At 41.2% G+C, this 57,671-nt stretch carries 53 protein-coding genes and 19 tRNA genes (1 of these 72 running past the window's edge); 19 read left to right on the forward strand and 53 right to left on the reverse strand.

The window, feature by feature from the left end; all coding sequences use genetic code 11:
• Positions 1–314 precede the first annotated feature (314 nt).
• Positions 315–1,736, forward strand: coding sequence for an alanine/glycine:cation symporter family protein (locus PHAL_RS0106765; RefSeq protein WP_016707673.1), 1,422 nt, complete (start codon positions 315–317; stop codon positions 1,734–1,736).
• Between the two features lie 59 nt (positions 1,737–1,795).
• Here the strand turns inward: PHAL_RS0106765 and PHAL_RS0106770 are convergent, their stop codons facing one another.
• The 13 genes from PHAL_RS0106770 to PHAL_RS0106830 form a co-directional block, all read right to left on the reverse strand.
• Positions 1,796–2,236, reverse strand: a complete 441-nt coding sequence (locus PHAL_RS0106770) for a hypothetical protein (protein ID WP_016707674.1) — start codon at positions 2,234–2,236, stop codon at positions 1,796–1,798.
• Between the two features lie 113 nt (positions 2,237–2,349).
• Positions 2,350–2,436 (reverse strand) — tRNA-Leu (locus tag PHAL_RS0106775).
• 37 nt (positions 2,437–2,473) lie between these two features.
• Positions 2,474–2,547, reverse strand: a tRNA-Cys gene (locus PHAL_RS0106780).
• Between the two features lie 18 nt (positions 2,548–2,565).
• Positions 2,566–2,641: transfer RNA gene (locus tag PHAL_RS0106785), tRNA-Gly, on the reverse strand.
• Positions 2,642–2,927: 286 nt separating this feature from the next.
• Positions 2,928–3,014, reverse strand: a tRNA-Leu gene (locus PHAL_RS0106790).
• 39 nt (positions 3,015–3,053) lie between these two features.
• Positions 3,054–3,129: transfer RNA gene (locus PHAL_RS0106795), tRNA-Gly, on the reverse strand.
• A gap of 96 nt (positions 3,130–3,225) precedes the next feature.
• A tRNA-Leu gene (locus PHAL_RS0106800) sits at positions 3,226–3,312 on the reverse strand.
• Between the two features lie 36 nt (positions 3,313–3,348).
• Positions 3,349–3,422: transfer RNA gene (locus PHAL_RS0106805), tRNA-Cys, on the reverse strand.
• A gap of 30 nt (positions 3,423–3,452) precedes the next feature.
• A tRNA-Gly gene (locus PHAL_RS0106810) sits at positions 3,453–3,528 on the reverse strand.
• A 215-nt stretch (positions 3,529–3,743) separates the two neighbouring features.
• Positions 3,744–4,289, reverse strand: coding sequence for a CDP-diacylglycerol--glycerol-3-phosphate 3-phosphatidyltransferase (pgsA, locus tag PHAL_RS0106815; protein ID WP_016707675.1), 546 nt, complete (start codon positions 4,287–4,289; stop codon positions 3,744–3,746).
• 42 nt (positions 4,290–4,331) lie between these two features.
• Positions 4,332–6,155: an excinuclease ABC subunit UvrC gene (uvrC, locus tag PHAL_RS0106820; RefSeq protein WP_016707676.1), complete on the reverse strand. Its 1,824-nt coding sequence runs from the start codon at positions 6,153–6,155 to the stop codon at positions 4,332–4,334.
• A gap of 9 nt (positions 6,156–6,164) precedes the next feature.
• Entirely contained in the window at positions 6,165–6,815 is a 651-nt protein-coding gene (gene uvrY / locus PHAL_RS0106825; protein ID WP_016707677.1) for a UvrY/SirA/GacA family response regulator transcription factor, read from the reverse strand.
• A gap of 109 nt (positions 6,816–6,924) precedes the next feature.
• Positions 6,925–8,076, reverse strand: coding sequence for a dicarboxylate/amino acid:cation symporter (locus tag PHAL_RS0106830; RefSeq protein WP_016707678.1), 1,152 nt, complete (start codon positions 8,074–8,076; stop codon positions 6,925–6,927).
• Between the two features lie 438 nt (positions 8,077–8,514).
• Between PHAL_RS0106830 and cysK the strand changes: the two genes are divergently transcribed.
• Together cysK and PHAL_RS0106850 are read left to right on the forward strand one after the other, a co-directional pair.
• Entirely contained in the window at positions 8,515–9,483 is a 969-nt protein-coding gene (gene cysK, locus PHAL_RS0106840) for a cysteine synthase A (RefSeq protein ID WP_016707680.1), read from the forward strand.
• 140 nt (positions 9,484–9,623) lie between these two features.
• Complete coding sequence (locus PHAL_RS0106850; RefSeq protein WP_016707682.1) at positions 9,624–10,064, forward strand: hypothetical protein; 441 nt, start codon at positions 9,624–9,626, stop codon at positions 10,062–10,064.
• A 101-nt stretch (positions 10,065–10,165) separates the two neighbouring features.
• On the opposite strand, the gene PHAL_RS0106855 is transcribed toward PHAL_RS0106850, so the two are convergent.
• A complete protein-coding gene (locus PHAL_RS0106855) occupies positions 10,166–12,442 on the reverse strand; it encodes an acyl-CoA dehydrogenase (RefSeq protein ID WP_016707683.1) in 2,277 nt (758 codons plus the stop codon).
• A gap of 181 nt (positions 12,443–12,623) precedes the next feature.
• On the opposite strand from PHAL_RS0106855, the gene PHAL_RS0106860 reads away from it, so the two are divergent.
• Positions 12,624–14,471 carry a M2 family metallopeptidase gene (locus PHAL_RS0106860; RefSeq protein ID WP_016707684.1) on the forward strand — a complete coding sequence of 616 codons (1,848 nt, stop codon included), beginning with the start codon at positions 12,624–12,626 and terminating at the stop codon, positions 14,469–14,471.
• Positions 14,472–14,556: 85 nt separating this feature from the next.
• Here the strand turns inward: PHAL_RS0106860 and PHAL_RS0106865 are convergent, their stop codons facing one another.
• The 13 genes from PHAL_RS0106865 to PHAL_RS0106925 form a co-directional block, all read right to left on the reverse strand.
• The gene (locus PHAL_RS0106865) at positions 14,557–15,351 is read right to left on the reverse strand and encodes a putative porin (RefSeq protein WP_016707685.1); all 795 of its coding nucleotides are present in this window, start codon (positions 15,349–15,351) and stop codon (positions 14,557–14,559) included.
• A 201-nt stretch (positions 15,352–15,552) separates the two neighbouring features.
• Positions 15,553–15,927 carry a PH domain-containing protein gene (locus PHAL_RS0106870; protein ID WP_016707686.1) on the reverse strand — a complete coding sequence of 125 codons (375 nt, stop codon included), beginning with the start codon at positions 15,925–15,927 and terminating at the stop codon, positions 15,553–15,555.
• Positions 15,927–16,841 carry an ABC transporter ATP-binding protein gene (locus PHAL_RS0106875; RefSeq protein WP_016707687.1) on the reverse strand — a complete coding sequence of 305 codons (915 nt, stop codon included), beginning with the start codon at positions 16,839–16,841 and terminating at the stop codon, positions 15,927–15,929. The genes PHAL_RS0106870 and PHAL_RS0106875 overlap by 1 nt, the downstream gene beginning before the upstream one ends.
• A complete protein-coding gene (locus tag PHAL_RS0106880; RefSeq protein ID WP_016707688.1) occupies positions 16,838–17,656 on the reverse strand; it encodes an ABC transporter permease subunit in 819 nt (272 codons plus the stop codon). The genes PHAL_RS0106875 and PHAL_RS0106880 overlap by 4 nt, the downstream gene beginning before the upstream one ends.
• A 123-nt stretch (positions 17,657–17,779) precedes the next feature.
• Positions 17,780–18,958 carry a cystathionine beta-lyase gene (locus PHAL_RS0106885; protein WP_016707689.1) on the reverse strand — a complete coding sequence of 393 codons (1,179 nt, stop codon included), beginning with the start codon at positions 18,956–18,958 and terminating at the stop codon, positions 17,780–17,782.
• 46 nt (positions 18,959–19,004) lie between these two features.
• Positions 19,005–19,928 carry an NAD(+) diphosphatase gene (gene nudC / locus PHAL_RS0106890; RefSeq protein ID WP_016707690.1) on the reverse strand — a complete coding sequence of 308 codons (924 nt, stop codon included), beginning with the start codon at positions 19,926–19,928 and terminating at the stop codon, positions 19,005–19,007.
• 134 nt (positions 19,929–20,062) lie between these two features.
• The gene (gene nagB / locus PHAL_RS0106895) at positions 20,063–20,857 is read right to left on the reverse strand and encodes a glucosamine-6-phosphate deaminase (RefSeq protein WP_016707691.1); all 795 of its coding nucleotides are present in this window, start codon (positions 20,855–20,857) and stop codon (positions 20,063–20,065) included.
• A 213-nt stretch (positions 20,858–21,070) separates the two neighbouring features.
• Positions 21,071–22,210, reverse strand: coding sequence for a transmembrane glucosamine N-acetyltransferase NagX (gene nagX / locus PHAL_RS0106900; RefSeq protein WP_016707692.1), 1,140 nt, complete (start codon positions 22,208–22,210; stop codon positions 21,071–21,073).
• A gap of 64 nt (positions 22,211–22,274) precedes the next feature.
• The gene (nagA, locus tag PHAL_RS0106905) at positions 22,275–23,393 is read right to left on the reverse strand and encodes an N-acetylglucosamine-6-phosphate deacetylase (protein ID WP_016707693.1); all 1,119 of its coding nucleotides are present in this window, start codon (positions 23,391–23,393) and stop codon (positions 22,275–22,277) included.
• Complete coding sequence (gene nagK, locus PHAL_RS0106910; RefSeq protein ID WP_016707694.1) at positions 23,393–24,307, reverse strand: N-acetylglucosamine kinase; 915 nt, start codon at positions 24,305–24,307, stop codon at positions 23,393–23,395. The genes nagA and nagK overlap by 1 nt, the downstream gene beginning before the upstream one ends.
• 381 nt (positions 24,308–24,688) lie before the next feature.
• Positions 24,689–24,901, reverse strand: coding sequence for a helix-turn-helix transcriptional regulator (locus tag PHAL_RS0106915; RefSeq protein WP_016707695.1), 213 nt, complete (start codon positions 24,899–24,901; stop codon positions 24,689–24,691).
• Between the two features lies 1 nt (position 24,902).
• A complete protein-coding gene (locus PHAL_RS0106920) occupies positions 24,903–25,331 on the reverse strand; it encodes a hypothetical protein (protein WP_138555760.1) in 429 nt (142 codons plus the stop codon).
• Positions 25,332–25,456: 125 nt separating this feature from the next.
• Entirely contained in the window at positions 25,457–25,963 is a 507-nt protein-coding gene (locus PHAL_RS0106925) for a LabA-like NYN domain-containing protein (protein ID WP_016707697.1), read from the reverse strand.
• 149 nt (positions 25,964–26,112) lie between these two features.
• On the opposite strand from PHAL_RS0106925, the gene PHAL_RS0106930 reads away from it, so the two are divergent.
• A complete protein-coding gene (locus tag PHAL_RS0106930) occupies positions 26,113–26,742 on the forward strand; it encodes a hypothetical protein (protein ID WP_016707698.1) in 630 nt (209 codons plus the stop codon).
• Positions 26,739–27,485 carry a DUF3307 domain-containing protein gene (locus PHAL_RS0106935; RefSeq protein ID WP_016707699.1) on the forward strand — a complete coding sequence of 249 codons (747 nt, stop codon included), beginning with the start codon at positions 26,739–26,741 and terminating at the stop codon, positions 27,483–27,485. The genes PHAL_RS0106930 and PHAL_RS0106935 overlap by 4 nt, the downstream gene beginning before the upstream one ends.
• 50 nt (positions 27,486–27,535) lie before the next feature.
• Here the strand turns inward: PHAL_RS0106935 and PHAL_RS0106940 are convergent, their stop codons facing one another.
• Both PHAL_RS0106940 and PHAL_RS0106945 read right to left on the reverse strand, forming a co-directional pair.
• On the reverse strand, positions 27,536–28,942 hold the full coding sequence (locus tag PHAL_RS0106940; protein ID WP_016707700.1) for a DEAD/DEAH box helicase: 1,407 nt from the start codon (positions 28,940–28,942) through the stop codon (positions 27,536–27,538).
• 198 nt (positions 28,943–29,140) lie between these two features.
• Positions 29,141–29,980: an isopenicillin N synthase family dioxygenase gene (locus PHAL_RS0106945; RefSeq protein ID WP_016707701.1), complete on the reverse strand. Its 840-nt coding sequence runs from the start codon at positions 29,978–29,980 to the stop codon at positions 29,141–29,143.
• Positions 29,981–30,241: 261 nt separating this feature from the next.
• Here PHAL_RS0106945 and PHAL_RS0106950 point away from each other — a divergent pair, with 261 nt between their 5' ends.
• Positions 30,242–31,444, forward strand: coding sequence for a bifunctional alpha/beta hydrolase/OsmC family protein (locus PHAL_RS0106950; RefSeq protein ID WP_016707702.1), 1,203 nt, complete (start codon positions 30,242–30,244; stop codon positions 31,442–31,444).
• 63 nt (positions 31,445–31,507) lie between these two features.
• On the opposite strand, the gene PHAL_RS0106955 is transcribed toward PHAL_RS0106950, so the two are convergent.
• The 3 genes from PHAL_RS0106955 to PHAL_RS0106965 form a co-directional block, all read right to left on the reverse strand.
• Positions 31,508–31,915: a hypothetical protein gene (locus PHAL_RS0106955; protein ID WP_029216064.1), complete on the reverse strand. Its 408-nt coding sequence runs from the start codon at positions 31,913–31,915 to the stop codon at positions 31,508–31,510.
• Between the two features lie 112 nt (positions 31,916–32,027).
• Entirely contained in the window at positions 32,028–33,494 is a 1,467-nt protein-coding gene (locus PHAL_RS0106960; protein WP_029216065.1) for a DUF2207 domain-containing protein, read from the reverse strand.
• A gap of 33 nt (positions 33,495–33,527) precedes the next feature.
• On the reverse strand, positions 33,528–34,262 hold the full coding sequence (locus tag PHAL_RS0106965) for an alpha/beta fold hydrolase (RefSeq protein WP_016707703.1): 735 nt from the start codon (positions 34,260–34,262) through the stop codon (positions 33,528–33,530).
• Positions 34,263–34,430: 168 nt separating this feature from the next.
• Here PHAL_RS0106965 and PHAL_RS0106970 point away from each other — a divergent pair, with 168 nt between their 5' ends.
• A complete protein-coding gene (locus tag PHAL_RS0106970; RefSeq protein WP_016707704.1) occupies positions 34,431–34,754 on the forward strand; it encodes a hypothetical protein in 324 nt (107 codons plus the stop codon).
• Positions 34,755–34,784: 30 nt separating this feature from the next.
• On the opposite strand, the gene PHAL_RS0106975 is transcribed toward PHAL_RS0106970, so the two are convergent.
• The 3 genes from PHAL_RS0106975 to aspS form a co-directional block, all read right to left on the reverse strand.
• Positions 34,785–35,375, reverse strand: coding sequence for a pentapeptide repeat-containing protein (locus PHAL_RS0106975; protein WP_016707705.1), 591 nt, complete (start codon positions 35,373–35,375; stop codon positions 34,785–34,787).
• Positions 35,375–35,584, reverse strand: a complete 210-nt coding sequence (locus PHAL_RS0106980; protein ID WP_016707706.1) for a hypothetical protein — start codon at positions 35,582–35,584, stop codon at positions 35,375–35,377. The genes PHAL_RS0106975 and PHAL_RS0106980 overlap by 1 nt, the downstream gene beginning before the upstream one ends.
• Positions 35,585–35,695: 111 nt before the next feature.
• Positions 35,696–37,474 (reverse strand): aspartate--tRNA ligase, encoded by a 1,779-nt coding sequence (aspS, locus tag PHAL_RS0106985; RefSeq protein WP_016707707.1) that lies wholly within the window; start codon positions 37,472–37,474, stop codon positions 35,696–35,698.
• 213 nt (positions 37,475–37,687) lie between these two features.
• Here aspS and PHAL_RS0106990 point away from each other — a divergent pair, with 213 nt between their 5' ends.
• Together PHAL_RS0106990 and PHAL_RS0106995 are read left to right on the forward strand one after the other, a co-directional pair.
• Positions 37,688–38,536, forward strand: a complete 849-nt coding sequence (locus PHAL_RS0106990) for a DUF72 domain-containing protein (protein ID WP_029216066.1) — start codon at positions 37,688–37,690, stop codon at positions 38,534–38,536.
• A 23-nt stretch (positions 38,537–38,559) separates the two neighbouring features.
• On the forward strand, positions 38,560–39,060 hold the full coding sequence (locus PHAL_RS0106995) for a M48 metallopeptidase family protein (RefSeq protein ID WP_016707709.1): 501 nt from the start codon (positions 38,560–38,562) through the stop codon (positions 39,058–39,060).
• Between the two features lie 68 nt (positions 39,061–39,128).
• Here the strand turns inward: PHAL_RS0106995 and PHAL_RS0107000 are convergent, their stop codons facing one another.
• Together PHAL_RS0107000 and PHAL_RS0107005 are read right to left on the reverse strand one after the other, a co-directional pair.
• Positions 39,129–40,142 (reverse strand): DUF5924 family protein, encoded by a 1,014-nt coding sequence (locus tag PHAL_RS0107000; protein WP_016707710.1) that lies wholly within the window; start codon positions 40,140–40,142, stop codon positions 39,129–39,131.
• Between the two features lie 126 nt (positions 40,143–40,268).
• Positions 40,269–41,159 carry a LysR family transcriptional regulator gene (locus PHAL_RS0107005; protein WP_016707711.1) on the reverse strand — a complete coding sequence of 297 codons (891 nt, stop codon included), beginning with the start codon at positions 41,157–41,159 and terminating at the stop codon, positions 40,269–40,271.
• Between the two features lie 121 nt (positions 41,160–41,280).
• Between PHAL_RS0107005 and PHAL_RS0107010 the strand changes: the two genes are divergently transcribed.
• Positions 41,281–42,537, forward strand: coding sequence for an adenylosuccinate synthase (locus PHAL_RS0107010; RefSeq protein ID WP_016707712.1), 1,257 nt, complete (start codon positions 41,281–41,283; stop codon positions 42,535–42,537).
• A 127-nt stretch (positions 42,538–42,664) separates the two neighbouring features.
• On the opposite strand, the gene PHAL_RS0107015 is transcribed toward PHAL_RS0107010, so the two are convergent.
• Entirely contained in the window at positions 42,665–43,354 is a 690-nt protein-coding gene (locus PHAL_RS0107015) for a DUF3334 family protein (protein WP_016707713.1), read from the reverse strand.
• Between the two features lie 116 nt (positions 43,355–43,470).
• Between PHAL_RS0107015 and cmoA the strand changes: the two genes are divergently transcribed.
• The 5 genes from cmoA (at position 43,471) to PHAL_RS0107040 (ending at position 47,832) form a co-directional block, all read left to right on the forward strand.
• Positions 43,471–44,196 (forward strand): carboxy-S-adenosyl-L-methionine synthase CmoA, encoded by a 726-nt coding sequence (gene cmoA / locus PHAL_RS0107020; RefSeq protein ID WP_016707714.1) that lies wholly within the window; start codon positions 43,471–43,473, stop codon positions 44,194–44,196.
• A gap of 15 nt (positions 44,197–44,211) precedes the next feature.
• Positions 44,212–45,180, forward strand: coding sequence for a tRNA 5-methoxyuridine(34)/uridine 5-oxyacetic acid(34) synthase CmoB (gene cmoB / locus PHAL_RS0107025; RefSeq protein WP_016707715.1), 969 nt, complete (start codon positions 44,212–44,214; stop codon positions 45,178–45,180).
• Positions 45,181–45,378: 198 nt separating this feature from the next.
• Entirely contained in the window at positions 45,379–46,434 is a 1,056-nt protein-coding gene (purM, locus tag PHAL_RS0107030; RefSeq protein ID WP_016707716.1) for a phosphoribosylformylglycinamidine cyclo-ligase, read from the forward strand.
• Entirely contained in the window at positions 46,434–47,081 is a 648-nt protein-coding gene (purN, locus tag PHAL_RS0107035; protein ID WP_016707717.1) for a phosphoribosylglycinamide formyltransferase, read from the forward strand. The genes purM and purN overlap by 1 nt, the downstream gene beginning before the upstream one ends.
• Before the next feature lie 55 nt (positions 47,082–47,136).
• A complete protein-coding gene (locus PHAL_RS0107040; protein WP_050901572.1) occupies positions 47,137–47,832 on the forward strand; it encodes a DUF3108 domain-containing protein in 696 nt (231 codons plus the stop codon).
• A gap of 99 nt (positions 47,833–47,931) precedes the next feature.
• Here the strand turns inward: PHAL_RS0107040 and PHAL_RS0107045 are convergent, their stop codons facing one another.
• Positions 47,932–48,696 carry a class II glutamine amidotransferase gene (locus PHAL_RS0107045; RefSeq protein ID WP_016707719.1) on the reverse strand — a complete coding sequence of 255 codons (765 nt, stop codon included), beginning with the start codon at positions 48,694–48,696 and terminating at the stop codon, positions 47,932–47,934.
• 380 nt (positions 48,697–49,076) lie between these two features.
• Here PHAL_RS0107045 and PHAL_RS0107050 point away from each other — a divergent pair, with 380 nt between their 5' ends.
• Both PHAL_RS0107050 and fadE read left to right on the forward strand, forming a co-directional pair.
• Positions 49,077–49,691, forward strand: coding sequence for a hypothetical protein (locus PHAL_RS0107050; protein WP_016707720.1), 615 nt, complete (start codon positions 49,077–49,079; stop codon positions 49,689–49,691).
• Positions 49,692–49,782: 91 nt separating this feature from the next.
• Positions 49,783–52,239, forward strand: coding sequence for an acyl-CoA dehydrogenase FadE (fadE, locus tag PHAL_RS0107055; RefSeq protein WP_016707722.1), 2,457 nt, complete (start codon positions 49,783–49,785; stop codon positions 52,237–52,239).
• Between the two features lie 11 nt (positions 52,240–52,250).
• On the opposite strand, the gene PHAL_RS0107060 is transcribed toward fadE, so the two are convergent.
• Entirely contained in the window at positions 52,251–53,366 is a 1,116-nt protein-coding gene (locus PHAL_RS0107060; protein WP_016707723.1) for a DUF6136 family protein, read from the reverse strand.
• Positions 53,363–53,953, reverse strand: a complete 591-nt coding sequence (locus PHAL_RS0107065) for an ABC transporter ATP-binding protein (protein ID WP_016707724.1) — start codon at positions 53,951–53,953, stop codon at positions 53,363–53,365. The genes PHAL_RS0107060 and PHAL_RS0107065 overlap by 4 nt, the downstream gene beginning before the upstream one ends.
• Before the next feature lie 190 nt (positions 53,954–54,143).
• Here PHAL_RS0107065 and PHAL_RS0107070 point away from each other — a divergent pair, with 190 nt between their 5' ends.
• On the forward strand, positions 54,144–56,090 hold the full coding sequence (locus tag PHAL_RS0107070; protein WP_016707725.1) for a S9 family peptidase: 1,947 nt from the start codon (positions 54,144–54,146) through the stop codon (positions 56,088–56,090).
• 163 nt (positions 56,091–56,253) lie between these two features.
• On the opposite strand, the gene PHAL_RS0107075 is transcribed toward PHAL_RS0107070, so the two are convergent.
• The 12 genes from PHAL_RS0107075 to PHAL_RS0107130 all read right to left on the reverse strand — a co-directional run.
• Positions 56,254–56,330 (reverse strand) — tRNA-Asp (locus tag PHAL_RS0107075).
• Between the two features lie 53 nt (positions 56,331–56,383).
• Positions 56,384–56,460, reverse strand: a tRNA-Asp gene (locus PHAL_RS0107080).
• A 37-nt stretch (positions 56,461–56,497) separates the two neighbouring features.
• Positions 56,498–56,574: transfer RNA gene (locus tag PHAL_RS0107085), tRNA-Asp, on the reverse strand.
• A 37-nt stretch (positions 56,575–56,611) separates the two neighbouring features.
• A tRNA-Asp gene (locus PHAL_RS0107090) sits at positions 56,612–56,688 on the reverse strand.
• 37 nt (positions 56,689–56,725) lie between these two features.
• A tRNA-Asp gene (locus tag PHAL_RS0107095) sits at positions 56,726–56,802 on the reverse strand.
• 37 nt (positions 56,803–56,839) lie between these two features.
• A tRNA-Asp gene (locus tag PHAL_RS0107100) sits at positions 56,840–56,916 on the reverse strand.
• 36 nt (positions 56,917–56,952) lie between these two features.
• Positions 56,953–57,029: transfer RNA gene (locus tag PHAL_RS0107105), tRNA-Asp, on the reverse strand.
• 37 nt (positions 57,030–57,066) lie between these two features.
• Positions 57,067–57,143, reverse strand: a tRNA-Asp gene (locus PHAL_RS0107110).
• A 27-nt stretch (positions 57,144–57,170) separates the two neighbouring features.
• Positions 57,171–57,247: transfer RNA gene (locus PHAL_RS0107115), tRNA-Asp, on the reverse strand.
• Between the two features lie 41 nt (positions 57,248–57,288).
• A tRNA-Asp gene (locus tag PHAL_RS0107120) sits at positions 57,289–57,365 on the reverse strand.
• 27 nt (positions 57,366–57,392) lie between these two features.
• Positions 57,393–57,469 (reverse strand) — tRNA-Asp (locus PHAL_RS0107125).
• Between the two features lie 99 nt (positions 57,470–57,568).
• Positions 57,569–57,671: the final stretch of a TIGR03503 family protein gene (locus PHAL_RS0107130; RefSeq protein WP_167337197.1), read on the reverse strand. 1,241 nt of this gene lie beyond the right edge of the window; 103 of the gene's 1,344 nt are visible here — the last part of the coding sequence; its start codon lies beyond the right edge, outside the window; its stop codon occupies positions 57,569–57,571.

Here is a 57,671-nt window from a genome sequence, read left to right on the forward strand (position 1 = left end):
TCAATACTTAATTTTAAACTTTCTAAAAAATCTAAACTCAAGTTTTACTCGACTTACTGATTAGCTGCTGCAGCTTAAGCGTTGCCTGCTGCCGTCTCAGTGGGGTCGCATTATAGGGCGCCGCGAATTTTACGCAAGCGTTTTTATCGCTAATTTTGCATTTAATTTTCGCCCTCACGTTACGCAAAAGATAGTTACATGTTATCCACAAAACGTTGTGGACAAATCAGCTTTTTTCTTGATTCACTAAACTATCGATTGTACTTATGGTAAGTTGCCCGCTGTTTTATAAACTCGTTCATTAGGCATATAACATGATAGATATAATAAATAGTATAAGTGGACTATTATGGGGTCACATACTCGTCTACTTATTAATAGCAGCCGGACTCTTCTTTACCATTAAACTTAAATTCATTCAGTTTGTTCAATTTCCTCACATGATCAAGGTCATGTTCAATTCTCGCCAATGTGATAAAAACGGCATTTCTTCTTTTCAGGCATTTTGTACTTCTCTCGCAGCGCGGGTCGGCACTGGTAATATGGCCGGTGTTGCTGTCGCACTTTACCTAGGTGGTGCAGGTGCTATTTTTTGGATGTGGTTAATTGCATTAATAGGTATGGCAACCAGTTTTGCAGAAAGTACCTTAGCACAAGCCTATAAAACACGAGATGAGCATGGTAATTTTCGTGGTGGTCCCGCTTACTATATGCAGTATGGTTTAGGTAAACGCTGGATGGGAGTGATATTTTCTCTGTGCTTAATTCTAGCGTTTGGCTTAGTATTTAATGCAGTGCAATCAAATTCTATTGCCGCCGCATTTAAAGTTGCTTTTGATATTCCAAACTATGTGGTGGGATTAGTACTTGTAGTTGGCTCTGGCATTATCATATTTGGGGGTTTAAAAACCATCTCACGCTTTGCTGAAATGGTTGTGCCTTTTATGGCATTAGCTTATTTGCTCGTCGCATTATATGTATGTGCTACAAACGCCGCAGAGCTGCCTACAGTTTTTATGCGTATTATTAATAGTGCATTTGGAATAGAGCAAGCTGGCGCAGGTGCGATTGGCTACGGTGTGATGCAAGCGATGATTCAAGGGATCAAGCGCGGCCTATTTTCAAATGAAGCAGGTATGGGTAGTGCCGCGAATGCTGCTGCGACTGCAACGCCTAATCCTCCTCACCCCGCCTCACAAGGTTATGTACAAATGCTGGGGGTATTTATTGATACGGTAGTGATCTGTAGTGCAACTGCTGCGTTGATATTACTCTCAGACCAGCTTGTCGCTGACTCAGGTGTTACGGGGATTGCCTTAACACAAGCCGCACTTGAGGAGCACGTTGGTAGTTGGGGCGCGGTGTTTGTAGCGATTGCTATATTGTTCTTTGCTTTCACTTCGATTGTAGCCAACTATTCATACGCTGAAACCAACCTACTATTTTTAGAGCACAATCATGAATATGGGATGCTTATCTTCCGCATAATAGTACTAGCAATGGTGATGTTTGGTTCAGTAAGTGAATTAGGACTCATTTGGACGCTTGCGGATATATCAATGGGATTAATGGCAATAGTGAATGTAATAGCACTATTTATGTTATCTGGTGTGGTGATCTGGCTTGCTAACGATTATTCCGCGCAACGTAAATCAGGTAAGCTACCTACGTTTGACCCAACTCAGAATCAACAACTTGACCAGACTATCCCTAAAGGCATTTGGCATAAAGACTAACAACTTTAAGTGATAACCAAGGGAGCCTTTGTGCTCCCTTTTTAGTATCTTGGTTTCTTTTAATTTTTGTTATCTACAACCAGCATAAAAATTGCCACTGCCTTATCTACTTGCTGTGGGTCAAACTTAGCTTCTAGCTCTTGCTTGAGCTGCTGTTGTAATTGCTGCTTAAGGGCTGACTTCTGCGCCATTGACATAAGTTCTGAAGAGCGAGTTTGGTACTCTTGTATTGCTGTAATCGCCTTTTGCAATGCCAGGTTATCTATATTAGCCATAGAGAGTGAGGACAGCTTCTCTTTGCCTGATGCAATTTTATCTTGAGTATGTTCAACCATTTGGCTTACTTGCGTGACTAATGTACTGACCTCACTGATTTTAAGGACATCGTTTACAGTAGATAAAACAATCGCTATTGGTATTAAAACCAATGAAAGCGCTAGACATACACCAAATACAGCCCCTACCCAAAATTGGTTAAGACCCTGTTTAAAGTTCTCCATACAAAAATACTCTTAAACGTGCTGATAGAATAAATGTATAGCATTAAATTTAGAATAGGAATTAATTTTTAGGATTTAGCTTAAGAGGATTTATTCTAATGAAAGAGATAAAGTGGTGCCCGAGGCCGGACTTGAACCGGCACGACTTGTTAGTCGAGGGATTTTAAATCCCTTGTGTCTACCAATTCCACCACTCGGGCATCGAGTTTGCTAATTAAAGCGTGTGGAGTAATTATTTGGAGGCGGAACCCGGAGTCGAACCGGGGTAAACGGATTTGCAATCCGGTGCATGGCCACTCTGCCATTCCGCCTAAACATATCAAATAATTTGGAGCGGCACACGAGGCTCGAACTCGTGACCTCGACCTTGGCAAGGTCGCGCTCTACCAACTGAGCTAGTGCCGCATTAAAACTTTGTTAGTAATTTGTACGTTGGTGCGCGACCGTGTCGCGGTAAACGTTCTGGCAACTAAACTAGACCCGTATAAATCTTTGTTAGTAATTTGTACGTTGGTGCGCGACCGTGTCGCGGTAAACGTTCTGGCAACTAAACTAGAACCGTATAAGTCTTTGTCAGTAATTTGTACGTTGGTGCGCGACCATGTCGCGGTAAACGTTCTGGCAACTGAGCTAGTGCCGCATTTATTAAGTGTTTATCAAAACTTTAATTATCTTGGTAAATAATTAAAAGTGGTGCCCGAGGCCGGACTTGAACCGGCACGACTTGTTAGTCGAGGGATTTTAAATCCCTTGTGTCTACCAATTCCACCACTCGGGCATCGAGTTTGCTATTTAAAGCAAGTGGATAAAACTAATATGGAGCGGCACACGAGGCTCGAACTCGTGACCTCGACCTTGGCAAGGTCGCGCTCTACCAACTGAGCTAGTGCCGCATCATATTAATTCTATTATTAGCATAAATAATTAAAACATCTTTATGTCATATCTTTTTTATAGATTACACTTGGCGATGTAATCAAACCACAAAGTGGTGCCCGAGGCCGGACTTGAACCGGCACGACTTGTTAGTCGAGGGATTTTAAATCCCTTGTGTCTACCAATTCCACCACTCGGGCATCGAGTTTGCTATCTAAAGCATGTGGAGCGTTGAATGGAGGCGGAACCCGGAGTCGAACCGAGGTGGACGGATTTGCAATCCGCTGCATGGCCACTCTGCCATTCCGCCCCAAAACCGGGGTTAGCCTTTAAGATAAACTGGAGCGGCACACGAGGCTCGAACTCGTGACCTCGACCTTGGCAAGGTCGCGCTCTACCAACTGAGCTAGTGCCGCTTAATACTTGTAAGCTATTATTATATCAGTGCAACAATGTCGCCTCATAACATTCTAACAACTTAACCAGTGCTACTTGGTTTATCTAAGGGGCTATGCCCTCTCAACACGGACGCATTCTACAGAGATTATTAAACGCGTCAATACAAAAAATGCTAGTTTTGAACTGTTTGATTATTTTTTATCTAAAACGGTGCGTTATTAGACGTTTACAATCAATTTTTAGTCAATTCTCCCCATGCTGCCATCAAATATTGCAGCATTGAACTCAAGGTTAAGAAGGTAGCAATGTACAATAAGGCATAACTTAAATACATCATCCAAGTATCGTACTGCCAAATCAAACCAATAATGGCTAACATTTGTGCTGCCGTTTTTACTTTACCCATATTTGATACGGCGACATTACCTCTTTTGCCCTGCTCGGCCATCCATTCGCGCAAAGCTGAAATCACAATCTCACGACTAATAATGATTAATGCAGGAATAGTCATATACATTGATTGATAATAACTAGACAGTGCAACTAATGCAGCACAGACCATAACTTTATCTGCTACAGGATCGAGGAATGCACCAAAAGGTGTTGATTGTTCAAGTTTACGAGCTAAATAACCATCAAGAATATCGGTTATTGATGCCAACCAAAAAATAAAGGCAGCCACAAAGAAAGCCCATGAATAAGGCAAATAAAATATCACCAAAAAAATGGGGATAAGAAAAAGTCTAAATGTTGTGAGTGTGTTTGGAATATTCCACATAACTACTTGAGGATGTCTTTTTTGCTATATTCGCATGAAGGGCTAGCCCTTGTCATGCAAATGGTTAAATATCTTCTCAGCCATGTCAGAGCTGATCCCAGGTACTTGCTTCAATTGATCTATATTAGCAGCTTTTACTCCCTGCATGCCCCCTAAAAATTTTAATAATCTTTGGCGTCGCGTTGAGCCAACCCCACTTATTTCTTCTAATAATGATTGTGTACGTTGTTTTTGCCGCTTATTACGATGCCCTGCAATTGCGAATCTATGCGATTCGTCACGAATGTGCTGGATTAAATGCAGTGCTGGAGCATCGGAGTCCATTGGGATTGTTTTACGTCCACCATCTATTAATAACGTTTCCAGCCCAGGTTTTCGGCTGGTGCCTTTTGCAACACCAACTAGTAATGGCATTTTTGCATGAGGCCAAGTAGAAAAATACTGCTCAGCCCGTGATAACTGCCCTTTACCACCATCGATAAAAATCACATCGGGAATTTTATTTTCATCCACTAACTTGTTGTAACGTTTATTTAATGCAAACTCCATTGCAGCGTAATCATCACCACCAGTGATACCTGTCACATTAAAGCGACGATATTCTTTATTGTTAGGCCCTTGGGAATCAAACACCACACAGCTGGCCACAGTATTCTCACCCATGGTATGACTAATATCAAAGCACTCCATACGGCTAATATCATCAAGGCCTAACGTTGCTTTTAGTTGAGCATAGCGTTTATTAATTGAGTCTTGGGTGCTTTGCTTCACGGTAATACTATTAAGTGCATTTTTATTTGCAAGTTGTAAGTATTGCGCACGCTCACCGCGTGTGACGGTTTTTAAAGTGACTTTTCTCTCACTTATTTGACTTAACGCCTCACCCAGCACATCTGCTTCATCAATCGCAAAGGGCAAAATCACTTCTTTTGCTATGCGCCCTGTTGCACCTGGCGCTAAATAATACTGACCAAGGAATGATGCTAGTATTTCTTGCTGTTGTGAATCTTTTGGGACTTTAGGAAAGTAGGTTTTACTGCCCAGCACTTTATGATCACGGATCATCAATAAATGAATCCCATTTAGGCCATTGAGGTGAGCAAAGCCCACCACATCCATTTCAGCATAATTGCCTGAGATTGACTGCTGCTCTTGCATTTTACGCAGTAACATTATTTGGTCGCGTATTTTCGCAGCCAGTTCAAACTGTAACGCTTGGCTAGCAGCTTCCATTTTAGTAATGAGAGAGGCGATAACTTCATGTGATTTACCAGCTAAAAACTTTCTCACAAAATCGACTTGCTGGCTATATTCATCATCGCTAACTTCGCCAGTACATGGTGCTGAGCAGCGCTTTAATTGAAATTGCAAACATGGCCGGCTACGAGCACGATAATAGGCATCTTCACATTGGCGAACTGGAAATATTTTTTGCATTAATCGCAAGCTTTCAGAAACAGCGCCTGCACTTGGAAATGGGCCAAAATACTCGCCTTTTACTTTGCGACTACCACGGTGAAACGCCAATCTAGGATGTTTATGTGCCGTTAATAAAATATAAGGATAGGATTTATCATCGCGTAATAAAATGTTGTAGCGAGGCTGGTATTTTTTTATTAGATTATTTTCAAGCAGTAAAGCTTCAGTCTCGGTGTTAGTGAGCGTGATATCAATACCACTAATATTACTAACCAGTGCACGCGTTTTACCATCGGTGACATTGCTTCGAAAATAGCTGCTGACACGTTTCTTCAGGTTTTTCGCTTTACCGACGTAAATAACATTGTTGTCGCTATCAAGCATCCGGTAAACGCCAGGATCGCTTGATAGTGTCTTTAGAAAGTGTACGTGATCAAATTCTGCCATGGGGCAAGACTAATGAGCGCTATCGATGTCAATCATCTTATGGCGAATAGCTAAATGGGTAAGTTCTACATCACCACCAACATTGAGCTTTTCAAACATTCTATAGCGATAACTATTCACTGTTTTAGAACTTAGATTAAGGCGCTCAGCTATATCTTGTACCTTTTCACCTTTAGTGATCATTAGCATAATTTGTAGCTCACGCTCAGATAAACTTTGAAATGGGCTTTCATCTGTGCGACCTGTGACTTGCGCTAAAGCAATTTGTTGCGCAATTTCTGGAGCAATATAGCGTTGTCCTGCATTTACGGCTCGAATAGCGTTCACCATTTCGTCAGAGCCAGCTCCTTTGGTTAAATAACCATGGGCACCAATTTGCATGACTTTGCTTGGGAATGGATCTTCACAGTGCACTGTTAACACAATGATTTTCACATCTGGGCAATAGCGGCAAATCTTTTTAGTCGCTTCTAATCCGCCAATACCTGGCATATTCATGTCCATTAGCACAATATCAGGCGAGTGTTGGCGGCAAAATTGCACAGCCTCTTCACCTGTTTTAGCTTCACCAATTACTTTAAACCCACGAACATCATCTAAAATACGTTTGATACCCGTTCGTACGAGTTCATGGTCATCAACTAAAAGTACGTTAATCAATGGGACACCCTCATATAACCTAACAGCATGTCATTGTGACAACTTAATACAGCACACTAACACAGAAAATCTGAAACGATAACTCTAATATCGTCTCAGATAACTAAATTTAAGATGATGCTTTTTCACTAAAGCGGTCTACCCACAATGCTATAACGCCATCGCCGGTAACATTACACGCGGTGCCAAAGCTGTCTTGTGCCAGATAAAGTGCGATCATCAACGCCACAGCTCCTTCGTTAAACCCTAGCATACTGGTTAACAAACCTAATGCCGACATCACGGCACCGCCTGGAGCTCCCGGTGCTGCAATCATCACAACACCTAACATCATTATAAATGGCAACATACCAAATAGTGAAGGTACATCCATGTTAGGTGATAAAAACATCACCGCCATAGCACAGGTAACAATAGTAATAGTTGAACCTGACAAATGTATAGTGGCGCACAGTGGTACAGTAAAATTAGCAACATCTTCTTTTACATTGTTTGCCTTGCTCGAACGCAGCGATACAGGAATTGTCGCCGCACTAGACATGGTGCCTAAGGCCGTGAAATAAGCTGGCAGCATATTTTTAATTAATTCAACAGGATTACGCTTTAATAGTACGCCGGTGCCGATATAAAGAATACTTAGCCAAACCCAGTGCATAATAAGTGCCGCAATTAACACGATACCGAATGTTTGCAAGGTATCAACAACAGTGCCTGCGACCGTCATTTCAGCAAATACACCTGCGATATAAAAAGGTAAGGCTGGAATGATCACTTTTGCTAATAAGCCGTCAATCACGTCACGACCTTGATCTGATACTTTTCTCAGCGTTTCTAGTTGCAACTGACTCATACCAATACCAAACACGAATGCTGTCGCAAGTGCAGTCATCACACCCATCAGAGGGGGGATCTCTAAATCAATAAAACTGGCTACTTCAGTGACGACTTCCGCTTCAAAGGTTAAGCCGCCATCGAACAGCGGAATAATCGCACTAACAGCCAAGACTGCTAGCGTGCCAGCAATAACCGTTGAACCATAAGCAAAGCCAACGGTTTTGCCAAGTAAGTGACCCGAACCTTTTGGTAAACCCGCGATACCCGAAGCAATAAAGAACAAAATAATCAACGGAATCGTGAAAGTGATCAACTGGCCAATTATTTCTTTTATTGTGTATAGGAGTTCAACTCCAGTCAGTGGAACATACAGACCCACTAAAATACCGCCCAATATGCCGGCAATTAATTTTAATATTAATGTCATTGTGATCACTTTATAAATTTTGGTGGATGTGGTTTTAACATGTTTTTAATTACTTGTATCATAAAACCGTTAAATAGCAGCTTGTTTGCACAAAATACCATCACTTTTATCATTTAACACCCAGCCTAATTACCTCGCCGTAAGAATATAAACTCATCACTTCGCAGCGGTCAAAATAAGTGTCGATTAGCTATCTTTAAGCAACATGACCTAACGCATACTCATTTTCTTTTGCTCAGGTTTACTAGCAACCGGATGGTGACTTGACTAAACCTATAGAACTAAGCTGTTTTTATTTCATTCAATTATAAGTCGAATAGATATATCTTATAGCCAAACTTTACTTTAGTTTTTTTAATACAGCAGTAAAGTGTCATTATTACAGATCGATTAGTTAAAATCGGTCCCGATTGAATAAATTGCACCTAAGGGAACATTATGTCTACAATTTTTGAAGATAACTCACTCAGTATTGGTAATACACCATTAGTAAAGCTAAACCGTGTAACTACTGGTAATATTTTTGCTAAAGTTGAATCTCGTAACCCTAGTTTTAGTGTTAAATGCCGTATCGGTGCATCAATGATCTGGGAAGCTGAAAAATCAGGCCAACTCACTAAAGATAAAGAATTGATTGAGCCAACGTCAGGGAACACAGGTATTGCACTTGCATTTGTAGCGGCTTCTCGTGGTTACAAACTAACCCTAACAATGCCAAATACCATGAGTCTTGAGCGTCGTAAATTGCTAAAAGCACTCGGTGCGAATTTAGTATTAACAGATGGGGCGAAAGGCATGAATGGCGCAATTGAAAAAGCAAAAGAAATTCAAGCCAGTGATCCTGAAAAATTCATTTTATTACAACAATTTGAAAACCCAGCAAATCCAAAAATTCACTTTGAAACAACAGGTCCTGAAATCTTCGAAGCAACTGACGGTAACGTTGATTTCTTCGTCGCTGGCGTTGGTACTGGTGGCACAATTACCGGGGTTAGCCGTTATTTGAAACTTGAAAAAGGCCTTGATGTTAAATCAATCGCTGTAGAGCCGACAAACTCACCTGTTATCAGCCAAACCTTAGCGGGGGAAGAAATTAAGCCTGGTCCCCATAAAATTCAAGGGATTGGTGCAGGTTTCATCCCGGGTAACTTAGATCTCAGTGTCATCGATGGTGCTGAACTTGTTTCAAACGAAGAAGCCATTGAAATGGCTCACAAGCTTATGAAAGATGAAGGTATCTTAGTTGGTATTTCATCAGGCGCTGCGGTTGTAGCAGCCAAGCGTATTGCTGAGTTGCCTGAGAATGCAGGTAAAAATGTCGTGGTTATCTTGCCAAGTGCAACTGAACGTTATTTATCAAGCCCACTTTTTGCTGAAGAGTTTTCTGAGCAAGAACTTGTTCAATAACATTATTGCTTTTATAAAAGGATGCAAAATGCATCCTTTTTTATTATTTATTGCCTTAACCGCACTAATTTTTATCGTAAACTTTACATCTGCCACATTTCATCACACACTAAATCATCACTAATAAGTCTATTTATCTAATGAAATTATTTTTAACTCTATTTGCTGCTACATTTTTATTGTTAGTAAGCGGCTGCGGCAATGACGATACACCAAGAGGTGAGAAAAACACGCCAGGAAATAGTGCTGCCCTGTTCTTTGATACACTTTATAACGAACAAGATCTTACTAAAGCCAGTACGATGGCCACCCCAAGAATGGCGCGGATCATGATGTCATATGGCACATCCAAGCAGTTTGCTCGTAATTTAGTCAACTTACAATACGATAGTGTGGTGATTGAAGTTGATATGACAAATATGAGCTTAAGAGAGCAATACGGTGAGACAGCTAATATCAACTTGATTTTTACTGGCCAGTTTAATGGCAATAAAGTCGATGATATGCGCAGCGTAAAAATGGTCCGTAAAAAAGGCAATTGGTATGTTGATAAAATTAATGCCGATCCCTTTGCACGTTAAAAAGTAGTAATTACCAAAACTAGCTTAGCGCTGGTTAATTAACAAAAAGCCTTGCAGATGCAAGGCTTTCTTTATTTCGGCGTAAATCAATTACCCTAAAGTTATAATTCACCCGCTTTATAATTATCGACTGCAATGGCTTGCTTACGTAAATTATTAGCTCCGTGCAGTTTTTCTGCTTGTTCATCAGTGATCAACTGCTTTTTACGTGCACTGTTAATAGCAGTTTCAATATCATGGTTACGATTAAGCGTGCCCTCACGTTGCCATTTTTTCAATCGTTTGAATGCCGCGCTTGTATCATGCATGGCTATAAAGGCATTTTCCATCACCCCTGTGCCTGCATTTTCGTCCACATGACATAAATGGGTTAGACGATTTCTAAATACCCCGGGTTGAGTCATATGCTCACAGATTTCTTGTGCAATCTCATCACTCGGCCTTTGGTAGTGGTTACCAAGCGGAAATACGATACGTTTAAGTATGAAATTAACAACTGGGTTGGAGAAGTTTTTAAAGAAGCCGTCAAATGCTTGGCCTATTTCAAACAGTGATAGCTCCACCGCATATTTAACAAAAGGCAGGTCAGCCTGTTGACGTCCTTCATCTTCAAAACGTTTAAGAACACAAGATGCCAAATACAAATGACTTAACACATCACCTAAACGCGCTGAAATCATCTCTTTGCGTTTAAGCTCGCCACCAAGGACTAACATAGCTACATCAGTACTAAACGCAAGCCCACGGCTCATTCTTCCAAGTTGCTTATAATAGCGTGCTGTAGCACCACATACCGGCGATTTTGCAAAATAGCTACGGGTTAGGCCGTGCACAAATGCCATACCCGCGTTAGTAGCTGCAAAGATAATATGTTGCAACAACAGTGCATCGAACTCTTTTAATGCTAAATCATCATCTTCCATTGCCGCAGCTTCCATTTCTTTGAGTACAAATGGATGGCAACGTGTTGCACCTTGACCAAAAATCATCAAATTACGGGTTAAAATATTTGCCCCTTCAACTGTGATTGAGACCGGAATACCCATGTAGCCATGGGCTAAATAGTTATTTGGTCCAACTTGTATTCCTTTGCCTGAATGAATATCCATTGCATCATTCATCACTGTACGACCCATTTCGGTCATATGGTATTTAGCAATAGCCGTGACCACAGACGGGCTTAATTTAAGGTCGATTGCGCCTGCAGTCATTAAACGACATGATTCTAAACTATAAGTAAGCCCGCCAATACGTGCCAGTGCTTCTTGTACGCCTTCAAACTGACCAATAGATACACCAAATTGTTGGCGAACTGTGGCATACGCAGATGTCATTCGAGCACATAAGTGACCTGTTGCACTGCTAAGCGCAGGTAATGAAATACCACGCCCTGCACTTAAGCATTCGACCAACATGCGCCAGCCTCGCCCAGCACCTTGTTGACCACCAATGATCCAATCAAGCGGAATGAATACATCTTTTCCGTACGTTGTACCATTCATAAACGCCATATTAAGAGGAAAGTGACGCTCTCCGGTTTCAACGCCTGGGTGATCTGTGGGGATCAGCGCACAGGTAATACCAAGTTCTTTTTGTTTACCTAGTAAGCCATCCGGATCATACATTTTAAAAGCAAGACCAAGAACTGTCGCCACAGGGGCAAGTGTAATATAACGCTTTGACCAATTTAAGCGCAGGCCCAACACTTTTTTACCTTCAAACTCACCTTTACAGACCACACCAGAATCAGGAATACTGCCTGCATCTGAACCGGCTTCTGGGCCTGTAAGTGCAAAACAAGGCACATCTTGACCATTAGCTAAACTGGGTAACCAACGTTGCTGCTGTTCTTTGGTACCATAATGTAATAACAATTCACCCGGGCCTAAGCTGTTAGGTACCATAACGGTTACAGCGGCGGTTAAGCTTTTAGTCGCAATTTTAGCAACTATGGTCGAGTTTGCGATTGCTGAGAACTGCCGACCACCAAATTTTTCTGGAATAATCATCGCAAAGAAACCCTGCGTTTTTAAGTAATCCCATACCTCTTTTGGCAAGTCTTTATCTTTTTGCACTATTTGATAGTCATCAAGCATTGCTAATAGTGTTTCGACTTCGTTGTCTAAAAATGCTCGTTCTTTCTCACTAAGTTCGGGTTTTGGGTAACTATGTAATAGCTGCCAATCAGGATTACCACTAAACAGCTCTCCATCCCACCACACATCTCCGGCTTCCATCGCCTCTCGCTCAGTTTGCGAAAGCGGCGGAAGTACTTTTTTAAACATTTTAAATGTCGGGCGGCTAACTAAATTTAAGCGAATATCTTTGACCGCAAAAATAACGATGACGACCACCAGTAACAAGATAAATACTGACATGAAAACTATCCTTATTAATTAATGAAATGCATTGGCTTAATTATGACCGATCCTTTAATAAATACAATGTCACTGTAAACTTGCATTGCCCTGCATAGTAACACCAATTCTTGATATAGTTTGCCTAACATAGAGACGCTGCTATTATCCTATGCGATAAATAACAAATATAAGGGTCAACATGACTACTCCACATTTTAAGCGCAGTCTGAGCGCGATAATGGTTGCCAGTACATTGGCATTAACTGGCTGTAACCAAGAAGCAAATAACACTCCAGCACAAGCTGCTACTGGCCCAGCGCCAGTAACTGCAAACGATGCACAAGCTTTTTTAGATGCCACAGAGCAAGAGCTCAGCGCGCTATACTTAGAATCCAGCCGCGCAGAATGGATTTACGCAAACTTTATTACACATGATACCTCGGCACTATCAGCAGAAGTAAACCGTAAAATGACCGCCGCGGTGGTTCGTCTAGCAAACGAAGCAGCACGGTTTGACTCATTTGAGCTTGATTACGATGCTCGTCGTAAGCTCGATAAATTAAAATTAGCCCTCACTTTACCTGCTCCACAAGATGCCGAAAAAACAGCAAAATTATCACAGCTTGTGGCTGAACTTGGCGGTATGTACGGTAAAGGAAAATACTGTAAAGACGACGGTAGCTGTTTAAGCCTTGGTGATATGACAGCAACAATGGCCACCAGTCGTGATTATAACGAGCTGCTCGATTTATGGCAGGGCTGGCGCCAGGTTTCAAAGCCAATGCGACCACTGTATGAGCAGCAAGTTGTATTAACCAATGAAGGCGCAAAAGAGCTTGGTTATGCTGACACAGGCGCAATGTGGCGTAGTAAATACGATATGCCAGCGGATGACTTTGCAACAGAGCTTGATCGTATCTGGGGCCAAGTAAAACCACTGTATGACTCGCTGCATTGTCATGTTCGTGCCAAGTTGGGTGAAAAGTATGGCGAAGATAAAGTACCACAAGATCAACCAATTCCTGCACATTTATTAGGTAATATGTGGGCACAAACATGGGGCAATATTTACGATGTCGTTGCGCCTGAAAATGCCGATCCTGGCTATGACGTCACCGCATTACTCGCCGAGCATAACTACGATGAACTAAAAATGGTGCAAGGCGCTGAGAAATTTTTTACATCAATGGGCTTTGCACCTCTACCTGAGACTTTTTATGAACGTTCGTTATTCACCAAGCCTGCTGATCGTGATGTTCAATGCCACGCCTCTGCGTGGAATATAGACAGCAAAGACGATCTACGCATAAAAATGTGTATTCAGCGTACTGGCGAAGAATTCTCAGTTATTCACCATGAGTTAGGTCACAACTTTTATCAACGCGCTTACAATACCCAACCGCTTTATTATCAAGAAAGTGCTAACGACGGTTTCCACGAAGCCATTGGCGATACCATTGCACTTTCGGTAACGCCTGGTTACTTAAAAGAAATTGGTTTATTAGAGCAAGTTCCTGATGAATCAAAAGACATTGGCTTACTGATGAAAATGGCGCTGGATAAAGTCGCGTTTATACCATTTGGTTTACTTGTGGATCAATGGCGTTGGCAAGTATTCTCTGGTGCGGTAACGCCTGAAAACTACAATAAGGCATGGTGGGAATTACGTGAAAAATACCAAGGTGTAAAAGCACCTATCGCACGAAGCGAAGCTGACTTTGATCCAGGTGCAAAATACCATGTGCCAGGTAACACACCGTATACCCGTTACTTCTTAGCGCATATTTTACAGTTTGATTTCCACCGTAGTTTATGTGAAATTGCTGGTAACAAAGAAGCCATTCATCGCTGTTCAGTATATAACTCTAAAGAAGCCGGTGAAAAACTCAATGCGATGCTAGAAATGGGTTCAAGCCGCCCTTGGCAAGAAGCATTAGCCACCATAACAGGTAAGCCTGAAATGGATGCAACAGCCCTACTTGATTACTTTGCACCACTGCAAAAATACCTTGATGAGCAAAATAAAGGCCGTCAATGTGGTTGGTAAGTAAACTAGTTAAATAGCAAAAATGCAAAAGCCCGCTCAATTGAGCGGGCTTTTTTAGTATTGCAGTACTAAATTTACAGTTTGATTAGAACTGTAAGCTTACATTTGCAAAGTAAGCGTCATAACCAGAATCATCCCAGTTATTACCGTAACCTGCTTTTAAACCAACATTTTTGTTGAAGAAATGTTGAGCACCAAACGTGTAATCATCGTTTTTGTTAAATGTAACAAACGCTGATGTTGCTTTAGTGAAGTAGTAGTTAGATTCTAACTCCCATGAAGATGAGCGATTATCATCATCTGATACAGTACCTTCAACAGTTAGGAAGTTACCTTGCTTAAGATCCATGAAGTATTTAGCGTTCACGGCGCGGTAATCAAACTCGTCATCAGATGTTACGGTGAAACCGATGTAATCTGTGCTGTTTAACTGGTGGTTGTATGCTAAATCAAATAAAACACGATTTTCGCCATCTTCAACATCTTCAAATGTTGCTTTTAAAAGAAGATTAGGATTAAAGAAGTAACCTGCAGACAGTTTAATTACATCAGTGCTTGAACCAGCGTCAATGTCATTATTGCTGTACTCTGCACCTAGAACAAAATCTTGTAAGAAATATTCACCACCAATGGTAGCTACATCATTTAAATCATCATCGCTGTATGCACCATAAACATTAGTTTGCTTATTGATATACTCGAATTGGTCGTAAGGACCTAAAGTCGTTTTTGGAGAGAAGTAATACGTTGAATCAATGCTCACTTTGTCATTGCCATCAGTATCCATATATCCTAAATGGCTAATTGACTGATAGTTGTCCGCAGCAGTCGCGGCGCTTGAAAGAAGAATACTCGAAATAATAACTGCTAATTTTTTCATAAAAGATTTCCCTATTTTACATTGTTGATTGCTACATGTTTTAACCGATTGGCTAAGACGGGGACATGCTAACGCGAACAAACTGAATGGAAACTTAACTAAGTAATTGTATTAATTATGAAAATGTAAAATTTTGTAGGTTATTGTAAAAATAATGTGGCCATTATTGAAACAATCGCCACAATCCATTTATTCTAATATTTACAGTGCATATTGACTAATGATGCGATAAACATCATTGATGTTATCACCGGATTTGAAATCTTTACTAATTGGAGTTGGATCAGAGCCAACCCAAATTTTTAATTCCGCATCTAAATCAAAGTGCCCAGCACTTTCTTTACTAAACTTAGTAATTTTTGAATAAGCGATACTGATCATTTCCATTTTTGAGCCTGTTACTCCCTGCTTGTCGAGTAAAATTAAGCGCTTATTAGTAAAAATAAACATATCGCGCACAACTTTATAGGCTTTTTCTACTTGCTCTCCCTCAATCAAGGTATTCGCTAGTACTTTTTCTAAATCACCGTCATCAACTTCGCTGGCATTGCCCATTAATCCACTTAATAAACCCATTATACTGTCTCCTGTTTAAAAATTTGATTCTCTAATGTGTGTCCATTTACTAATTGACGATATCGCCACCCTTGCTGATAACAATATTGTAATAGCGTTATATCAAAGGGTGTGGCTGCTTTTTGATACTCAACAACATATTCTTTCGCTTGGCTCATATAGACCTTAGATACCCCTGCCAATGCCTGAATTTTTGCCTCAACATCAGCATATTGCTCATTTAATAACAAGGTAATAAAGCCAGTTTGCTGTTCATTGCTATTATTTTGCTTGGGGTGCGCGGTGAGCTTTCCTTTATCAAGGTGCAGTACATGTGAACATAACCGTTCTAGCTCGGTCAGATCGTGTGAGCTTAAAATAAACGTCGCCTCAGAACTTAATTCTGAAACTAATTGACGTATTTCACGAGCATGAATGGGATCAAGCCCTGCGGTGGCTTCATCCAGCATCACAATTTGCGGTTTACCGATCAGTGCCTGCCCTATTGTGACCCGTTTGCGCATACCATGCGATAAATCATCGGCGCGTTGCTTCGCTGCTTCCGCTAAGCCTACAAGCTCCAAAACACGGATTGCTTCAGCTTGACTTTGTTTACTTGAAAGCCCTTGCAACTGGCCATAAAACGCGAGTTGATGAGAAATACTAAAACGGGGATCAAGTTGCGCATCTTGCGGCAGCGCACTGAGTTTGCCAAATAACTCACTGCTGCCAGGGTTATAGCCTAAAATGCTGAGCGTGCCTTTAGTTGGTAATATATAACCACATAACAGGCTAAACAATGTGGTTTTACCTGCCCCATTAGGTCCGACTAACGCAACTGGCGCACCTTTTTGAATCTCAAAACTCACATTATCAAGTGCTAATTTACTGCCGAACTGCTTAGTTAAAGCTGTTGCCTGTATTAATGTGCTCATAAGGAACTCCTTGCAAAAATACGCTGGGCTAGGGCTAACATAACCACAGTTTGAATAACGGGAATACCTAAACTATTAAACAATCCTGCATTCTGCCCCGCCATTTGATCTAACTGTACTCCAGGAAAAATATAATCAAGCATGGCCATTGCGGGAATTTGCCAACTCAATAGACCAACAACAATATTTCCGCCAGCAAAAAATAACACGGCCAGCACCACGGTTAAACGTGCCGAACGCGCAAAGGTATTTAATAAAGTCATCAGTGCTATAAAGGGTAAAACGGCTATTAAAAGGTAACAGAACAACATGAAACTGCGACTAAGCCCCGTCATTAATAATGCCGGCTCACGAAATGCCATTACCGCGACAGCCGCTACTAAGGTCACAATTAACAGCGCGGCCAAAATAAACACTTGCCCTAAAAACCGACCAAATAGCATTTCGTTACGGGTCGCTCTTAAAGATAAAAATCTAAGCGTGCCTCGCTGCTTATCACCAACGAGTTGGTCACTGCATAAAAATAAGCAAAAACTGGGGAAACTGTATAATGCAATTAACCAATACATGGCAAGCTCAGCCTCAGGCCAATCGAGCAATTTACTTAATCCTATAGCACCAAACACTTGCTGTGCTAATTCGGCTATCTCGGGAGAGCTGATCAAACTTACCGCTTGACCAATTGGATAACGTAAAATGAGTAACCAACAAATTGCAAAAGCAGCAACAGCCAGCAAGCCACGTTTAGTCAAAAATAACCTTACCAATTCAAACTGGGCAATGTTTAATAATCGCTGTGGGTGTAATTGTGACACAGGTATTCCTATTTAATTGATATACAGCTTACACTAAGTGCAAACGTGTTGAATTACTAGCAAAAAAAAGCCCACCGAATGGTGAGCTCTGTAACAATAGATTAAAATGTAACAAGCAAACGCTTATAAATGTTGCTTATATACGTCCAATGCCTGTGTTAAATCAGTAATTAGATCATCAACATCTTCAAGACCAATATGTAGGCGGATCACCGGGCCCAACTGCCATCCTGTCGCTGAGCGTAGACCTTTCATCGTTAAATTAGCGGTCACTAAACTCTCAAATCCCCCCCATGAAAAGCCCATTTTAAAATGCTCTAGATTATCTAAAAAAGCATCAATCGCCTCTTGATTACCTTCTTTCATTACAAATGAAAATAAGCCATTGCTGCCATCAAAGTCACGTTTGAAAAACTCATGGCCTGGGCAACTCTCAAAAGCGGGGTGACGAATATGATCAACTAATGGATGCTGCTCTAACCAGCTTGCCACTTCAATTGCGGCTTTCTCATGCTGCTTTAAACGCACAGCCATAGTACGTAACCCCCGAAGTGCTAAATAAGCATCATCCGCAGAGGTACACTGACCAAGTAAGTAAGATTGCTCCCGTAATCTTGGCCAATATTTTTTATTTGCAACCGCAACGCCCATCATCACGTCAGAATGACCAACAATATATTTAGTCGCCGCTTGAATGCTAATATCAACACCGTGCTCTAATGGGCGATAATGCAAGCCATTACCGTAGGTATTATCAAGCATGGTCATCACGCCGTGTTCATTAGCAACGGCAACCATTGCCGGTACATCTTGTACTTCCATGGTGATAGAGCCTGGTGATTCTAAAAATAACACCTTGGTATTTTCTTTGATCAGCGTTTTAATATCTGCGCCAATTGTTGGTGGATAATAGGTAGTTTCAACACCAAAGCCAGCTAAAATTTTATCGCAAAAATCACGGGTTGGTTCATAAGCATTATCAACCATTAAAATATGATCGCCAGCTTTCACAAAAGCCAGTAATGCACTACTAATTGCCGCTGCTCCGCATGGGTACAATGCGCAGCCTTCTCCGCCTTCCAATTCAGTAATTGCTTCTTGCAGTGCAAAATGTGTAGTAGTACCACGGCGCCCATAAAATAACGTTTTATCACCCCGTTTTTTTGCCGCATCCTTAAGCTCAGCCACAGAGTCAAACACAATGGTTGACGCACGTTGTACAACAGGGTTAACAACGCCATGAGTATAGGCTTTTTTACGTCCTGCACTGACTAACTGCGTATTTTTATTACTTGTCGTCATGATTAATCCTTAAAAATATGTCATCAAAACTTGCATTAAAAAATGCTTAATCGTTTAAATTACACCAGTGGTCAATTAGATACCGTGATATAGAGTCGGTGCGAGGTAACTTTAGATGGGTACCTTCGTCATGCCAATTACCAAAGCTTTTTATTTCTTCTCGGCTAAACCACTGGGCATCATCAAGCTCGTCTTTATCAACGTGAATATCTTCAGTGACGGCTTCCGCTATAAAACCTAGCATAATTGATGAAGGGAACGGCCAAGGTTGTGAGGCAATATAACGAACATTGCCAACGACAATACCAGCCTCTTCCATCACTTCCCGTGCAACCGCTTGTTCAAGGCTTTCACCGGGGTCAACAAAACCCGCTAAAGATGAATACATACCCGGCGCCCATACAGCTTGGCGACCCAATAAACAGCGCTCAATACCATCGGCGAAAGTACGCGTTACCACCATGATCACCGCAGGATCTGTGCGTGGAAATGTTTGGTGTTTACATTGCTCGTTGCTACATAAACGCGAGTGGCCTGCTTCGACAAGCATATTTTTGCTGCCGCATCGTCCGCAAAAACAATGTGTTGCATGCCAGTAGCACAAACCTCGCGCGAGGGCTGCCATTGAGCCTTGTTCAAGCGCAACATTCACCCCATAACGGCGAATATCAACAAACTCAGCATTGCCAATCAACTGTGTGACTAGCGCATCATCTAATTGGCTAACATCAAGTGCAAAATGGCTCGTTTGCTGCTCATCTAAACCTAAGAATATCGCCTCAGATAAATCTAAATTACGCACCGTTGCGAAGCTCAAAAATGTCACTACATAACTATTACTATCAAATAAGGTTTGACTGTTTTTCACCAATAGCCAGCGGCTTTGCTCATTGACTTGAGCTGCTAACCAATTTGGCTCTTTACGTAAATTTGATGCTCGATTTAACGACATTGCGGAGTAATTAAGCATGCTCGTCCTTTTTATTATTTAGATGGCTAAAACTACCACAACACTCGGCCAAACCCAATTGTTAGCCACTGATAAAAAGGCAAAAAAAAAGCCCTTACGGACTTTTTTGAACACACAATAAATTCTTTTTACAATTACAATGTAGCTAAATGAGCCTGTAATTTTTGATTTTCTGCTTCGATATGCTGATAAAACTCTAAATCGTCAAGTTTACTTGCTGCTGCTTTATCAATCACAATCACAGCATCTTTATGCAGCTGAAGCGCAGATGCCGGACATTTAGCCATTAATGGCCCTTCAATCATGGCATGAACTGCATCGGCTTTATTTTCACCGGTAGCAAGTAAAACAACTTTTTTCGCTTCTAAAATTGTGCCAATACCCATGGTTATTGATAAATGGGGTTGATATTCATCCGCGGCAAAAAAACGCGCATTATCATCAACAGTTGCTTTAGTTAGCGTTTTTACGCGAGTACGTGAACACAGCCCTGATGAAGGTTCATTAAAGCCAATATGACCATTACGGCCAATGCCTAATAATTGCACATCAACGCCACCCGCTGCGGCTATCTTATTTTCATATTCTTTACATGCAGTGATTGGATTTACTGCATCGCCAGGTGGTACAAAGGTATTCTCTTTATTGATATCAACATGATTAAATAGTTGCTCGTTCATAAAATAGCGGTAACTTTGTGGGTGCTCACCCGTTAAACCTAAGTACTCGTCCAAGTTAAACGTTGTCGCTTGTGAGAATGAAATATCACCCGCTTTATTTTTAGCAATTAATAGTTGGTATAACGCAACTGGCGTAGAGCCCGTTGCTAAACCGAGCACTGACGTTGGTTTTTTTTGTAATTGGGCTGCGAAAATATTTGCGCCATATGCAGCTACTGCTGCTGCATCATTTAAAATTACTATTTGCATATTTGTTTGCTCAGTTATTAAATTAGTTGATGAAAAAATGGGATCTAAGTCCCAATTCCACGTGCAATCGAATTGGGCCTTAGATCAAACCAAACAGGGATACACTGTTTGGCCAATACCATTATGACAACGCTGTCATTATTACCATTTCATTTTAGTTTGTAAAGTAAAAGTGAATAAAAAAATTATTTTTACTGTTTTTAGTTGTGCGTTTTATACGCTAACAAATATTTTACGCTTATACATCCAGTGTAAAACAAGGATTTGTACTAGTAACAAAGCAGTAACGCTAAGCAATGGTTGCCAAAGCTCAGGAACTGCATTAATAAAGCCACCGAATACACTACGACTAATAAAAGCCCAATCGACTAAACTAGACGCTAGATAGATGATAATTGAATTTGCGCCAATTATAACGAATGGGTAAGCTAGTTTTTGACCATTTAAAATATCAACTAAAGCATAGAATACAGCAAGTAATATAGCGCTCCAACCTACAGTGACAAGTACAAAAGAGCTCGTCCATAACTCTTTATTAACCGGGAATTGAAGATCCCACAACCAACCAAGGCAGACACTAATTACGCCGGCAATAAATAAGATCCCTGCTGTTTTCCATTCGCCAATTTGCTGTGCTCTGCTAACAAGTTGCCCTACAAACACACCAATCATGGCATTTATAATGGCAGGAAAGCTCGATAATACGCCCTCAGGATCGACAGGTCGATTTTGATAGCTAATACCGGGTAAAAAGTGTGTATCAAACCACGCATTCCAACTGCCTTGCGCACTCAAATCCCCTGCTATACCACCGGGCACTGGGATAAAACACAGTAGAATCCAATAACCAATTAATAAACCGATGGCAGTAAATACTTGGGTGCGAATACTGGTATGCCACACTAACATGGCACAAAAAAACCATGCGATAGCAATGCGCCCAAGTACACTGGTGTAGCGAATTTCATCTAACGCTAAAGGAATACCAGTTCCCCACCCGTGGTTGTACATTATTCCTAATAAACATAATAACAGTAAACGCTTAACCGCTTTACGGTAGTAAACTTTGCGCTCATCCCATGATAGGTGATCAATACGCTTTGGTGCGAGCCCCATCGCCACGCCCGATAAAAAGATAAATAATGGAAAAATTAAATCGTAAAATGTAAAACCATGCCAAGCACTATGTACAGTATGTGCTTCAAAAATTTTCCAGCCTGTCCAGCCTGTTAAGACAAATAAAGCGGCAAAAATAGATTGCCCCCCCAAAATCCAAAACATATCCATACCACGTAAAGCATCCAGTGATGCTAGACGCTTTTTAACCGGTTTTTCGCTGTGTGTTGTTGTCATTTTATTTTACTCTTAAAACAAAAAAGCCCCGCGATACAACGGCGGGGTTTTTTCCAGGGAAACGTTAGATTGCAATTCCAGCAATATAAGTTGCTTTGACATACTGCTGTTCATCGAGCACGACAAAGTCAGCATCAAAGCCATCAAGTAAACGTCCCTTGTTCTTGAGGTTCAAATATTGTGCCGGATACAATGCAGCCATCCGTAAGCTTTCGCTTAGGCTAACATCTAAAGTATTAACAGTGTTGCGCACAGCGCTTGCCATATCTAAAACACTGCCCGCTAATTCGCCAGTGCTTGAATTTAATCTATCTCCGGTACGAATTACTTTTCGCCCATCAAAGAAATCAAATTCCATATCATCAGTGCCCACAGGTGGCATTGCATCCGTAACCAACATAATTTTGCCACGTTGCTTTGTACGAATTGCTAACTGCGCAGATAGAGGGTGCACATGGTGGCCATCAACAATCAATCCACACCAACTGTTATCATGCCAAAGTGCGGCACCAACAACACCTGGCTCGCGCGATGTAAATGGCGACATAGCATTGTATAAATGCGTAAAGCCATCAGCGCCGGCATTAAGTGCAGCGATAGTTGTTTGATAATCGGCATTTGTATGACCGAGTGATACTTTCACACCACACGCAACTAAACGCTCAACATCGGCAATACTGACGTTTTCTGGCGCCAAGGTGACCATTTTGATGCCTAAATCTTGACGAGCATAAATGGCAAACTCTTGCTCGCTGATCGGGCGAATAAATTGTTCACTATGAGTGCCTTTTTTTGGAAAAGATAAATGCGGGCCTTCAAAGTGAATACCTAATACTCCCGGAACACCTTCACTGATAGCTTGCGCCGTTGCATCTGCGGCGGCTTGCATGATTTCAACTTTATCTGTAATTAACGTTGGCATCAGTGCAGTTGTACCAAATTTCCCATGTGCTTTTGCGATACGGTCTAAGCAATCAGTGTTTTGCTGTGCGTTGAAAAATGCTCCACCACCGCCATTGACTTGAACGTCAATAAAACCGGGGGCAACAAGACCATTTAGCTCTATTACTGACTCAGTAGTTGTTTCTTCAAGCTTAAATACACCATTTTCAACACTAAATAATGCGTTATCAACAAAGTTTTCTGCGGTAAATAAGCGCGTAGCGCGATAGAAGGTTTTCATTACAAGGCTACCTTTTGATCTTGTTCAAGTACCGATTGCTGGGCAAAGTAAATAGCCCCCATTTCTGGCGGTTGTTTTGGGATTTCGACCAGTTTTGCAATTTCAGGATCAAGCCATTTATTTAATGGCTCAGCAAGACCACCAATCATAGATAAACGTGGTGGATTATTTTCTAATAAACGATGTGCTAATTGACTCACGTAGGCTGCGCCATCTTTTACGATAGCCAATGCAATCACGTCACCTTGGTGCGCCGCATCAAAAACATAGCGAGCAAGCTTAGCATAACTGCTGGACGGCTGCCCTGCCATTTGCTCTGCTATATCCATTGCATTTATTGCATTAAAATGATTCTTTATTACTGGAGTCAAAGCTGTTTGCGGACCTAAACCATCTAGCTCAACTAGCACCGCTTTAATAGCCTCAAGCCCCATCCAAGCGCCGCTCCCTTTATCGCCTAAAGCAAAACCGTGACCACCATAGTTCACCGATTGCCCTTTGACATGTGAAAAGCCACATGAGCCAGTGCCCGTAATAATAACGGCCCCATCACCGCCTTCATGAGCGCCGATGCATGCCGTATGTAAGTCTGTAGTTAAAAACATTTGTTTAAATGGATGTTCCCATTCTGTTATTTTTTCATACAAACTTGGTAAATTAACGCCTGCTAACCCTAAGCCAGCATAGATTTGGTGAATAGTTTCTAACTGTAAACCGGCATCACGCATAGCCAGTTGTGTAGATACCATTATTGACTCTAATGTGCGCTCTAACCCATGTAATGGATTCGCGGGGCCACCTAGACCAGTTCCTAATACCCCATGTTGTGTAGAGTATATAGTTGCACGGCACTTAGTTCCGCCACCATCGATACCAATAAACAATTGGTCCTCATTCGCACTCTTAGCCATCATTTAACGACCTCTAACCTTCGTTTAATATTTGTATTAATCGCACCTTTTTTTATTATCTTAATGCGATTCACCCTCAACCCATGTTGAATTAATGTTACACAACAAATGACAGCGTTGTCATTATATTTTTTATAAAAATTCACATATATCCCATATTTATCTCTAATTGACTGAATTAAATAAATAATTAAAATCCACTAAATTAGTAGCAACTATTTTTCAACATAAAGAATAAAGCTTAAAAGTGACATAATTACCTAAATCAATACCTAAAATAATGATTTAGCCATTTATTTTAAAGGGACAAATAAATGGCTAATGGCTTAAAATACGCTGTGTAATGTTGTACCAGTTTACCTAAAACAATAATTTAGTAAAGAATCACTGCTTATATTGGAATATTTTTTCTAGAGGCTGATTAAAAACAACCGCTATTTTAAAAGCAACCTCCAACGACGGGGAATATCTTGCAGCTTCAATTGCAGCTATGGTTTGGCGTGTAACCCCCACAGCATCTGCTAATTGTTGCTGTGTCATTTCATCATGTTGAAATCTCAATGTACGGATTGAATTGCTAATTGCTAACTTTGCCATTTTAACCCCTTTGCAATAGCCATACTTCCACAGCCCCTCCAATGATTTCACTCAGTAATGCAGCAATCACCAACTGGTGTACAGGACTCATAGGTATTGGATATACAGTATTGACTAATAAAGCAAATACAGCATTAACCACGCCTAATTGTAAAATAAACAAGCTCACACTTTTAGCCTTTAGTGCAATAGCCTGCTCTCGTTCATCTTTCGCCCGATTTGCATACTTGCTGTTAAATGCAGCCAAAATACTATGCATGACAACAAGCATAACCACCGTTTGAATCACAAGTTTTATCAACAAACCACTGGCAAGTGATGGATCCATTTGCGCTTCTGGAGTCATCGACAGCACAGCTTGCAGATAGTTAAACAAGACAACAAATGTAATAGCCACTTCTAGTAATCGTGATTTTTGTGTGTAACTCATATCCCCTCCAACAATGTAAAGTAAAGCCAACTCAATGTTAAAAATAATTAACATCAATAACTATAGCTTCACACAGCAATCAAGTCAAAAATATTTAACATGGAGTTAAGAATTCTATACTTACATTACAATAATAAAGTGTCATCAATGCAGTAAAAATGCTCTGCGCTTTGTTTCAATGCTTCTGCAGTCAGTTTATCAGCGCCGTACACATCGGCAGGTACATTATAATTATGCTGCAAGTGGCCAAGTAACAGCGCAAAATCACCATCTCCGGAGAGTAAAACTACGCGGTCTAAATTTTTCCCCTGCTCTAGCATATCAATTGTAATTCCTACATCCCAGTCCCCCTTTGCACTGCCGTCCTTACGTTGAATAAATGGCTTTAGTTTCACCTCAAAACCAATCGCCCGCAGAATATTCTGAAACTGAGATTGCTTTTCATCACCTCGATAAATAGCATACGCAATCGCACATTCTATATCGTAGTCACGGCTGATCTGTGCCCAAAACGCATTGTAATCAAAGTTTTTGCGGTAACTTTCACGACAGGTGTAATAAATATTTTGTACATCAACAAAAATACCTACCTTAGGTTTTGAGCTTGCTAAACTGTGTGTTTCTTGCTTCATGCATTATTCCTTTTGATTATCACCCTACTGTAACATACCTACGTCCACTTAAGACCTTGCATTTATCGCGTAAGTAACCTAAATTAGTTACATAGCATTATGTAACCAGTATTGGTTACATTTTTATATGTAACTAAGTTAGGACATTTATGATTGCGGTGATCAGCGGTGATGTGATCAAATCACAACATATTCCCAAGCATGACTACGATGCAATGCTCTATCAGCTCGATCAAAGCTTGCGTGCAATTACTGAAGGTAAGCAGAATCAGAGCATTATTTATCGAGGCGATGCATTTCAACTGCAAGTAAACCAACCTGAGCACGTTTGCAGTATTGCTATTTTATTGTATTTACATTTAAAGGCGAGCGGCTATGAAATTCGCCAAAGCTTAGCAATAGGTGAAATAGATAATGCCAGAGCGGATATTAAAACAGCTACCGGCTCTGCATTTACTTTATCGGGTCGCAGCCTTGATGAAATACACAATCAACGTTTCATATTTAATAGCATTATTGAGCCCGCTGATGAAGGATTAACACTTAATCTTGCTTTTGCTGATACGCTACTGACTAAAATGACGCAAAAACAAGCAAACGCGCTCTACGTGTATTTAACTATGCAAAATAACCAACATAGTGAACTTGCTAAGCATTTAAAAACAAGCCGTGAAAATGTCACTAAATTACTTAATCTTGCACACTATCAATTAATCGAGCGATTTTTACTGTACGCCGAAAAAACCATCATACAAAGCCTTGCAGGAGCAGCGCAATGAGTTTTACCGTATTGTTAAGCGCCTTAATTATCGGCCATCTATTGGCTGATTTTTACTGGCAGCCGATGAGTTGGGTCAACAATCGTAATAACCGCCATTTTCGGGCTAAAAAACTATACTTGCATGTGTTAGTACATGGCATAACCGCAGCTGCAATTATCACGTGGTGGGAGTTTAGTTTTGGCTGGCAAGATATTCTACGTATTAGTAGCGCAACGGCTATTATCATTGTGACACACTATCTCATTGATTTAGCAAAGTCGTATTCAAGCAAAGGCGTCGTGCCTTTTATCGTTGATCAACTTGCTCATTTACTCGTCATACTCATACTGACTATGTGGTTAAGTGATAATAGTGAGTTTTTTACAATTGTATGGCAATGGCTGATTACTCCCAGCACCTTATGGCTGCTATGCGGCTATTTACTGGTTTTGAATCCAAGCGCGGTATTTATTCGAATGATGTTGGAGCGACTAACGGCAGGGTTTAGCACTACGGGCAGTTTACCCGCCGCAGGGCAAAGTATCGGCATGCTTGAACGCGTATTAATGCTGACATTTATTTTGCTGGACCAATTTGCAGGAGTGGGGTTTTTACTCGCGGCAAAATCTGTATTTCGCTTTGGTGATTTAAGTGCCAGTAAAGACAAAAAACTCACTGAGTATGTAATGCTAGGCACTTTGTTAAGCGTCACCGTTACTTTATTCATTGGTTTAGCGGTTAATGCACTCATCGCAATATAAAAAAACGCGCATAAATCGCGCGCTTTTATCTTTAGCTTATCAAGGTAATTTTACGAATTACCTTGTGAACCAACATTGTTTGGACGACGACGGCGTTGGCCAGAACCACTCACTGATTGACGTTTAGCCCACGGGTTTTGCGCTTGATCACCAGTGGCTTTATTCGCATCAGGTTTTTTACCTGAACCACCGCGACGTGGGCCCGTGCCGCTACCATTGCTATTTGGTTTTTTACTGTCCGATTTAGGCTTGTTAAAAGGCTGCTTTTTCTTAGGCTTTTTAGCTGGCAACGGACGAGCATCTAATGCACGCTCTGCGACTGGGTTAACAGGCTCAAAACCGTCTTCTTCGGCACGTGGAATTAGCTCACCAATAAAACGCTCAATACCGTATAAATCAACCGCATCTTCAGTTGTTACAAATGAAATCGCATGGCCTGATGCACCCGCACGACCTGTACGACCAATACGGTGAACATAATCTTCATATACATTAGGTAAATCGTAGTTCACAACATGTGGTAATTCAACAATGTCTAAACCACGAGCAACAATGTCAGTTGCCACTAGCACACGAACTTCACCACTTTTAAAACCGTCAAGCGCTTTAACACGTGCGCCTTGTGACTTGTTACCATGAATAGCCGCGCCGACGATATCATCACGCTCTAATTGTTTAACTAAACGGTTAGCGCCGTGCTTTGTACGACTAAAAACCAACACTTGTTGCCAATCGTTACTACGGATCAAATGACTTAATAAAGCTGTTTTACGCGCTTTATCTACGGCGTAAACACACTGGCTAACACTTTTTGCGGTGGTATTTTTTGCTGCCACTGAAATCTCAACGGGATCATTGATCAAGCCTTTCGCTAATGCACGAATTTCATCTGAGAAAGTAGCAGAAAACATGAGATTTTGACGTTTAGTTGGTAACTTACTAATAATACGCTTTATATCGTGAATAAAACCCATATCAAGCATACGGTCCGCTTCATCTAGCACTAATACTTCGAGGTTATCGAATTTCAACGCATTTTGATTATGTAAGTCAATCAAGCGACCAGGTGTTGCAACTAGAATATCCACACCTTTACGAAGCATTTGCATTTGCGGATTTATTTTCACACCACCATAAACAACAAATGAGCTGATATTAGAGTGTTTCGCGTACTCTTCAACATTTTCGCTCACTTGTAATGCCAGCTCACGAGTTGGTGTTAAAATTAACGCGCGCACTTGGTTGCTCTTCGCTTTTTGTCCTTTAGATAAAGATTCAATAAGCGGTAATGTAAAACCCGCTGTTTTACCCGTCCCGGTTTGAGCTGCGGCCATTACATCACGACCTTCAATGATCGCTGGAATAGCTTGAGCCTGAATTGGTGTTGGCGTTTCATAGCCCTTTTCTAAAACTGCATTAACTAAAGACTGTGATAAACCTAACCCATCAAAACTCATATAAACTCTCTTTTAAATAAGGCCAAAGTGGCCAGTTGCGCGCATTATACCGATCGTGACCAATAATGCATTGAATATTAACTTTTGCGCCGCTCCCATACGCTTAAACTTTAAAAATTATTGCCTAGGCATGTCTAAAAACAAAAAACGGCACAATGGCCGTTTTTATAAAATAGGAGTTGTTATCCAATATTTTAATTACTTAACACCTAATTCGCGCAAGCGCTCTTGTAAGTAACTATCTGCGGTATAACGCTCAGAAAGCACAACATCAGGTCGCGGGTGTAAAAATAACGGTAACGAAATACGCGATTTAGTCGACGCTTTACCCGTAGGATTAATGACTCGGTGAATCGTTGATGGAAAATAGCCACCCGATGCTTCTTGCAACATGTCACCAATATTAATAATTAAACTGCCAAAATCACATGGCACATCTAACCAACCGCCATCGGTTTTTTGTACTTGTAAACCAGGCTCATTCGAGGCTGGTAGCACTGTTAGCAAATTAATATCACCATGCGCAGCGGCACGAATTGCCCCAGGCTCTTCATCACCTGTCATTGGTGGGTAATGTAATATACGTAACAAGGTTTGCTCAGAGTTCGCAATCATGTCTTTTAAATCAATCGAAAATTTAGCACGTACATCCGCCGGTGCCTCTGCTTGTACCCAACTTAATAATGTTGCTGCAAACTCATTAGCTAAACGATAATATTCTCGAATATCTGCTTCTAATTCTGCTGGCACACGACCTTTTGGATAAACATGAAAGTATTCTTTAATGTCTTTTACTGTAAAACCTTTTGCAACTTCCGAGACTGATGGCGGGAAATAACCATCTTGGGTGTCTTTAGAAAATAAAAACGCATGTTTTTGCTCAGAATTAAAAAAATCCTGCCAATTTTTATAAATTGATTCAACCAATGACTGTGGGATAGGATGATTTTTCAAAACACCAAAGCCGGTGTTTCTAAGAGACTCAACAAATTGAGCGGCCGCATCACTCGCTTTATAATCGACGGTAGGTAGTTGCATGTTCGTATCCAATGAATTAAGTTGTCAAAAGCCTTTGCTAATCATAGCAGTTGCTTCATTGTTGCGCTGCGCGAGCATAATAAAATAGTCTAAAAAACATAAGGACTTATGTCCTCTCTAGATTAGTGACAAACCAAGCTTTGATACAGATCAACATTCGTTTATTCTGCAAAATGATAAAATCAAATTGAAATCAAACCGTTATTAAAATGGTCTACTCTTAAATAATCTCCTCTTTCTATCAACAGTAAGGCACATTTCATGCGACAAAAGGTAACATTTAAAAGTGGTGAATTAACCCTTGCCGGACAATTAGAGTCACCCGCCAGTGAGGTTAAATTTTACGCCCTATTCGCCCACTGCTTTACCTGCGGTAAAGATATTGCCGCTGCCAGTAGAATTAGCCGCGCTCTCACTCAACAAGGCATTGCGGTATTACGCTTTGATTTTACAGGCCTTGGTAACAGTGATGGTGATTTTGCTAACAGCAACTTTTCATCAAATATCCAAGATTTAATCGCAGCCGCGGATCATCTGCGCGAGCATTTTAAAGCCCCCCAGTTATTAATTGGCCACAGCTTAGGTGGCGCGGCGGTACTTGCAGCTGCTGAACATATTTCTGAAGTACAAGCCATTACCACCATTGGCGCTCCATCAGATGCCCAGCACGTTGCTCACAACTTTGCCGCTCATTTAGACGAGATCAACAATAAAGGGGAAGCAAAAGTCAACTTAGCTGGTCGCGAGTTTACAATTAAAAAGCAATTTGTAGACGACATTGCTAATTATGACCGTAGTCATATTAGCAAGTTAAAACGTGCATTATTAGTAATGCATTCCCCAATCGACGCCACTGTAAATATTTCAGAAGCCGAAAAAATTTACGCCAGCGCTAAACATCCAAAAAGCTTTATTAGTTTAGATAACGCCGACCACCTACTCACTAACAAAGACGATGCCGATTACGCAGCAGACGTTATAGCGTCATGGGCAAAACGTTATGTGGATTTTGATAACAGCCAATACAGTGCCAAACTGACCAACGGCAACGTATTAGTTGAAGAAAAAGACCATGTATTTACTCAGCATGTCAGCACCAAAGATCACACTTGGCTTGCAGATGAACCTATTAAAGTCGGCGGCAGTAATTTAGGACCCGATCCGTATCATCACTTATTGGCAGGCCTTGGCGCATGCACCGCGATGACTTTACGTATGTATGCAAGCCGTAAAAACTTGCCACTAGATCACGTCAAGGTAGAGTTGGACCACACTCGAGACTATCACAATGATTGCGATAACTGCGAGCAAACGGATAAGCTTGAAGCCATCACGCGAAAAATCACCCTAGTGGGTGATTTAACAAACGAACAACGTCAGCGCCTGTTGGAAATAGCCGACAAATGCCCGGTTCATAAAACGCTACATAATAATCCATTGATCGTCAGTGAGTTGCTAGATTAACAGCTAACTTTCCAGTTAGGCATTTGATTTATAAACCTAAAATTTAGTGTTACTATCATTTGCCTACCACCCCCCACCGCCACCTCCACCGCCACCTCCGCCAGAAAAACCGCCACCAGTGGAGAAGCCTGAACTCGACATAGAGGATGAAACACTTGAGCTCCCTAAAGCTGAATAACTCATACCATCTACACTATTAAGAAATTCACTCTGATCAGAAAAGCTACCTGAAAACCACAACGGTGTATATCTATAAGGGTTAGGGGATCCAGAAATTTTCTTCTTTTTGCGTCTTTTTTGTTTTCTAAATTGCCCTCTTTTAAACCTCAGAACTTCATCAAATCGAGTACACCATTCATCATCTAAATCAAGCGAAATTGCATAAGGTAAAAATTGCTCATATTCAGTTTCAGTGAGCAATAGATCGTCTTCAGGCAGTTTTTTAGCGGATATATATTTGCGTATTTGCATTGAACTCACCAGTAACGGCTTCCCGTATTTGGAGGGGCCGCGATTTAAAGATAATGCAGTTATACTAAGTAACAATAAAAAAGCCATCGAGATCGACAACAAAGGTAAAAAACTACAAAGAAGCCACATCCAAGGAAGCCATGTAATGCATATAAGTAAGCCCTTTTTTTCCCCACTGTGGCTCAACATCCTCATCAGTGTCCTCAAAAATACTTTCGTAAATGGCCAACCATATAATGCCCACAGGAGCAGTCATAAGAATAACAAGCGGTCCCCACAGAATATCAGTCCAATCTGAAACGCCAAATATCAATTGTAAGCCAACAAATACCGACGACAGAGCAACAGTAAAAAGTGTGTATTTAATATTCCACGTGAAAATACTTGTCGCTTTTAAATCTTTGCTAATCGCACTAGAAAAAAGTTTAAAGAGTTCTCGATTTTTCTTTCTATTTTCACGGCTAACTTGGTAACTCCCCCCCTGCTTAATAACCCAATCGAGAATACATTGTTCATTTTTTGGTAAAGAGGTGTTTGGTAGGTTTGTCTTAAGTGATAATGTTAATGTATGGGTATAAAATGAGCCTTCTTTGATACCACTATCATCGGGCAGGTATTCATATTTTATGTCTAGATAGCCTTTAATAGCTAAGTGAGTGCTGGCAGAAGTTAAATCTCTCATTGTACTATTTGAAAAAATTGCGTGGTTTAATATGTAATTAATTATTGCAGGACTTATCTCGCTGGGCACATCTATAGTATCTGAAGTTTTGATATTTTCATCTGGATAAATGCCAACCTTACGCCAAGACCAATAAACAAAACTGCCCACTGTAGCCACAAACGTGATTAACAAAATCCACTCTAAAAAATCCAGTAAGAATATAAAATAAAATACCGAAGGTTGATCGATTATACCTTTAGGCAGTGCGAGAACAATTGTCATCCCTTGCCCAAGACCTAACTCTTGCGTCGGCGTAAATCTAAATTGATTTTGTTCTGGATTTTCAACAATGTAATTTTCTTCTTTCTCTTTGTAAAAGCCGGTATAGGCTTTGTATTTCAAAGCTTTTGTTTGTTCAGGCAGGTTAACTACAACCGTTGACTTATCTATTGAAGTTGCCCATTGATGAGGAATGGCATTAAAATATAATTCATCATAATTTTGAAAAAATCGAATTTCATCTGATAGTTGATAAGTAATAACAAAGCTTGCAGGTCCATAATCTAACTCTTTTTCGGGATCACCTACTTTTATAATTGCCTTCCCATTTGAAATGGTTGCTTGGTAAGGTGTTGATGTATTATTTAACTGAGCACTTAGCATTTTGAAGCCAGCTAAGTATTCACCGCCATAACGCCCCTTAAGTAACAATGGGATCCGTCTAAAAATACCATGCTTAAATATGTAACCACCTGCTGTTATATCAAACTGCTCCGTGACAATAAGATTGCCATCGGGTTTTACATCAATTGTTACATGTAGTCCCGTTGTTGAATCAGCCTCCCTTGCCTCAACATAGGGCATAAACGTAACTAAAAGTAAAAAAATTATGCTTCCTTGCAAAAAACACTTCATTGTTAATTCACTCCTTATAAACTACTTATCTATTCATTGCTCAGCCAAAAACTCACTTAAATGTCTTTTCATCTTATTGAGTAACTCGATAGGGCCAGCATCGAACATATCATTGTGTCGTGCATTAGTTAAAAAAACCTGCTTCACAGGGAAACGGGTAAGTTCGTCTTTTTTATATAAAACTCCCGTATCAGCTGGATAATCACTGCCGCGCAATGTCAGCACAAGTATATTTTTATTACGTGGCAATAACATACGGCGATGATCTAAGGTGATCACTGCACTCACTTCGTTTGGGTAGATTGCCGCGTAAAGCGCTGAGATATCACCGCCATTGGAATGACCAAATAACGTTAACTGGCTAAAGTCATACGCTGGGTAGCGAACGTTCAACTCATTCACTAAGAATTTGAGGGTCACGACACCTCGGTGCCAATTTTCCATGCGCGTTGCCATATAAGGCTGGTTAGGATCCAGTGCAGGATCGCCTTTTAATTCATGAGCAACGGCAATGGTTAAATAGCCTCTGCTGGTAAAAATATCAGCAGCAAATTGATAGTCAGTATGAGAGATACCATAACCGGCGTTAATGAAAACCACTGGGCATTTGTTTTGTTCACTGCAACTTAATCCATTACTTGGCAATGCGATATTTATCGCAATAGCACGGTCGCGGTTTTTATCAACGATCACCTCATTATTGGCATAGCTCAGGGTACTTAAGCTAAATAAAACAAATACTACGAGGGATTGTAAAGTGTGGAACATCGTATGATCTTTATAATTTTTATTTAATTTACAATGAGTTTAATTTTTTTAGTGTAATTTGTATATGACTTAGGGTCAGGTAAAACCCCTTACTTTCAGCAAAGTTAAAATTAATTAAAAATATATGCGATAATGACGGTAATATTTACGTTTATCTAGAAAGTAGCCATGAAATCATATAGCAGCATTGAACAACGCATCGACATCTTACAAGGGCGAATTGAAGCTTACAAAGACGAAATCGCGGTATTACAAGCCGAGCCAAAAAGTAATAACGAACGTATTATTTTTAAATTTATTGAAACCGGTAGTACAGGTAAAACCAAGGACTTTGTGCGAGAGCTTGGCATTAAATCACCACGCGATAGCCTGTATTCATCAGGTGATGTATCAAAACTTATCAAAGAAGGTGCAAGTGATATTACCCCTGCACTACTCGAAATTGCCAGAGCACTTGCCAGTGCACGGAACAAAAATGGCCCTGCCTGCTAATTTTGCACAAGATTAGCCGTGAAATAACGGCTAATCTACCAACTCGATATCTAAACCAGTTAATAAGCTTAACGCTTCAAGCCGCTCAAACTTGGCATTACTCACTTCATTATTTTTTATATCAATATTAAACTGACTCGCACCAACAAAATTAGCTTTATTAAGGTTAGTTTGATGAAATAGGCTATCTCTAAAATCTGTGCCAGTAAAATCACTCGCGGCCAAGTTAGCATGTCTAAAATCAACATTTTTAGCAAAACAGTCTGTCATCGTTAAGGCTTTTAGCTGCGATTCAAAAAAAGAGCTATGACTTAACTCACAGCTTTTAAAGCTGACAGGCGCGGTTAATGCCAATTGCGGCCAGTTGACTTGCCCCCAAACAATGCTGTTTAACTTGCAACTTTTAAAACTCACCTCTTCTAGTGAGCTGTAGTTCCAACTTAAGTCACTCAAGTTGCAGTTCATAAACTCGCAATCAATAAAGCGGCAACTACTAAATTGGCTTTGACTAAAGTCGCATTCTATAAACTGGCATTGTTCAAACTCTATGTCGCTAAAGCGCTGCGATGTAGCCGTACAGTTTGCAAATTGCTGATCGTAATAATCGTTTTGTGAAAACATCAAACCGCTTCTTTAGCTAAATCACTCTTAAGTGCCAAAACAGCTATAAAAATAAGCCCAAGCACAGGTACTAAGCCTAAAAACCCACCTATCACGGCAACAATAATAGGCGTTGTTGTTTTACGTTTTCCCAAAAAGTAACTAACAAGCGCAAATACAGGCACCAAAACTAAGATGATTGTTCCCAAAAGCGTCGCATCAATAGACATATTATTCCTTTATTATTTTATTTAACTGATAAATTAAAGCACAAAAAAACCCTTAGACATACACCTAAGGGTTTTTTAAATCAATTGCAAAATTAAGTGCTAATTAATCACTTATTCTGCTGACTTTTCTGCTTTTTCAACAACACTGATAGCAAGCTCAGTTAGCGAATCCGCATTAGCCTTGCTTGGGGCATCTGTCAGTAAACACGACGCTTGTGTTGTTTTAGGGAATGCAATTACGTCACGAATATTATCGGTGCCGCAAAGTAGCATAACCAAACGGTCTAGACCAAATGCTAAACCTGCATGAGGTGGCGTGCCGTATTTAAGTGCATCTAGTAAGAAACCGAATTTATCTTGCTGCTCTTGTGCTTCAATTCCTAATATTCTAAATGCAGCTTCTTGCATATCAGCATTATGGATACGTACAGAGCCACCACCTACTTCGTAGCCGTTTAATACCATGTCGTATGCATCTGAAATAGCCGCTGCAGGGTTCGCTTCAAGCTCACTTGCACTGATCTCTTTTGGTGCTGTAAATGGGTGATGTACGGCGTGTAATGTGCCTTCGTCATCTTCTTCAAACATTGGGAAGTCAACAACCCAAAGTGGTGCCCAGCTATCAAGGTTAGTGATTTCTAAATCAACACCGATCTTAAGACGTAATGCGCCCATCGCTTCATTTACTGTGTTGCGTTTGTCTGCACCAAATAAAATGATGTCACCCGTTTGTGCATTAGTACGCGCAAGTAGCTCATTGATCACTTCTTCATTTAAGAATTTAGCGATAGGTGATTGTACGCCTTCAGCGCCTGCATCGCGGTCGTTTACTTTCATCCATGCCAGACCCTTCGCACCGTAAATACCAATAAACTTAGTGTAGTCATCTAGTTGCTTACGAGAAAGCGCGGCACCGCCTGGCACAGTTAATACCGCAACGCGGCCTTTTTCGTCATTGGCAGGGCCAGAGAATACTTTAAACTCAACGTCTTTTACTAAATCAGCAACGTCAATAAGCTCCATCGGGTTACGTAAGTCAGGCTTGTCCGAACCAAAACGGCTCATTGCCTCTGCGTAAGGCATCACTGGGAAATCACCTAAATCAACGTTTAATAATGACTGCCACATTTCACGGATCATTTTCTCAGTCATACCACGTACTTGATCTGAGCTCATGAATGAAGTCTCTAAATCTATTTGGGTAAACTCTGGTTGACGATCCGCACGTAAATCTTCATCACGGAAACATTTAACGATTTGGTAGTAACGGTCAAAGCCCGACATCATCAACAATTGTTTAAACAACTGTGGAGACTGCGGTAAAGCGTAAAAGCTACCTTTGTGAACACGACTCGGTACTAAGTAATCACGTGCGCCTTCTGGGGTTGCTTTAGTTAGTACTGGTGTTTCAATATCTAAGAAACCGTTTTCATCTAAAAAACGACGAACAAAGCTGCTCGCTTTAGCACGTAACTTAATACGATCACTCATTTCTAGGCGGCGAAGGTCTAGATAACGGTATTTTAAGCGACGTTCTTCAGAGTTCACTTGGTTAAAATCAAGTGGTAATGGCTCTGAACGGTTGATGATAGTTAAGCTAGTGCCTAAAATCTCAACTTCACCGGTGGCCATGTCTTTATTGATTTGGCTTTCTGGGCGAGCACGTACAACACCTTTAAGCTGAACACAGAACTCTTGACGTAATTTATTAGCTGTATCCATTAAGCCTTCAACTTCAGGATCGAATACAACTTGCACTAAACCTTCTCTATCGCGTAAATCGACAAAAATTAACCCACCAAGGTCACGACGTTTATTGATCCAACCACATAATTCAACTTCTTGATCTACGTGAGTTTTATTTAGCTGTCCGCAGTATATAGAGCGCATAGTATTCCTGTCAGTGTAAGACTAATAGCCGCTTTCCCTAAGAATTTGACGTTTTTGGGGAGATAAAGCCACTATTTATAAATCATTTTAGGGGAAGCATTATACCCAAGTTACTTGAAAATGCGAGCGTCGCAGCGTCCTGTTAGCATTCAATTTTCAGTCATTCTAGATATTTGTTACACTAACAAAAACACACTATCAGTTAACCATTTTATGTTGTATTTAGGGTGTCCGCAGTGGTCAAGTACCGCGTGGAAAGGTAATTTATTATCAAGTCACTGCAAAAATGCCGAGATGCTCCACGAGTACGCTCAGGTGTTTAACTCCGTTGAGGGCAATACCAGTTTCTATGCTGATCCCAGCGTAGACTCATTAAACCGCTGGCGTGGGGCTGTTAATAGTGACTTTAAATTTACGTTTAAATTTCACCGACGCTTTAGCCATGAATTGCAACTGACAAATGTAGATGATGAACTGACTGCTTGGTTTAACTTGTTTGAACCATTATTGCCCCATATTGGGCAGATCATGTTACAGCTTCCCAGTAGTTTTAGTCCGCAGCAATTGCCATTATTAGCGCAGTTTATTACAAAACTGCCCACAGGTTTGAGTTATGGCGTGGAAGTACGCCATCCTGAGTTTTTCAAAAAAGGTGCGGCGGAAATTGCGTTAAATCAGCTACTAATTGCAAACAACATCAACCGAATAGCCATGGATACCCGCGCGCTGTTTGCTGTCAAACCTAATACAGCGGCGCTCATTGATGCCCAGCAAAAAAAGCCGCATCTACCAGTACATGCAATTGCAACAGGCAGTCAACCTATGGCTCGCTTTGTGATTGCCAATTTAGAGCACGATTATAAAAGCTATTACCAACCTTGGCTTAAAAAAGTAAAACAATGGCTTGATGAAGGCAAACACCCGTATGTATTTTTTCATACCGCAGATAACCGCCAAGCCCCATTGTTAGCGCGGGCATTTTGTGAAGATTTAGGTTACGATCACCCAGTGCTCAGCCCTTTTATTGGCGAAAAGGAAGCCAGCCAAGCGAGTCTTTTTTAATTTATTAACGACAGAAGTATTAAATGAGTGATTTTAAACGCTACTTTACTGGCTACCCAGAGCAAATTGTCAGCCAAGTTATACAGCTTATTGATAATGATAAACACGGCGCGTATTTAACTAAAAAATACCCGCATGCCCATACCATCACCAATGACAAGTCGTTGTACACATACGCCACCGAACTTAAAAAACGCTATTTAAAAAACGCGCCGCCGTTTGGCCGCGCCGCATTTAAAAAACAAGGCGACATGGTGACTAACGCACTAGGCACACACACCTATCGTATGCAGGGAAAAACCCGCAAACACGATTTAGCCATAAATAGTGATTTACTGTGCGCACCAGAAGAATTACTAAAAGCTTTAGTCGTCCACGAGCTCGCCCACTTTAAAGAAAAAGACCACAACAAAAGCTTTTATCAGTTATGTTGTCACATGGAGCCAAACTACCACCAGCTAGAGCTCGATTTACGAATATTTTGTGTGTTAGTGACACAAGGGAAAAACCCTTATTTAAAATGAGCTAATCGCTCAATAGCAGGAAATAATAATGCTAGTTATAAAAGTCACTAACTTGGCTAACAAACAATCTATTTAGTAACTGTAAATTTAGTTAGGCCAATCAATTGTCCTGACTCAGTAACAACGTGTACTTGCCACTTACCAACAGAGTTTGCTGGGAAGTTTACTTTATGCGTCCATGCTCTATAGCCTTGATCTCGCCCACCACTGATGTTTAATGCAATGCGATCCACTATTTCACGGTTATGGATCCACACATGAAATATTTTTTCGTTTAATCCTCTTGGTGCTTTAACCGCAGTCCAACTATACAGGCCTTGTTGATGTAATGAGTTAGCGTCAAGGTGCTTAATACTGCCTACGGGTTTACGCTGCTCAACATCAACTTGATGCGACAAAGTGATGTCTGTTAAACGAAGCGCTGCGGGAGGTACCCAACTACGTAGCTGCCATAAACCAGCACTTAGCATACACAGCAGTAACACTAATAATGGAAACCGCCACCATCGAGCGTTAGGCATTAAATTACCTAAACTCGGCAAGGTGAAAATAATCGCTGTGATCAAAGCTATCCCTAAACTCTGGCTTGTAGTGAGATTAAGTAGAATTGGCAAAGTAACTAAAATAACTACAAACAGCGCAAAGTTATGAAATACTGTAAACAGAATGCTGTGCTTGGCTAACTTTTTATAATAAAGAGGATCGACAACCGATATAAACGCGCAAAGTATAATTAAGGATGTAAAAACAGCTTGTGGATGGTTCCACGAAGTCACAGCTAAAAAAAACGGCAAAGCAAAAAACAAACTTTCTTGCTGCACCATTTGCAGGGCAAAACGCATAAAGTTAGGAGATACTGCCACGCCAAAGCGCTGCTCCACTTTATCACGCAACCAGTTATCAACTATCAACCACCCCCAACTAACAAGTAATAGTATGGCTATAATTTGCGAGTATGACTCTTTACGCTCAACCAACACATAACTTGCCACCCCACTACAAAATGCGAAAACCGCCAATAAACCTGGCCGCTGTTGCATCATAATTATAAATTTTGTAATTAAATTTTTAAAATAGCTCATTAAATAGAGGGTCCGCATAGGTCTGAATAATTGCAGTATTAAAACTGCCAGCACAACATCTTAATATATGCATGAAAGCTTTACACTTTTTGTTGTGAAAATTAACAAATAAACAAACACCTCTGGTTAGCGATAACTACGAGAGATCTCTTCACTCACCCAATGCAGCAATTGTTTTATTGCTTTTGAAAGCACCTGATTTTGCCGCACAATGTAACCTAAACTAGTAGTAGGAAACTTAGGTAAGGCGGTGACTGTCGTGGTTAAATTTGCTTTACTGCGCAGTGAAAACTCCGGCACGATAGCAACACCAAAGCCCGCTTCAGCCCAATCAATTTGTGCATCCACACTGCCCACTTCCATTACCCGGTAATTAGGTAAATTTAATGACGGTAATGCGCTATCGAGTAACTCGCGCGTACGCGTATCATGGCCGAGTAAAATTAATGTTGGCGGCTCAGTTAGCGTTATAGTGTTGTTATTTTTAGCTTGCTGCCATAACTGTAAATGATTACCCAGCGCACACCATTTTATTTGCTGTAGCTGGGTAAAGTGCAGCGGCTCACTTTCTTTTTGGGCAATAACAAACCCTAAATCAGCTTCGGCATTTTTAACCAACGCCGATGCTTGTGAAGACGTCGTATTGAGCAAAGTAAAATCAATACCTGGAAACTGACGTTTAAACAGCTGAAACGGCTCAATCAATAATAACCGAGAAATAATATCACTGGCCGCAATCGTCAGGGTGCCTTGGCGTAGCTCATTAATCGCATTTAAATCAGATTGGCACACCTGTAATTCCCACAAGGTTTTTTGCCCAGACTGCAATAGCCGTAAACCTGCTTGCGTTAAACTAAACGGACTACGCTCGATCAGTTTTACCCGTGTCATTTTTTCTAGTTGCTTAATATGCAAACTAACATTGGGCTGTGTCATATGCAGCGCATTGGCGGTTTTACCAAAATGTTTTAGTTCCGCCAATGTAACAAAGGTTTTTAACCAATGAATATCTAACATCTTGATGTCCTTGATCACCCAAATTGATATGAAATTCTTATCAGGATAATAATTATAATTAATTTCTCTTATTTAGATAGTGGGCATACCATATCTATTCAATCAATTTGGAGAGTAAATTATGCCGTCAATTGTTGTTGTAGGTGCAAACTGGGGTGATGAAGGCAAAGGCCGCATTGTCGATTTTTTAGCAGAGAACGCATCAGCAAGCATTCGCTTTCAAGGTGGTAACAACGCCGGTCATACCGTGGTGAATGAGTTTGGTACCTTTAAATTACATCAATTACCAAGCGGTATTTTTAACCCAGATTGTATTGCCGTATTAGGCCCCGGTATGGTGATAAGCCCTGGTGCATTAAGCGAAGAAATCGCTGAAGTAAAAGCCGCTGGTGTTGAGGTAAAGCTGTGTATTTCTGATCGTGCAACCCTGTGCTTGCCGTTACACGCCCTAGAAGACACACTTGAAGAACAACGTTTAGGTGATGCTGCGTACGGTTCGACGCGTCAAGGTATTGCGCCAGCATACGGCGACCGCGTCATGAAAAAAGGCATTTTAGTGGGTTGGTTAAATCAACCAGAAGTTTTATTAGAGCGCATTCAATTTATGCTCGATTGGAAAATGCCACAGCTCAAAGCCCTTTACCCAAGTTGTGATTATTCACAAACGGCTGAACAAATAACTCAATGGCTATTAGACGTCACTGCTCCGTGGCGTGCATTTATCTGTAATGTTACAGAGCCTTTAAAAGCGCTGCAAAAGCAAGATGCCAACTTATTATTTGAAGCGCAACTAGGCGCTGGCCGGGATTTAGTCTATGGCGAATACCCGTATACTACATCATCAAACGTAACTGCCGCCTATGCAGGAATTGGCAGCGGTTTACCTGCGCTGCGTCCTGAGCGTGTTATTGCTGTGGCTAAATCGTTTAGTTCATCTGTGGGTACAGGCACACTCGTTACCGCCATGGCAGAGCAAGATAACTTTCGCGAAAGCGCCAATGAATACGGCGCCGTAACAGGCCGCCCTCGTGATATGGGTTATTTTGATGCGATTGCAACCCGTAATGGGGTTGAGCTACAAGCAGCCACTGAAATTGCTTTAACCAAAATTGATTGCCTATCTGGCATGACAGATTTAAAAATCTGTATTGGTTATGCAGGCGATCACAGCGAAAACCCTATTTGGCCACAAACAGCCGCTTTAACGCCAATATATGAAAGTATGCCAGCGTGGCATGAAGATATTACCGGTTGTCGTACCTTTGACAGTCTGCCTGCGGCCGCTCAACACTATGTTGAACGCATCGAAGCACTGATGGGCGTACCTGTGAGTATGGTATCTGTAGGTCCTGAGCGTGAGCAAATGATTATCCGCTAATTATGTAATTGGGTTTCATTTAGAAACCCATATTCCTAAAGACTTGGATTCAAGTTACTTAAACCAAAAAGCGCAAGAGACACTTGCGCTTTTATTGTTTTACTTAAAGCTGTAAAGCTCCGTAGCTTTATAAACCAAGCTCAGCCATAAAATCATCGTCTGCATCGCTTGCGTTAGCCGCCTCTTCTGCCGCTTTTTGTTTCTCGGCTTTATGCTTTGCTTCGTTTTCAATAATATCGTCAGGGTCCACCGCTTCACTAATATCAAAGTCATGTAGTTTAATGAACTCAGTTTTATCCATCGCTAATTCTAAGTAAAAGATATTTTGTTTGCTGGTAGTGAATGTCACTCGTCGTGCCTGTGGTCTGTCCATCGTCGTATCAACAGAAATTTGCACTTGCTTATTAATAGCCATCATCTTCGGCTGGTTTTGCGTGATTGAGGTATGTAGTTGCTCGCGTACTTTTGAGGTGAAATCACCCACGATCTGATTCATCAATTCACCAAGCACATTTGATACGTCGTCTGATAGGTGACTGTGTGCCAGCTCTTCTTCAGGCATCCCCATGCTGCGCATATAATCGTGATAAATTTCCATTGCTGCTTGCGAAGTAAAGTTAGTAATAACTAGCCCTGTAAAGCCACCATCAAACAATACAAAGCAACCGATATCAGGTCGCATACAGGTACGTGTTATCTTTTGTACCATGGCTGAATAACTAATATCGTTACCACTTGCTGATGATAAAACGCCTGTTACTGAATGACACAGCGTTGCCAAAATGTCGTCCGTACTAATTACTTTACTTTTGCTCATAAACTTCTCTTTTTATACTTGTTATTCATTATTCTAGCCAAGCTACTGAAATTATCACTGACTATCCAGCATAAAATGCTAAAATAGCCCTATTATTTTTTAAAGAGACTGTTTGTGTGACTGTAAAAGACAGTATTTATGCCACAGAGCAAGCGGTTAAAGATTTTAGCTTTGACCAACATGTAGTAGAAGTTTTCCCTGATATGATCCAGCGTTCAGTGCCGGGTTACGCCACCATTGTCAGCACCATGGGTAAGTTAGCAGGCGAATACGCTCAGAGTAATTCAAACCTGTATGATTTAGGCTGCTCGCTTGGCGCAGTAACGTTAAGTATGCGTCGTAATATCCGCACCGACAACTGCCATATTATTGCCGTGGATAACTCACAAGCCATGGTTGAGCGCTGTAAGTTGCATTTACAGGGATTTCGCTCAGAGGTGCCGGTTACAGTAACCCTTGGCGATATTAACGAACTCGCTATTGAAAACGCATCCGTGGTTGCGATGAACTTTACTTTGCAGTTTATTCCTCCAGCACAGCGCCAAGCTGTACTTGAAAAAATTTACGCCAATTTAAAGCCCGGCGGTGTACTGCTATTGAGTGAAAAAATCAAAGGTGAAAACGAGCAATGCGACAACTTGCTGATTGATTTACATCATGATTTTAAACGTCACAATGGCTATTCAGAACTTGAAATCAGCCAAAAGCGTACCGCGATTGAAAATGTTATGCGCCCAGATACATTAAACACTCATCTTAATCGCCTTACTAATATTGGCTTCAGTCAAACTCAAGTGTGGTATCAGTGTTTTAACTTTTGCTCGTTGGTAGCAATTAAGTAATTTAGGAAATATTCAATGTCTTTATGGTTTAACCAATTTTACGCCGCTATCGCACAAAGCCCGTTGAGTCATTGGCTGGAAACATTGCCAAGCCAATTAAAGCACTGGCAAAGCGAAGCTAGTCACGGTGACTTACCTAAATGGCAAAAGGTGTTAAAAAACTTGCCAGAAGTAACCACTAATCATGTAAATATCACTGATAAAGTAGAAATTGGCGCTGCTGGCGAAATGTCTGAAGGCGAGCAAAAGCAAACCATTCATTTATTAAAACGCATGATGCCGTGGCGAAAGGGTCCGTTTAGTGTACACGGAATTGAAATAGATACTGAGTGGCGTAGTGATTGGAAGTGGGATCGTTTACTGCCGCATATTGAGCCCCTTAAAGGCCGTACCGTATTAGATATTGGCTGTGGCTCTGGCTATCACTTATGGCGTATGCGCGGTGAAGGGGCTGAGTTTGTAGTGGGGATTGACCCATCAGATTTATTTTTATGCCAATTCCAAGCTATCAAACATTTTAACCCAGACGAAAATGTTCACTTATTACCGCTTGGTGTTGAAGCCCTGCCTGAATTGAAGGCGTTTGATACAGTATTTTCAATGGGCGTGCTTTATCATCGCCGTTCACCTATTGATTTTTTAGCGCAATTAAAGGCACAACTTCGCCCAGGCGGTGAGCTCGTGCTTGAAACACTGGTGATTGAAGGCGATGAAAACACAGTATTAGTGCCTACTGACCGCTATGCAAAAATGCGCAACGTGTGGTTTATTCCAAGCACGAGCGCATTAAAGCTGTGGATGGAGCGCGTTGGGTTTAAAGATGTACAAGTAAAAGACTGTGCAATTACCACGCTTGAAGAACAACGTAAATCAGATTGGATGGAAAATGAGTCACTCGTCGACTTTTTAGATCCAAACGATATAAGTAAAACGATTGAAGGCTACCCTGCACCACTGCGTGCAATTTTAACGGCTAAAGCCTAACAACAGCTTAAAAGTGGTGAAAGTGCCTATACTTGCTACTTTCACCCCATCACTTGAAACTTTACTTATACGGACAACTGTCCTTGTGAATATTGTTAAAGTTATTTTTGAACTAGCCGCGCACCTGCAATTGTTGTAAAATACGCGCGTTTCTAAGCATACACATGCAAAACCATGCAACTTTTTTGAGGAAATCCTGTGAGCGAACAAAAACAGTCTCTAAGTTATAAAGACGCGGGCGTAGATATCGATGCCGGTAACGCACTAGTTGAGCGTATTAAAGGCGTAGTTAAAAAAACCCGTCGTCCTGAAGTTATGGGCGGAATTGGTGGCTTTGGCGCACTTTGTGAAATCCCAGCTGGTTATAAGCAACCAGTATTAGTTGCAGGCACTGACGGTGTAGGTACTAAGCTACGTTTAGCTATCGATTTGAAAAAGCATGATACCGTGGGTATCGATTTAGTTGCTATGTGTGTAAATGACCTTATCGTTCAAGGCGCTGAACCATTATTTTTCCTAGATTATTATGCAACGGGCAAGCTCGATGTTGATACTGCGGCTGACGTAGTAACCGGTATCGGCAAAGGCTGTGAGATCTCTGGCTGTGCATTAATTGGTGGTGAAACTGCTGAAATGCCAGGTATGTATGAAGGTGAAGATTACGACATGGCTGGTTTTTGTACTGGCGTAGTTGAAAAAGCAAATATCATCGATGGCACTAAAGTAGCTGCGGGTGATCAACTAATCGCACTTGCATCTAGCGGCCCACATTCAAATGGTTTTTCTTTAATTCGTAAAGTACTTGAAGTATCAAATGCAGATACCAGCGCTGAATTTGAAGACGGTAAAACCTTAGGCGACACACTACTTGAGCCAACGCGTATTTACGTTAAACCGCTTCTTGAATTATTCAAGCAAGTTGACGTACATGCTCTTTCGCATATCACAGGTGGCGGCTTTTGGGAAAACATCCCACGCGTTTTACCTGAATCTGCAAAAGCGGTAGTTAAAGGTGATAGCTGGCAGTGGCCTGGTATTTTCAACTGGCTACAAGAAAACGGTAATATCACAACTCATGAAATGTACCGCACATTCAACTGTGGCGTAGGCATGGTTTTAGTTGTTCCAGCCGATAAACTTGAGCAAAGCTTAAGCATCTTAAAAGATCTTGGCGAAAACGCATGGCACCTTGGTGAAATCCACGATGCTAAAGCGGGCGAAGAGCAAGTAGAAATCCTAGGCGGCCGTGATTAATGGCCCCTTCTCGTCTAGTAGTCTTAATTTCAGGCAGTGGCTCAAATTTACAAGCCATTATAGATGCCTGTAATAATGGCGAGATAAACGCAAACATAGCGGCTGTGATCAGCAATAAAGCAGACGCTTATGGCCTAGAACGTGCAAAAAAGGCGGGCATTGCAACAGCCGTGCTCAGCCATAAAGATTTTGACTCGCGCGAAGCCTATGATGCGCAATTAATGAACGTTATTGATTCTTTTACACCAAATCTAGTTGTATTAGCTGGGTTTATGCGTATTCTTACTCCTAGCTTAGTGCAAAAATTTAAAGGAAAAATGTTGAACATTCATCCTTCTTTGTTGCCTAAGTATCAGGGGCTGAATACCCACCAAAGAGCAATTGATGCAAAAGACGACGTTCATGGCGTAAGTGTGCACTTTGTCACTGAAGAATTAGACGGCGGGCCGGTAATTCTTCAAGCCAAAGTTCCGGTGCTGGCAGATGATACTGCCGAGACACTTGCACAACGAGTGCACGCGCAAGAGCATATAATCTACCCTTTGGTGGTCAAATGGTTCAGTGAACAACGACTTACGATGGAAGCAGATTATGCAGTTCTTGACAAAAAACAACTTCCTGCACACGGCGCGCACTACCCAGAATAAAAAACAAAGTGCCTTGCTATTTTGTGCAGGCACTTTATTACTTCCTACTGGTTTAATGGCCGGTGAACTCACTCAATTTGAAGCTAACTATGATATTTTGCGCAAAGGTGAAAGTCATGGCCAAGGTGTTCGCACATTAAAAAAATTAGCGGATAACAGCTACCAAGTTAGCTACCACAGTGATATTGAGTGGATGATCTTCTCAGACTCACGCAAAGAAACATCAAACTTCACGTATACTGATGAAAAAGTAACCCCTGTCAGCTACAGTATGATCCGCACCGGCACCGGTCCAGATAAAGAATATACACTGCAATTTGATAACACTAAAAAACAAATTAGTAGCAGCGAGAGCAAATACCCACTCGAGTGTCAGTGGACAGATCAATTCCAAGACTCTATTTCATACCAAGTACAAGTTCGTGAAGAGTTAAAAATGGGTAAAACCAGCTTTTCTTACCCACTGGTAGACAAAAAAGGGAATTGTCGCGACTATAATTTTGAAGTCGTTGGTAAAGAAATGATTTCATTACCAATCGGTAATATTGAAGCGATTAAAGTAAAACGTCTTTACGATAACGACAAACGCCAAGCATTAGCCTGGTTTGCCCCTGAAATGGACTACATGCTAGTCAGAATGTGGAAAGGCGAAAAAGGCATGGAACAGTTTGAAGTGCAACTTAAGTCATTCACAGTTACCAGCCCTGTTGCAGTTCCAGAAGCCGTAAAAAGCGAAATTGCCCCAGAGTAAATTTGTTTCCTAGATAAAATGAAAGGCCCAAGTATGACATTCATAACTTGGGCTTTTCGTTTTATGACTTATGACTAATTCAAACTTTAAAACTGACGGCTAAATTAACTCACCCATTTTAAACAGTGCAAATTCACCAGGCTCCATTTTTTGCCAACGTTCGTCGTTGGTCAGTGGTCGAGTTGCAATTACAGTCACCACATCATTCGGCGTGGTTTCTTGTTGAAAATCCACCACCATATCTGCATCAATTAACGTTGCTTTACCAAACGGCGCGCGACGGGTGATCCAATGTAAGTTATTAGTACAATACGCCAGTACATATACACCATCGGTAAGAAGCATGTTAAATACTCCCTTTTCTCGCAATGTGTGAGCAAGCTTCGCTGCATAACGAAAAACCGAAGCCATATTTGCTGGGCGCTTTGGGTATTTTTCGCGAATTTTGTCGAGCAACCAACAGAAAGCCAGCTCACTGTCAGTGTTACCTACCGGTCGGTAATACTCAGGTTTTAAATCATGGTAATTCGAAAGTTGACCATTATGAGCATAGGTCAGCTCCCTGCCCCATAATTCGCGAGTAAACGGGTGGGTGTTTTCAAGGCACACACGGCCTCGGTTACCTTGGCGAATATGGCTTATTACCGATACACTTTTGATTGGATACGCCTTTACTAACTTGGCAATCTCAGATTGGCAGCTCGGCTCAGGATCTTTAAAGGTACGACAGCCCTTACCTTCATAAAAAGTAATGCCCCAACCATCCTTATGCGGGCCCGTGTTACCACCGCGCTCTAACAGCCCAGAAAAACTAAAACAAATATCCGTAGGCACATTCGCCGACATGCCAAGCAACTCACACATAAAATAAATTAACCCATAAAATTAGATAGTTATAAATTTAATCGAAGTGAAAAACCATTAATGGTCACAGTTCTGGTTGCTGTTTGGTTTTTGTAACGCTAAATTTCAATTATTTTTAACCTTAAGAGTAACATTGTTAAACAATAAAAATATTAAGGCAAGATTAGAAATCTACTATATGAAAAGTATACGTAAATATAGATGTACTTAGTGACTAATGTTAGCTTAATGACTATGCTGGCTCCCCATTACAAGTAAAACATCAAGGAAAGAGTATTTTGAAGAATTACAGTTTAACCGAAGTCTTTTGGTACATATTGCTTTCAATAATTTATTTTCTATTTTTTATATCCGTGTGTGGTCTCATACAATTAATTTTCATGGGAAAAGCTAATATAGGTAGTGTCTCTGATTTATTAGTCGTGGCTTTAAATGCTGTATTAGCGGGATGCGCTATTGCTGCATATAAGAACTGGAAGAAAGATAAAGTAGTCGAAAATGTAAGAGAGCTCATTAGTGACGCATACATTATTTATCACTCATCACGCCAATTTTATAACACATTGTACTGTTATTACATTGACTCAAGCTCTATTCAAATAAACCTAGAAGATGCAACTCCTGAGAAAGTAAGTCAAACCCTCACAGAACAATATGATGAATTATTAAGCGCTTATAATAAACTCTCCAAAAACATAGATATCTTGTGCTACTTTTATCCTAATGATGATGAAAAATTATTTAATATTCGCTTACACGCTACCTCTATAATGAATCAAGTTACAGAAGACCGTTTAGGTAGACATAGAGGTAGTTATGATAAAAATATCCTGTCTCTTTTTGAAGAAATTAAAAGTAATAGTAAAAACAGGGTAATTTTAGATCTAATAGCTACAGGAAATATATTCCAATTAAAGGATCCTAACAAACGTTTTTCATTAAGTGATTTTAAAGATAACTTTACTAGTTCAACAAAATCAATTTTTAAAATTTAAAACGACATAAACTTATTCCACTACTTGATAATTACTGATTCTAGCGCTACTCTAACCAAAGGTGGTCTGACCTCTATTAAGGATTAAATACATGACACTCATATTTGTACTTGGTTTAATCGTGCTGCTTAGCATCGCGAGTTACCACAGAGCGAGTTGGAATACTGCCTTAGGCGTTTCCATCGCAACACTTGTTATTGGTACCTTTGCAGGTGCTTTTGGCGCAATTAGCTGGTTGATCTTTTTGATCATCGCAGTGCCACTGTCTGTTACTGGTATTCGCCAGCAATACATTATTAAACCTATTTTTGCAGCGTTTAAGAAAGTAACACCAACCATGTCTGAAACTGAAAAATCAGCGATTGATGCCGGTACGACCTGGTGGGAAGCTGATTTATTCTGTGGTCGCCCTGATTGGAATAAGCTACACCAATACCCTATGCCAAAACTGACTATCGAAGAGCAAGCCTTTATCGATGGCCCTGTTGAAACTGTGTGTAGCATGCTCGATGATTGGCAAGCAACTCACGAGCTGACAGATTTACCACAAGATGTATGGCAATACTTAAAAGATAATAAATTCTTTGCCATGATCATCAAAAAAGAATACGGCGGCTTACAATTTTCTGCGTTCGCACAATCATGTGTGCTGCAAAAGCTAACCAGTAAATCTACTTTGCTGTCATCAATTGTTGGTGTGCCTAATTCATTAGGTCCAGGTGAATTACTGCAGCACTATGGTACAAAAGAGCAAAAAGATCATTACCTTCCGCGTCTTGCAAGTGGTCAAGAGATCCCATGCTTTGCCTTAACTTCGCCAGAAGCGGGCTCTGATGCCAGCGCCATCCCTGATTACGGGGTTGTCTGTAAAGGTATGTGGGAAGGGGAAGAGGTTGTTGGTATTAGCCTTACGTGGAACAAGCGTTACATCACCCTTGCACCTGTAGCAACTGTACTTGGTCTAGCGTTTAAAATGCAAGATCCAGACGGCCTACTAGGAGACACTAAAGAGCTTGGTATTACCTGTGCATTGATCCCAACAGATATGCCAGGTATTGAGATTGGCCGTCGCCACTTTCCGTTGAATGTGCCGTTTCAAAATGGCCCTACCCGCGGTAAAGATATTTTCGTACCGCTTGATTACATTATTGGTGGCCCAGAAATGGCAGGCCAAGGCTGGCGCATGCTGGTTGAGTGTTTATCGGTTGGTCGTGCAATTACGTTACCGTCAAACTCTGTGGGTGGTATTAAAACTATCGCGCTTGCCAGTGGTTCATACAGCCGTATTCGTCGTCAGTTCCGTTTACCTATTGGGCAAATGGAAGGTGTTGAAGAGTCACTTGCAAAGCTGGCTGGTTACGCTTACAGCTCAGACGCAGCGGTAAGCATGTCTACCGGTGCGGTTGACTTAGGAGAAAAGCCGTCAGTGGTATCTGCGATTATAAAATATCACTTAACGGAGCAAATGCGTGATTCTACTATCCATGCGATGGATATTCACGGTGGTAAAGGCATCATGCTTGGCCCAAATAACTATTTAGGTCGTGGCTATCAAGGTGCGCCTATTGCCATTACCGTTGAAGGCGCCAACATCTTGACCCGTAATATGATTATTTATGGTCAAGGGGCTATTCGCTGTCATCCGTTTGTATTAACTGAGTTAGGTGCTTGTGAAATTGACGATCGTGAAGAAGCGCTTGCAGTATTCGATAAAGCCTTAATGGGTCACATTGGCTTTACCATCTCAAACTTAGTTCGCACTAAGTGGATGAGCTTTACCGGTGCTCGCTTTGCAAGCACACCATTTAAAGATGAAACAGCCGAGTTTTACCGCACCGCTGCTCGCTTTAGTGCATCCCTTGCATTGATGTCTGACATCAGCATGGCAGTATTTGGTGGTTCCCTAAAACGTAAAGAACGCATTTCAGCACGCTTAGGTGACTTATTAAGCTACTTATACTTAGTGTCTGCTACGCTTAAACGTTATAACGATGAAGGCCGCAAAAAAGAAGACTTAGCGCTTGTTCAATGGAGCTGCCAAGATCACCTTTATCACTGCCAGCGTGCTTTAGCTGATTTAATTAATAATATGCCATCAGCACCGTTACGCGCAGCATTAAAACTTATGCTATTCCCATTTGGTCGTCCGGTACGTAAACCAACTGACAAACTTGAGCACAAACTAGCGCAAATTCTACAAGTGCCTAGTGAAACTCGTAATCGCTTAGCAAGTTATGTCTATTTGACGAATGAGCCACTTAACTTAGTGGGTCGCCAAGAGCAAACGCTTAAAGATGTGCTAGCCGTTGAGCCACTTTTTGACAAGGTATGCCGTGAAAAAGGCGTTAAACTGCCTTTCTTTCAACTTGATAAAGTCGCACAAATGGGCCTTGATGCTGGTATTTTAACTCAGGCCGAAGCTGATAAATTGGCAAGTGTTGAAAAAGCGCGCTTAGATGCGATTAACGTGGACGATTTTGATCCTGCGGATTTACTTGCCGGTAATGCAGCACGAAAAAGTACTAACAATGAGGCTGATGCCGCTTGAACTCTTATGAATTAAGCAATTAAAGCAAGCAACAAGCCTGTGATAACCATCCAAGCCAGCGCATAATGCGCTGGTTTTTTTTGCGCGATATATAATTGTACAGCGCACCAAACAACACTCAGACTTAATAACAACCACCCTATTTTAGCTACGAATAACAGATAACTGAGTAGTGTGATAAAAAAGAATAAACAGCTTGGGATAAATTGGCTGATAAAAAACCACCGCTGCTGGTTGTTTGCTTGAAAGAACAGCGAATACTTATCATGTAACTTGCCACAATCAAATTGCAGTGAGCTGGTAAACAACACTATAAAAGCAAGGGCTAGTACACTAAATATAGCCGCTAAGTCAGCGCGCTCAAGCAGTAAAGTAGTCGTGGCCATGAACACGCACAACAATAAAGCCACTCGCCATACTAATACCCAGCAGTGCTGAATAAAAAAGCTTAACCAAAAAGTAAAGAGTGAATTGACCGATAGCCGATCGTTTAACAAAAATACTGGCAGTAACATGCTCAGCGCAAATAATACAATAAAGCTACTATGATAAACCAACGACGTTATATTAATGGGTAACAAAACTAAAACAGCCGTAAACCCTAAGCCATATATTAATGCTCGTGGCTTATACAAACACAGTACGCCTAAGCCAAATTGCAGCAACATGAAAAGTATAAAATGTGGTGCTCTTAGCCATTGTGTAAAAGTTAAATCCAGCGCAATAACAGCACTTGCTAACAACCAAGCATTACTTAACAGTAATAGCTTTATATCCATACACGCAAGCCAAGTTGACCTTACAATAGTATATTGAAAGAGTCGTTGTTGACTATTCTTAATGGCTGACTTCATTGCACTGAGCATCACGCTTTGCAGCAAAAGATACAACCACGCCATTTGCGCACCATATTGCGGCGCTTCACTACTGTCGATAATTTTGCCCAGCCCTAAAAATAACAGCAAAATCATACCAAGCATGGCTGAACCAAGTACCACTAAAAATAATAAGCCAAAATTTTTAAGTTGCTGCAGTAATTGAGTCAGCTCAATTTTATAGGCCTGGTAGCGATAGTCCATAAAGGCACGGTATTGTGTAATTGTAGAGCTAATAACAAGCTTACTCATAATGGCATGCACTCAAAACCATGTTCAATAAACGGTGCGGGTTCATGGCAAGTGATAATAATTTGCCCGTGCGCTTTATCAACTAGATATTTATCCAACAAATCAAGTAAGTATTGAATACTCGTTTGATCAAGTGCTGCACTGGGTTCATCTAATAATAAATACGGTGCATCCCGCATTAAGGCTAAAATTAATTGGCACTTTTTCTGATTACCAGATGACAATGCATCAAAACGCGTATTTAAAAATTCAGTAAAGTTAAAACCGTCAATCAGCCCCATCGGCCAATGACAACTAAGCGCTTTAGCAGATAAATTAATAATTTGTTTTGCGGTTAAAAACTCTGGCAGTGCAATGCGGTCACTCGCAATTGCGACCTGTTTATAAGGTTCTGACAACACTTTTCCTGAGAATAATACTTGCCCACGTTGTGCTTGCTCAAGGCCTGCAAGCATCATGAGTAGCGTAGTTTTACCTTGGCCGTTCGGCGCTTCTATGCATACTCTCGGTGCTGTAAAGCTGATACTGTAATCTTTATATAGAATGTTATCTGCAAATTGCTTATGTAAACCAATGACTTCAATCATCACTTTCCTTTTATATGAGAGAGCCTTTTAAATGACAAGCATTGTAACATGGGCTGTATTTTTGATGGTACAAGCTTTGTAACACTTTATTGCCGTTAAAATGGGCCAAAAACTTGCGTTTAAATAATGTTCGGGCAACACTAAAATCGGTAAAGAACTCATTAAATAACAATAAACCAAGGAATGTACTATGAATAACAGATTAAAATTCGCTACACTCGCCTGTGCGATCAGTATTGCTTTGAGTGGTTGCAGCCAATCAAGCAACCCAACTACACACACTGAGGTGCAGTCACAACAAGTTCAGCAAGTTAAAACCTATAACGCAAAAACCTTTTTTGATACCACTTCTATTATGGGTAGCAGCTTTTCGCCAACAGGTGATAAAGTTTTAGTTAGTAGCGATGAAAGCGGCATCTACAGCTTGTATGAAGTCGATGTGAAAACAGGTAATAAAACTCGCTTAACTAATTTTGCAGACAGCACCTACCCTATCCGCTATTTTCCCAATGATGAGCGCGTACTGTTTACTAAAGATTCAGGGGGTAACGAGCGTTATCATGTTTATGTGCAAGAGCTTGACGGCACGGTAAAAGACTTAACTCCAGGCGATGAAACTCGCGCAAGCTTTGCAGGTTTTACCAAAGATGGCAGCCAATTTTTTATCACCAGCAACCAGCGCGATGCTAAGTTTATGGACTTATACCGCGTTGATAGTAAGACCTATAAAATTGAACCTGTTTATCTAAACACCCTAGGTTTAGATGTGGGGGCAATTAGCCCTAATGGGCGTTACATCGCGCTTTCTAAAAGCAACACCAATAAAGACAGCGACACATTTATTCTTGATACCTTTAAAAAGACCCTTAAGCCACAGTTAATTTCAAAACATGACACACCGGCTCAATATACACCTGAGACCTTCTCTGTCGATAGCAAATATTTATATTACTCTACAGACGCTAAAGGAGAGTTTTCTCAGGTATGGCGTTATGACTTAGCCTCAGGTGAACATAGTGCTGCGCTAAAGGATGATTGGGATGTTAGTTTTATTTATTTTTCTAAATCAGGGCGCTATCAAGTCAGTGGTATCAATGCCGATGCCAGTACCAAAGTAACCGTTATAAACACGCAAACAGGCAAAGAAATCGCTATGCCTCAGTTACCCGCGGGTAATTTACGTGGTGTTAGCTTTTCAAGTGATGAAAAAACAATGGCGTTTTACTTAAACTCAGACACCTCACCAAGCAATTTATTTGTTTGGCAAGTGGGAAGTAATGAAGCGAAACAACTTACAAACACATTAAGTGAAGATATAAATCAAAACGATTTAGTTGCGAGCACCATCGTGCGTTTTAAAAGTTTTGATGGCCTAGAAATACCAGGCGTTTTGTATAAACCAAAACAAGCCAGCAGTACTAATAAAGTTCCAGCACTTATTTGGGTGCATGGTGGTCCAGGTGGGCAAAGTCGTACCGGTTACAGTGCTATGCAACAGCACCTAGTTAATCACGGCTATGCAATTTTTGCTGTTAACAATCGCGGCAGCTCAGGCTATGGTAAAACCTTTTTTCATTTGGATGATAAAAAACACGGCACAGACGATTTACAAGATATAGTTTACGGTAAAAAACACTTACAAAGTTTAGATTGGGTTGATGCGGATAAGATCGGTATTATGGGTGGCAGCTACGGCGGCTTTATGACAGCGGCAGCGCTTGCCTTTGAGCCAGAAGAGTTTAAAGTCGGCATTAATATTTTTGGCGTTACCAACTGGGTACGCACACTCAATTCAATTCCGCCATGGTGGGAAAGCTTTAAAAAAGCGTTATACGATGAAATGGGCGATCCAGCAACAGATGGTGAACGTCATCGTGCGATCTCTCCATTATTCCACGCCAAAAACATCACCAAACCTTTAATGGTTATTCAAGGTGCTAACGATCCGCGGGTATTACAAGTTGAAAGCGATGAACTTGTTGCCGCAGTAAAAGCCAATGGTGTGCCCGTAGAGTACGTATTGTTTGACGATGAAGGCCACGGCTTTACCAAAAAAGAAAACCGTATTAGTGCCTCCAATGCTTACTTAAACTTTTTAGATACTTACCTAAAAGAGCGCTTCGGCCCACAAAGTTAAACGAAAAAAGTGATAAGAGCCTGTGTTTTACTAAAATAAAGTGCGGGCTTTTTTATACCTACCTAAAGCTGATAGCTGATAGCTGATAGCTGATAGAAAAAGTCTAATTATTTAAAATGGTTGTAAAGATATTTTATAATCTTGCTATTGAGGAAATAACAAGTGGCGGAGTGGACGGGACTCGAACCCGCGACCCCCGGCGTGACAGGCCGGTATTCTAACCAACTGAACTACCACTCCGCAGTGGTATGTGCATGGGGTAATGCACTAACTAATTTATTACTGATATCAAGTGGCGGAGTGGACGGGACTCGAACCCGCGACCCCCGGCGTGACAGGCCGGTATTCTAACCAACTGAACTACCACTCCGCAGAGATATCATAATACTTGTTATTACTTAATTTGTTGGCGGAGTGGACGGGACTCGAACCCGCGACCCCCGGCGTGACAGGCCGGTATTCTAACCAACTGAACTACCACTCCGCAGAGATATCATAATACTTGTTATTACTTAATTTGTTGGCGGAGTGGACGGGACTCGAACCCGCGACCCCCGGCGTGACAGGCCGGTATTCTAACCAACTGAACTACCACTCCGCAGAGATATCATAATACTTGTTATTACTTAATTTGTTGGCGGAGTGGACGGGACTCGAACCCGCGACCCCCGGCGTGACAGGCCGGTATTCTAACCAACTGAACTACCACTCCGCAGAGATATCATAATACTTGTTATTACTTAATTTGTTGGCGGAGTGGACGGGACTCGAACCCGCGACCCCCGGCGTGACAGGCCGGTATTCTAACCAACTGAACTACCACTCCAGCATACAAATTTTGTAATATAACGTGTTTAAATAGTGGCGGAGTGGACGGGACTCGAACCCGCGACCCCCGGCGTGACAGGCCGGTATTCTAACCAACTGAACTACCACTCCGCATTGATATCATAATACTTGTTATTACTTAATTTGTTGGCGGAGTGGACGGGACTCGAACCCGCGACCCCCGGCGTGACAGGCCGGTATTCTAACCAACTGAACTACCACTCCGCGTATTTAAACTGTTATTTTTCTTATTGGCGGAGTGGACGGGACTCGAACCCGCGACCCCCGGCGTGACAGGCCGGTATTCTAACCAACTGAACTACCACTCCATAATAAGAATATGTTTTACAACCATATGTTGTGTAAGCGTTGGCGGAGTGGACGGGACTCGAACCCGCGACCCCCGGCGTGACAGGCCGGTATTCTAACCAACTGAACTACCACTCCAGCATCTACTTACAAATTGTCGAAAATTGGCGGAGTGGACGGGACTCGAACCCGCGACCCCCGGCGTGACAGGCCGGTATTCTAACCAACTGAACTACCACTCCGCATTTTCGTTTTCTGCTTAGGTCTCCCTTTGCAGCGGCGTGAATAATACGAATCAGCCCCTACTTCGTCAAGGGCTTTTTTGTTTTTTTACAGGTTTTTTAGTCATCTGACATCGAAAGGTTTAAAATTTCACCTGATTTGTCACTTTTTGAGCCATTTTTGCCAACTTCATTTTTTTCGCCTGCATCTGGCTCTTTATCA

The sequence above is a fragment of the Pseudoalteromonas haloplanktis ATCC 14393 genome (assembly GCF_000238355.1).
GTDB lineage: Bacteria > Pseudomonadota > Gammaproteobacteria > Enterobacterales > Alteromonadaceae > Pseudoalteromonas > Pseudoalteromonas haloplanktis.

Bases quoted from the DNA above. Each gene is read 5' to 3' on its own strand.
- PHAL_RS0106885 (WP_016707689.1), bottom strand. From the start codon at position 18,958: ATGACGACAAGTAATAAAAATACGCAGTTAGTCAGTGCAGGACGTAAA.
- PHAL_RS0106915 (WP_016707695.1), bottom strand. From the start codon at position 24,901: ATGGCAAAGTTAGCAATTAGCAATTCAATCCGTACATTGAGATTTCAA.
- PHAL_RS0106920 (WP_138555760.1), bottom strand. From the start codon at position 25,331: ATGAGTTACACACAAAAATCACGATTACTAGAAGTGGCTATTACATTT.
- PHAL_RS0106770 (WP_016707674.1), bottom strand. From the start codon at position 2,236: ATGGAGAACTTTAAACAGGGTCTTAACCAATTTTGGGTAGGGGCTGTA.
- PHAL_RS0106855 (WP_016707683.1), bottom strand. From the start codon at position 12,442: ATGTCAGTATTTATCTTGTTACTGGTGGTCGTCATCGTTATTTTTGCG.
- nagX (WP_016707692.1), bottom strand. From the start codon at position 22,210: ATGACAACAACACACAGCGAAAAACCGGTTAAAAAGCGTCTAGCATCA.
- PHAL_RS0106995 (WP_016707709.1), top strand. From the start codon at position 38,560: ATGAGTGATTTTAAACGCTACTTTACTGGCTACCCAGAGCAAATTGTC.
- fadE (WP_016707722.1), top strand. From the start codon at position 49,783: ATGACACTCATATTTGTACTTGGTTTAATCGTGCTGCTTAGCATCGCG.
- PHAL_RS0107040 (WP_050901572.1), top strand. From the start codon at position 47,137: ATGGCCGGTGAACTCACTCAATTTGAAGCTAACTATGATATTTTGCGC.
- PHAL_RS0106860 (WP_016707684.1), top strand. From the start codon at position 12,624: ATGACTACTCCACATTTTAAGCGCAGTCTGAGCGCGATAATGGTTGCC.
- PHAL_RS0106925 (WP_016707697.1), bottom strand. From the start codon at position 25,963: ATGAAGCAAGAAACACACAGTTTAGCAAGCTCAAAACCTAAGGTAGGT.
- PHAL_RS0107070 (WP_016707725.1), top strand. From the start codon at position 54,144: ATGAATAACAGATTAAAATTCGCTACACTCGCCTGTGCGATCAGTATT.
- PHAL_RS0107015 (WP_016707713.1), bottom strand. From the start codon at position 43,354: ATGAGCAAAAGTAAAGTAATTAGTACGGACGACATTTTGGCAACGCTG.
- PHAL_RS0106950 (WP_016707702.1), top strand. From the start codon at position 30,242: ATGCGACAAAAGGTAACATTTAAAAGTGGTGAATTAACCCTTGCCGGA.
- PHAL_RS0106930 (WP_016707698.1), top strand. From the start codon at position 26,113: ATGATTGCGGTGATCAGCGGTGATGTGATCAAATCACAACATATTCCC.
- cysK (WP_016707680.1), top strand. From the start codon at position 8,515: ATGTCTACAATTTTTGAAGATAACTCACTCAGTATTGGTAATACACCA.
- PHAL_RS0106945 (WP_016707701.1), bottom strand. From the start codon at position 29,980: ATGCAACTACCTACCGTCGATTATAAAGCGAGTGATGCGGCCGCTCAA.
- PHAL_RS0106940 (WP_016707700.1), bottom strand. From the start codon at position 28,942: ATGAGTTTTGATGGGTTAGGTTTATCACAGTCTTTAGTTAATGCAGTT.
- PHAL_RS0106830 (WP_016707678.1), bottom strand. From the start codon at position 8,076: ATGACATTAATATTAAAATTAATTGCCGGCATATTGGGCGGTATTTTA.
- PHAL_RS0106970 (WP_016707704.1), top strand. From the start codon at position 34,431: ATGAAATCATATAGCAGCATTGAACAACGCATCGACATCTTACAAGGG.
- PHAL_RS0106870 (WP_016707686.1), bottom strand. From the start codon at position 15,927: ATGGGTTTATTAAGTGGATTAATGGGCAATGCCAGCGAAGTTGATGAC.
- cmoB (WP_016707715.1), top strand. From the start codon at position 44,212: ATGTCTTTATGGTTTAACCAATTTTACGCCGCTATCGCACAAAGCCCG.
- PHAL_RS0107010 (WP_016707712.1), top strand. From the start codon at position 41,281: ATGCCGTCAATTGTTGTTGTAGGTGCAAACTGGGGTGATGAAGGCAAA.
- PHAL_RS0107065 (WP_016707724.1), bottom strand. From the start codon at position 53,953: ATGATTGAAGTCATTGGTTTACATAAGCAATTTGCAGATAACATTCTA.
- PHAL_RS0106955 (WP_029216064.1), bottom strand. From the start codon at position 31,915: ATGCAAATACGCAAATATATATCCGCTAAAAAACTGCCTGAAGACGAT.
- PHAL_RS0106765 (WP_016707673.1), top strand. From the start codon at position 315: ATGATAGATATAATAAATAGTATAAGTGGACTATTATGGGGTCACATA.
- PHAL_RS0107050 (WP_016707720.1), top strand. From the start codon at position 49,077: ATGGGAAAAGCTAATATAGGTAGTGTCTCTGATTTATTAGTCGTGGCT.
- pgsA (WP_016707675.1), bottom strand. From the start codon at position 4,289: ATGTGGAATATTCCAAACACACTCACAACATTTAGACTTTTTCTTATC.
- uvrC (WP_016707676.1), bottom strand. From the start codon at position 6,155: ATGGCAGAATTTGATCACGTACACTTTCTAAAGACACTATCAAGCGAT.
- PHAL_RS0107000 (WP_016707710.1), bottom strand. From the start codon at position 40,142: ATGAGCTATTTTAAAAATTTAATTACAAAATTTATAATTATGATGCAA.
- PHAL_RS0106935 (WP_016707699.1), top strand. From the start codon at position 26,739: ATGAGTTTTACCGTATTGTTAAGCGCCTTAATTATCGGCCATCTATTG.
- PHAL_RS0106850 (WP_016707682.1), top strand. From the start codon at position 9,624: ATGAAATTATTTTTAACTCTATTTGCTGCTACATTTTTATTGTTAGTA.
- PHAL_RS0106965 (WP_016707703.1), bottom strand. From the start codon at position 34,262: ATGTTCCACACTTTACAATCCCTCGTAGTATTTGTTTTATTTAGCTTA.
- PHAL_RS0106875 (WP_016707687.1), bottom strand. From the start codon at position 16,841: ATGAGCACATTAATACAGGCAACAGCTTTAACTAAGCAGTTCGGCAGT.
- nudC (WP_016707690.1), bottom strand. From the start codon at position 19,928: ATGCTTAATTACTCCGCAATGTCGTTAAATCGAGCATCAAATTTACGT.
- PHAL_RS0106960 (WP_029216065.1), bottom strand. From the start codon at position 33,494: ATGAAGTGTTTTTTGCAAGGAAGCATAATTTTTTTACTTTTAGTTACG.
- PHAL_RS0107045 (WP_016707719.1), bottom strand. From the start codon at position 48,696: ATGTGTGAGTTGCTTGGCATGTCGGCGAATGTGCCTACGGATATTTGT.
- PHAL_RS0107060 (WP_016707723.1), bottom strand. From the start codon at position 53,366: ATGAGTAAGCTTGTTATTAGCTCTACAATTACACAATACCGTGCCTTT.
- PHAL_RS0106975 (WP_016707705.1), bottom strand. From the start codon at position 35,375: ATGTTTTCACAAAACGATTATTACGATCAGCAATTTGCAAACTGTACG.
- PHAL_RS0106990 (WP_029216066.1), top strand. From the start codon at position 37,688: ATGTTGTATTTAGGGTGTCCGCAGTGGTCAAGTACCGCGTGGAAAGGT.
- aspS (WP_016707707.1), bottom strand. From the start codon at position 37,474: ATGCGCTCTATATACTGCGGACAGCTAAATAAAACTCACGTAGATCAA.
- nagA (WP_016707693.1), bottom strand. From the start codon at position 23,393: ATGAAAACCTTCTATCGCGCTACGCGCTTATTTACCGCAGAAAACTTT.
- nagB (WP_016707691.1), bottom strand. From the start codon at position 20,857: ATGCAAATAGTAATTTTAAATGATGCAGCAGCAGTAGCTGCATATGGC.
- PHAL_RS0106865 (WP_016707685.1), bottom strand. From the start codon at position 15,351: ATGAAAAAATTAGCAGTTATTATTTCGAGTATTCTTCTTTCAAGCGCC.
- purN (WP_016707717.1), top strand. From the start codon at position 46,434: ATGGCCCCTTCTCGTCTAGTAGTCTTAATTTCAGGCAGTGGCTCAAAT.
- nagK (WP_016707694.1), bottom strand. From the start codon at position 24,307: ATGATGGCTAAGAGTGCGAATGAGGACCAATTGTTTATTGGTATCGAT.
- PHAL_RS0107005 (WP_016707711.1), bottom strand. From the start codon at position 41,159: ATGTTAGATATTCATTGGTTAAAAACCTTTGTTACATTGGCGGAACTA.
- PHAL_RS0106980 (WP_016707706.1), bottom strand. From the start codon at position 35,584: ATGTCTATTGATGCGACGCTTTTGGGAACAATCATCTTAGTTTTGGTG.